This is a genomic window from Vagococcus sp. WN89Y, assembly GCF_052220145.1.
Classification (GTDB): Bacteria; Pseudomonadota; Gammaproteobacteria; order Enterobacterales; family Enterobacteriaceae; genus Kosakonia.
This window is the reverse complement of the sequence record NZ_JBQPOM010000062.1, coordinates 1-57671: the sequence shown is the minus strand read 5'-3', so window position 1 is coordinate 57671 and position 57671 is coordinate 1. Positions and strand designations below refer to the sequence as shown.

The window sequence follows — 57671 nt, the reverse complement described above, 5'->3', positions numbered from 1 at the left end:
GGTAAAAATGGCCAAAGCCTGCGAGAAGACATTGCGCGCGCCGAAGCGGTCGGCAATCCAGCCGCTGGCCGGGATCAGCACGGCAAGCGTTATCAGGTAAGCACTGATACCAATATTGAGCGCGACGGCTTCGATGCCAAAGCTCTTCGCCATATCCGGCAGAGCGGTGGCGATGACAGTACCGTCAAGGAACTCCATAAAGAAAGCGCCAGCGACCAGCAGCGCGGTGGGTGAAAGACCTCCTGTCTTTCGCGAGAGGGAGCTTTCACGCATTTTAAATCTTCCCCGTGCAAAAATTATTTAAATAATAAAAAATTTTTTAATGATGTAAGTGCAGGATTTGTATTTATTTTTTTAACAACGCTACGCTATTTTTGATTTATGAAACGTGATTTCAATCACATTTGGATTGATTTTTGTGATGGATGTCATAATATGTGCGCATTGAAACATAACACCTGCATAACATATCGCTGGAGTAACAGATGAAACTGCGCAAAATCCTGAAACACATGTTTGAAACTTACTGCAAAACATTCAAAGATGTCCCGCCGGGCGCAATGTTCTGATAAAAAAACCTGCTTAACGCAGGTTTTTTTATGCCCGCAAATCCTGCGACCAACTACTCTTAGTGTGGGTTTCCCGGTACTATGACGCACTTTCTTAAAGGAGCCTCATATGTCGCAAAATCTCTCTGCCGATCAGGAACTGGTATCTGACGTTGTCGCCTGCCAGTTGGTTATTAAGCAAATCCTGGATGTGATTGACGTTATCGCGCCGGTCGAAGTGCGTGAAAAAATGTCTGACCAGCTTAAAAACATTGATTTTACAACCCATCCAGCCGCTGCTGACCCGGTGACGCTGCGCGCGATTCAAAAAGCTATCGCGCTGATTGAGCTGAAATTCACCCCGCAGGGCGAAGCGCACTAACTTGTGACGAACCGGGGATTTTGAAACGATGTTTTGATCAACAATACCACCACTTTCGCAATAATTCTGGCTAAGGAGTCAGTGATGAAAAAAGTGGCGGTACTGTTAGCGCCCGGTTTTGAAGAAGCTGAAGCGATAATCACCATTGATATTTTGCGTCGTCTGAATATTACGGTCCAGACCCTGGCCTGCGCCTCTTCGCGTGCGGTGGAGAGCTATCATTCTATCCCGATGGTGGCGGACAGCACGCTTGCAGAACACCTAGATACGCTGTACGACGCCATTGTGCTGCCCGGCGGGCCGCAGGGCAGTGTAAACCTTGCAGGCAGTGACGAGGTGGTGCGTTTTGTTAAGCGCCATGACGACGCCGGGAAGCTTATCTGCCCCATTTGCTCAGCGGCGGCACGCGTGCTGGGCGGCAATGGCTTACTAAAAGGGCGGCGCTACGTCTGTTCAGGCACGCTTTATGAAACCGTGCGCGATGGCGAGTATGTTGATGCGCCGGTGGTGGAAGATGGCAACCTGTTAAGCGGCAAAGGCCTGGGCGTGGCGTTCGATTTTGCTTTTACGCTTGCCGCCCGGTTACAGGGTGATGAAACCGCAGCGCGGGATCACGCCCAGCATATCTATTATAACTGGTAACTTTTCTGCCCGGATACGCTCTGTATCCGGGACAAGGATAACATCGCTGTCGTTATGGATTATCCTGCTTTTACCCCTTCTATTTGTCCGACAAATATCGTTATTTTTATGTGATATATCGCTGAATTTATGTACAGAATTACTGTAATTCAGCGGTGTGATGCCGCTCTCCTATGGAGAATCAATTTCCCGCTAAAACTATTTCCAGCACAGATGTCCATAGTATCCCGGAATCTAATGCCTTGTTTTATGAACTTTTAAATAAACCGATCGTTTGTTTTCCCTACATAAAAGAATGCGAAAGCTGGAGTTTACCATGCACAAATTCACTAAAGCGCTGGCGGCCATCGGCCTGGCAGCCGTTATGTCACAATCCGCTATCGCTGAAACCATGAAGCTGGGTTTTCTGGTGAAACAACCGGAAGAACCGTGGTTTCAGACTGAATGGAAATTCGCCGACAAGGCCGGTAAAGATTTAGGGTTTGAAGTGATAAAAATTGCGGTTCCTGATGGGGAGAAAACCCTGAACGCAATCGACAGTCTGGCTGCCAGCGGCGCCAAAGGGTTTGTGATTTGTACGCCGGACCCAAAACTTGGCTCGGCGATTGTCGCCAAAGCTCGCGGCTACGACATGAAAGTTATCGCGGTGGATGACCAGTTTGTGAACGCCAAAGGCAAGCCGATGGAATCCGTTCCGCTGGTGATGATGGCCGCCAGCGAAATTGGCGCTCGCCAGGGCGACGAGCTGTATAAAGAGATGCAAAAACGCGGCTGGGATGTGAAAGAGACGGCGGTGATGGCGATTACCGCCAACGAGCTGGACACCGCACGTCGGCGCACTACCGGTTCGATGGATGCGCTGAAAAAAGCCGGATTCCCGGAAAAACAGATCTATCAGGTGCCGACAAAATCGAACGATATCCCCGGGGCGTTTGACGCCGGTAACTCCTTGCTGGTTCAGCACCCGGAAGTGAAACACTGGCTGGTGCTCGGTATGAATGACAACACCGTGCTCGGCGGCGTGCGCGCAACGGAAGGCCAGGGCTTTAAAGCGCCGGACGTGATTGGCATCGGTATTAATGGCGTGGATGCGGTAAGCGAGCTTTCCAAAGCGCAGGCGACCGGTTTCTTCGGTTCGCTGTTACCCAGCCCGGATGTGCACGGTTATAAAACCAGCGAAATGCTCTACAACTGGGTAACGAAAGATGCCGAGCCGCCAAAATTCACGGCGGTGACCGATGTCGTACTGATCACCCGCGAGAACTTCAAAGAAGAGCTGGCGAAAAAAGGGCTGTAATTAAAGTGAGTTGCGCTCCCCGGTTCGGGGAGCCAGACGTACTACGGAGACGTTATGCAACAGTCGACCCCCTATCTCTCTTTTCGCGGCATCGGCAAGGCATTCCCCGGAGTGCAGGCGCTCAGCGAGATAAGCTTTGATTGTTACGCCGGGCAAGTTCACGCACTGATGGGCGAAAACGGTGCGGGCAAATCAACGCTTTTAAAAATCCTCAGCGGTAACTACGCGCCGACCACCGGCACGTTGCTAATAAAAGGAGAGGACGTCTCCTTTGCCGATACCACGGCGGCGCTCAACGCCGGGGTAGCGATAATCTACCAGGAGCTGCATCTGGTGCCGGAAATGACCGTCGCCGAAAATATCTATCTTGGGCAGCTTCCGCATAAAGGGGGCTTAGTGAATCGCTCGCTGCTGAATTACGAAGCCCGCTTGCAGCTTGAGCACCTTGGCCTGGATATTGACCCGCAAACACCGCTGAAATACCTCTCTATCGGCCAGTGGCAGATGGTCGAAATCGCCAAAGCGCTGGCGCGCAACGCCAAAGTGATTGCGTTCGATGAACCCACCAGTTCACTGTCTGCACGCGAAATCGACAACCTGTTTCGCGTCATCCGCGAACTGCGTAAAGAGGGCAGGGTGATCCTGTACGTCTCGCACCGTATGGAAGAGATTTTTGCGCTCAGTGATGCCATCACCGTTTTTAAAGATGGCCGTTACGTGCGCACTTTTACCGATATGCAGCAGGTTAACCATGACCAACTGGTGCAGGCGATGGTCGGGCGGGAGCTGGGCGATATCTACGGCTGGCAACCGCGGGACTACGGCGAGGAGCGCCTGCGTCTTGATGAGGTCAAAGCGCCGGGCGTACGTACACCCATCAGCCTCAGCGTGCGCAGCGGTGAAATTGTCGGCCTGTTTGGGCTGGTGGGCGCCGGGCGCAGTGAATTAATGAAAGGTTTATTTGGCGGCACGCGAATTACCCAGGGGCAGGTGTTTATCGACGGGCAGCCGATCGACATCCAGAAACCGTCGCACGCGATTCGCGCGGGCATGATGCTGTGCCCGGAAGACCGGAAAGCGGAGGGGATCGTTCCGGTGCATTCGGTGCAGGAGAACATCAATATCAGCGCCCGGCGTAAGTACATTCACGCGGGCTGTTTGATTAATAATGGCTGGGAGAGCGAAAACGCTGAACAGCAAATTCGTGCGCTGAATATCAAAACCCCCGGTGCCGATCAGCTGATTATGAATCTCTCCGGCGGTAATCAGCAAAAAGCCATTCTTGGCCGCTGGCTATCCGAGGAGATGAAGGTGATTTTGCTTGATGAACCGACCCGTGGGATAGACGTAGGTGCGAAGCATGAAATCTATAACGTTATCTACGCGCTGGCTGCGCGCGGTGTGGCGGTACTGTTTGCCTCAAGTGATTTACCGGAAGTACTCGGTGTCGCCGATCGTATCGTGGTGATGCGTGAAGGCGAGATTGCCGGTGAATTGTTGCACGGTCAGGGCGATGAGCAGCAGGCGCTGAGCCTTGCGATGCCTAAAGTTAGCCAGGCAGTCGCCTGAGTGAGGAGAGAAAGATGTCATCTTTAACAACGCCGCGTGCGTCTAAATCAGCGTTCAGCTTCGGGCGTATCTGGGATCAGTTCGGCATGCTGGTGGTGTTTGCCGTGCTGTTTCTCGGCTGCGCCATTTTTGTGCCGAACTTCGCTTCCTTCGTCAATATGAAAGGGCTGGGACTGGCTATCTCTATGTCCGGTATGGTGGCCTGCGGCATGTTGTTCTGCCTGGCATCGGGGGATTTTGACCTCTCCGTGGCCTCGGTTATTGCCTGCGCCGGGGTTACCACGGCGGTGGTGATTAACCTGAGCGAAAGCTTGTGGATTGGCGTGTTCGCCGGGCTGATGCTGGGGGTGATAAGCGGGCTGGTTAACGGCTTTGTCATTGCCCGGTTAAAAATCAATGCCCTCATCACAACGCTTGCCACGATGCAGATTGTGCGCGGCCTGGCGTATATCATCTCGGATGGTAAAGCCGTGGGCATTGAAGACGAGCGCTTTTTTACGCTCGGTTATGCCAACTGGTTCGGGCTGCCTGCGCCTATCTGGCTGACAGTGATTTGCCTGGTGATTTTCGGCTTTCTGCTCAATAAAACCACCTTCGGGCGCAACACGCTGGCGATTGGGGGGAATGAAGAAGCGGCAAGGCTTGCCGGGGTGCCGGTGGTGCGCACCAAGATAATCATCTTTGTACTTTCCGGTCTGGTTTCTGCTGCGGCAGGGATTATTCTCGCCTCGCGTATGACCAGCGGCCAGCCCATGACCTCGATTGGTTATGAGCTGATAGTGATTTCGGCTTGCGTATTGGGTGGCGTTTCGCTGAAAGGCGGCATAGGAAAAATCTCATATGTGGTGGCGGGGATCCTTATCCTGGGCACCGTTGAAAATGCGATGAACCTGTTAAATATCTCTCCCTTTTCCCAGTACGTCGTGCGCGGTTTGATCCTGCTGGCAGCGGTGATTTTCGACCGCTACAAACAAAAAGCCAAACGCACGGTTTAATACCTGGCACAAGATTGCGGACTCAACTTTATAGTTTACTTCCTGTTCGTTACCAGCCGCCAATTCGGCTGGTAACTTCTTCTCAGAATGGCGAGCAGCGTCACACTGTCTATACTTACATAGCTAATGATAATGAGATGTGAGTAAATTATCGCTCGCATCAATACTGTATGGAGGAAACCTGGGTGGAAGACGTTTTATCAGTACCGCCTCTCTTTTCCGGTAAATTTGCATATTTTTTTGATTTGGATGGCACCCTCGCTGATATCAAACCGCATCCTGACGAGGTCACAATTCCGGACGATGTTCTTGCCAGACTTTCATTGCTTGCAGAGTTAAACGACGGTGCGTTGGCGCTGATTTCAGGGCGCTCGATAACCGAGCTTGAACAACTGTCTCAGCCGTATCACTTCCCGCTTGCCGGGGTGCATGGGGCAGAGCGCCGCGATATCAATGGTCATACTCACCGTATTTCGTTACCGGACAATATACGCCTGCCGCTGGAGAAAGCGCTCCGGCAAGAGCTTGCTGCGCTCGACGGCGTGGAGCTTGAGGTCAAAGGCATGGCCTTTGCGCTGCATTATCGCCAGGGGCCGCAGCACGAAAGCACGCTCTATGAGCTGGCTAAAAACGTGGTTGCGCGCTACCCCGAACTGGCCATGCAGCCGGGTAAATGTGTGATAGAGCTGAAACCTGCCGGCATAAATAAAGGCGAGGCGATAGCCGAATTTTTACGCTCGGCGCCATTTGCCGGGAAAACGCCTGTTTTTTTGGGAGACGATCTGACAGATGAGCATGGATTTGTGGTCGTCAATAAACTTGGCGGCATTTCGATAAAAGTCGGTGCAGGCGCAACGCAGGCAAAATGGCGGCTGGCAAGAGTCCAGGACGTTTACCAGTGGCTTGAAAGTATAACCGACCATCAACAACAAAAAGAAAAGGCGCTAACAAACAGGAGAGATGGCTATGAGTCGCTTAGTCGTAGTATCTAATCGTATTGCACCGCCTGATGATAAGAAGTCCAGCGCGGGTGGGCTGGCTGTAGGTATTTTGGGGGCATTAAAAGCTACCGGCGGGCTGTGGTTCGGCTGGAGTGGTGAGACAGGGGATGAGAATCAACCGCTAAAAATGGTGACAAAAGGAAACATCACCTGGGCCTCATTTAACCTCAGTGAAGATCATTACGAGCAGTATTATTCACAGTTCTCTAATGCCGTGCTGTGGCCGGCTTTCCATTACCGCCTGGATCTGGTTAATTTCCAGCGTGAAGCGTGGGACGGGTATCAGGAAGTCAACGCGCTGCTGGCGGATAAACTGCTGCCGCTTATCGAGCCTGACGATATTTTATGGATCCATGATTACCATCTGTTGCCGTTTGCCAGCGAACTGCGTAAACGTGGCGTAAATAATCAGATTGGTTTCTTCTTGCATATTCCTTTCCCGACTCCGGAAATTTTCAATGCTCTGCCGCCGCATGCTGAGCTACTTGAGGCTATGTGTGATTACGATTTGCTTGGGTTCCAGACCGAAAGCGATCGTCAGGCCTTCCTTGATAGCTTATCGCTCCAGACGCGCTTAACCACGCGTGGCGGCAAACAGCACGTGGCGTGGGGCAAAAACTTCCAGACCGAAGTTTACCCGATTGGTATCGAGCCGGATGAAATTGCCCGCCAGGCTGCCGGTCCGCTGCCTGCAAAACTGGCGCAGCTTAAAAAAGAGCTGAAAAACGTCAAAAATATCTTCTCGGTAGAACGTCTGGATTACTCCAAAGGGCTGCCGGAACGTTTCCTTGCCTATGAAACCTTGCTGGAGAAATACCCCCAGCATCATGGCAAAATCCGCTATACGCAGATTGCGCCTACCTCCCGTGGTGAAGTGCAGGCTTACCAGGACATTCGCCATACCCTCGAAACGGAAGCCGGGCGCATCAACGGAAAATATGGTCAATTGGGCTGGACGCCGCTTTATTATCTGAACCAGCACTTTGACAGAAAAGTATTGATGAAAGTCTTTCGCTATGCAGACGTCGGGCTGGTGACGCCGCTGCGTGACGGGATGAATTTGGTGGCAAAAGAGTATGTTGCCGCTCAGGACCCGGCTAACCCAGGGGTGCTTGTCCTGTCACGATTCGCGGGTGCTGCCAATGAGCTTACCTCAGCGCTGCTGGTCAATCCCTACGACAGGGATGATGTTGCTGCCGCGATGGACAGGGCGCTGAGCATGCCGCTCGCCGAGCGTATCTCGCGCCATGCGGAGATGCTGGAGATAATCAAGAAGAATGATATCGAAAACTGGCAGAAAAGGTTTATCAGCGATTTAAAGCAAATAACGCCACGTAGCGCGCAAAGCCAGCTACAGAACAAAGTGGCGACCTTTCCGAAGCTGGCTTAACGCCACAGACCCCCGCCCGGCGGGGGTTTTTTATTCCCCTAACGGCACCAGCAGAACATCTACTTCACTGGCCTGCACAATCCCTTTCGCTGCACAGGCGGCTCTGGAGAAGAAACTCTGGTTGTGGTTGCCGCAAATGACCAAATCGACACCCTGGGTGCGTGTGGTGTGCAGAATGTGTTCGGTGAGTTCGCCGGATGCAATAAGTGTCTGTGCCACAGGATAATCAGCATTATCCACCAGCGTTCGCAGAAACTGTTCTGTTTCTTCTTGTAACATATTGCGGACGTTTTCCATCATCGGCGCAGCCAATTGATTATAAAGCTCCGGGTCGGATGCCAGCGTAATGAGCGTAATGCGTGCGTTAAAAGGGCGCGCAATATCAATCGCTTTTGCCAGTAATTGCTGGCTTTCAGGCGTGACGGCTACCGCGACCAGAAGATGAGCATAGGCCATCTTTTTCTCCCTGCGAACACATGAAATTTTTTCACCTTTACTCCTTTTTAGTCGCCAGTGCAACGGGTGAATATGACAGCCGTGTGAACGCTGTCATAAATATTCATTAATTATTCTTACCTTATGTAATGTATGACTTTTGTACAGGTTAACCGTTTTTAAATACTTAACTAAAATCAACAGAATTTACGATCAAAATGTTAATTACTTGATCTATATCATTAACAAAGTTGCAATGATAACTAACCGTAATTAATTAGCTGTGCTTAAATTATAATTAATTGTTTTATAAGGTGTTTTGTTTTTGTTTCGCTAATAGAAACATTTGGGGAAATGTTAATCGCGCAGAACCTAATCCTCCGACCAGTTTTTGCATTCTGGCGGGAGATTTGCATGCATATTCATCACGGCGGAATAGAAAAGGGCGCTGATAGAACAAAAAATCATCGAATCACAAGCAAGACTGATAGATTTCTTCCGCTAAATCACTTAAATTATGTGACGTGGATCACAAAAATCCTAAATTTTGTCATTAGTCAGATTGTATGTATCAGCACCTACGAGTACAGTTGCGTCGAATTAGGAAAAATCTTAGTTCTTTGTAAGAAATATTTAAGAGCGTTGCAGGGCATTACAAATTGAGCGAAGCGCCTTGCACGAAAATCCTGATTCGTTATGCATTTAGCCTTTCTTTTTTATACCGGTTTTTTTCCGGCGACATCACGGGGTGCGGCACCGCCGCATAAGATACAAGTTGGTTATTCGGGATGGGAAAAATGCATACATCCGAGTTGCTGAAACATGTGTACGACATCAACCTGTCGTATTTATTGCTTGCTCAGCGTTTGATCAGCCAGGACAAGGCGTCCGCAATGTTCCGTCTTGGCATTAATGAAGAAATGGCTACCACACTGGGTGAATTAACCCTGCCACAAATGGTAAAACTGGCTGAAACTAATCAGCTTATTTGCCAGTTCCGCTTCGACAGTTCACAGACTATTACGCGTTTGACTCAGGAATCGCGTGTGGATGATTTACAGCAGATCCACACCGGGATTTTACTTTCAACCCGCTTGCTCAATGAATCTACCGGCGATGCAGCCAGGAAGAAAAGGGCGTAAACGATGACTGAGAAAAGCATTGTTCAGGAAGCCCGCGATATTCAGTTAGCAATGGAGCTGATTACGCTGGGCGCACGTTTGCAAATGTTAGAGAGTGAGACGCAGCTGAGCCGTGGTCGTCTTATTAAACTCTACAAAGAGCTGCGTGGTAGTCCGCCGCCAAAAGGTATGCTGCCTTTTTCGACCGACTGGTTTATGACCTGGGAGCAAAATATTCACTCTTCCATGTTCTGCAATGCCTGGCAGTATTTGCTGAAAACAGGTTTATGCAGCGGTGTGGATGCCGTCATCAAAGCTTACCGACTCTATCTCGAACAATGTCCTCAGCCTGAGGACGGCCCGCTTCTGGCGCTGACGCGCGCCTGGACGCTGGTGCGATTTGTGGAGAGTGGGATGCTGGAGTTGTCACGCTGTAATTGCTGCGGCGGTAATTTTATTACGCATGCACATCAGCCTGTTGGAAGCTTCGCCTGCAGTTTATGCCAGCCGCCGTCCCGCGCGGTAAAAAGACGTAAACTTTCCCGTGATGCTGCCGATATTATTCCACAACTGCTGGATGAACAGATCGATCAGGCTGTTTAACCGAATCAGGTGGAAAACACTCCAGCAGCGGTGCAGTAATGCCGCTGCTTTTTTTTTACCTGCCTTCGCGTTATCCCTTCGAATTGTTTATCCCTGGTCAAGTCATTAGCAGAAGGATGATGTCGTGCTTATCGTATTAGGTTACCTGGTTGTTCTTGGTGCAGTCTTAGGCGGTTATATGATGACCGGCGGACACCTTGGAGCACTCTATCAACCGTCTGAACTCATCATCATCGGCGGCGCTGGTGTCGGTGCATTCATTGTGGGCAATAACGGTAAAGCTATCAAAGGGACGATGAAAGCGTTGCCTTTGCTGTTTCGCCGTTCTAAATACACCAAAAGTATGTATATGGATTTGCTGGCGCTGCTCTATCGCCTGATGGCGAAATCACGTCAGCAAGGGATGTTCTCGCTTGAGCGGGATATCGAAAACCCGAAAGAGAGCGAGATTTTCGCCAGCTACCCGCGCATTCTCGCGGATGCCACGATGCTTGAATTTATTGTGGATTATCTGCGTCTCATCATCAGCGGCAATATGAACACCTTCGAAATTGAAGCGTTGATGGATGAAGAGATTGAAACCCATGAAAGCGAAGCTGAAGTGCCCGCCAACGCGCTGGCGATGGTCGGGGATTCGCTGCCTGCGTTTGGTATCGTTGCGGCGGTAATGGGGGTGGTGCACGCGCTGGCCTCCGCCGATCGTCCGGCTGCCGAACTCGGCGCGCTGATTGCGCACGCGATGGTGGGGACGTTCCTGGGTATTTTGCTGGCTTATGGGTTTATCTCGCCGCTGGCCAGTGTCTTGCGTCAGAAAAGCGCCGAAACCGCCAAAATGATGCAGTGCGTCAAGATAACGCTGCTGTCGAACCTGAATGGTTACGCGCCGCCGATCGCCGTCGAATTTGGTCGCAAAACACTCTATTCGAGCGAGCGTCCGTCGTTTCTCGAACTGGATGAGCACGTGCGTGCGGTAAGAAACCCTAACCAACAGAAGACGACTGAGGACGCATGAAAAATCAGTCCCATCCTATCGTCGTAGTCAGACGAAAAAAACATAAAGGCCACGGTGGCGGGGGGCACGGCTCCTGGAAGATTGCCTATGCCGACTTTATGACGGCGATGATGGCATTCTTTCTGGTGATGTGGCTTATATCAATCTCCAGCCCTAAAGAACTCATCCAGATTGCGGAGTATTTCCGCACGCCGCTGGCAACAGCGGTCACGGGTGGGCCGAGAATTTCTAATAGCGACAGCCCAATTCCGGGCGGTGGCGATGACTACACACAGCAACAGGGCGAAATTCAAAAACAGCCCAACATTGATGATTTAAAACGCCGCATGGAGCAGTCGCGCCTGAGTAAATTACGCGGCGATCTGGATCAGTTAATTGAAGCCGACCCGAAGCTGAAAGCATTGCGTCCGCATTTGAAAATCGATCTGGTACAGGAAGGGCTGCGTATTCAGATTATCGACAGCCAGAACCGGCCCATGTTTAAAACCGGCAGTGCGGAAGTCGAACCTTATATGCGCGATATTTTACGCGCCATTGCGCCCGTTCTGAACGGTATTCCGAACCGTGTCAGTCTGTCGGGGCACACCGACGATTTCCCTTATGCCAACGGCGAAAAAGGGTACAGCAACTGGGAGCTTTCCGCCGAGCGCGCCAACGCATCGCGCCGCGAGCTGGTGGCCGGTGGCCTGGATTACGGCAAGATCCTGCGCGTAGTCGGTATGGCTGCCACCATGCGCCTGGCCGATCGTGGCCCGGACGAAGCAATCAACCGCCGAATTAGTCTTTTGGTTCTTAATAAGCAGGCAGAAGAGGCCATTCTGCATGAAAACGCCGAAAGTCAGAATGCGCCAGTAAGCGCGATTACACAGCCAGAGACTGCGGGTGCAGCCGCGCCAACGTCTCCGGCAGCAGTTCCCACATCGCCACAAGCCGATCCGAGGTGATAGCGTGAGCATGGATATTAGTGATTTTTATCAAACGTTTTTTGATGAAGCCGACGAGCTGTTGGCGGATATGGAACAACATTTACTTGATCTGGTGCCTGAAGCGCCGGATTCAGAACAGCTCAACGCCATCTTTCGTGCTGCGCACTCGATAAAAGGTGGCGCCGGGACTTTTGGCTTTACCATCCTGCAGGAAACCACACATTTGATGGAAAACCTGCTCGATGAGGCGCGCCGTGGTGAGATGCAGCTCAACACCGACATTATCAACCTGTTTTTGGAAACGAAAGACATTATGCAAGAACAGCTCGACGCCTATAAAAGCTCGCAAGAGCCGGATGCAGCCAGCTTTGAATACATCTGCACTGCGTTGCGCCAGCTGGCGCTGGAAGCAAAAGGCGAGGCCGTTCCCGCCGCTGCCGGTGGTGCAAAACTCTCTGTTGTTGAAACGGCCGCTGTCGCCGCTGGCGCAACGTCTGCGCAAGACGATGGCAAGCTGCGCATTGTGCTGTCTCGCCTTAAAGAGAGCGAAGTCAATCTGCTGGAAGAAGAGTTGGGTAACCTCGGCACGCTGAGCGATGTCGTGAAGGGCACCGATACGCTGAGCGTTACGCTCGATGGCGGCGTAGGCGAAGATGATGTTATCGCCGTGCTCTGCTTTGTGATTGAAGCCGACCAGATTGCCTTTGAACAACCGGCTGCGGCACCTGCGAACGCCGAACCGGTTGCTGAAGTCGTTGAAGCCGCGCCAGCTGCGGTGGTTCCGGCAGCAAAACCGGCAGCGCCTGCGCTAAAAGCGGTAGGCAAAGAGGCGTCGGCAGGCCGTGAAAAACCGGCGGCGCGCGCCAGCGAATCCACCAGCATCCGTGTGGCGGTTGAAAAAGTTGACCAGTTAATTAACCTGGTTGGCGAGCTGGTGATCACCCAGTCGATGCTGGCCCAGCGCTCGAATGAATTAGACCCGGTTACCCATGGCGATCTCATCACCAGCATGGGTCAGTTACAACGTAACGCCCGCGATCTGCAGGAATCGGTGATGTCCATTCGTATGATGCCGATGGAATACGTCTTCAGCCGCTTCCCGCGTCTGGTGCGCGATTTGGCCAGCAAGCTCGATAAGCAAGTTGAACTGACCTTGCAGGGTAGCTCAACCGAGCTGGATAAGAGCCTTATTGAGCGCATTATCGACCCGTTAACGCACCTGGTGCGTAACAGTCTCGACCACGGGATTGAATCGCCGACCAAACGTGTCGAAGCCGGTAAATCCCCGGTGGGTAACCTGATTCTCTCTGCGGAGCATCAGGGCGGCAACATCTGTATCGAAGTGACCGATGATGGCGCGGGCCTTAACCGCGAGCGAATCCTTGCGAAAGCTATGTCGCAGGGGATGGCGGTCAGTGAAAACATGACCGATGAAGAGGTCGGGATGCTGATTTTCGCACCGGGCTTCTCAACCGCCGAGCAGGTTACGGACGTCTCTGGCCGTGGTGTGGGTATGGATGTGGTAAAACGTAACATCCAGGAGATGGGCGGGCATGTTGAAATCAAATCCAAACAAGGCGCCGGGACGACCATTCGTATCCTGCTGCCGCTGACGCTGGCTATCCTCGACGGGATGTCGGTGAAGGTGAACGACGAAGTCTTTATCCTGCCGCTGAACGCGGTGATGGAGTCGCTGCAACCGCGCGAAGAAGATCTGCATCCGCTGGCGGGCGGCGAGCGAGTACTGGAAGTGCGCGGCGAATATCTGCCGCTGGTAGAACTGTGGAAAGTGTTCGACGTCACGGGAGCGAAGACAGAAGCGACGCAGGGGATTGTTGTGATTCTGCAAAGTGCCGGTCGCCGCTATGCACTGTTGGTCGATCAACTGATTGGTCAGCACCAGGTCGTGGTGAAAAACCTGGAAAGCAATTACCGCAAAGTGCCGGGTATTTCTGCGGCCACTATCCTCGGTGATGGTAGTGTCGCGCTGATTGTGGATGTATCGGCGCTGCAGGGATTAAATCGTGAACATCGTATGGCGAACACAGCCGCTTGATTAAGAAAAGGTAAAAACATGACCGGTATGAGTAATGTAGCAAAACTGGCGGGCGAACCCTCCGGACAGGAGTTCCTGGTATTCACTTTAGGCGATGAAGAGTACGGTATCGACATCCTTAAAGTGCAGGAGATCCGCGGCTATGATCAGGTGACCCGTATCGCCAACACGCCTGATTTTATTAAAGGTGTAACCAACCTGCGCGGTGTGATTGTGCCTATCGTTGACCTGCGCGTGAAGTTCAGCCAGGGCGAAGTGGAGTACGACGACAACACCGTGGTGATTGTTCTGAATCTGGGGCAGCGCGTGGTCGGCATCGTGGTGGATGGCGTGTCCGATGTGCTTTCGCTGGCAGCCGATCAAATTCGCCCGGCACCGGAGTTCGCCGTCACGCTCTCAACCGAGTACCTGACCGGTCTCGGCGCGCTTGGCGATCGCATGCTGATTCTGGTGAACATTGAAAAACTGCTCAACAGTGACGAAATGGCGCTGCTGGATATCGCAGCAACGCAGACAGCGTAATTTCTCCGGCGGATGAATACCCCTCATCCGCCTGTTTTTTGTACTTTTACCCGCTTTATACGATATATCATTCAGCCTCACTAAAATCTAAATTAACCTAAACTAACCTATTATTTTTATTCATAAAAATATATCGCGACCCACATCACACTTCACCTCATATATTGTTTGCAGCGTTACATTTACGCGCGAAATAATATTTTAATTTATTGAATTTAATCTGTTTTTATTCCCTCCCGTTCGGCTTGGTTCGCTTTTTGAGCAAGTGGTATAAAAGCCTGCCTTAAACTAGATTTCTGTTATTCCTGTGTTAATTTTTTGTGTTTTTTTCCTGGTGGCTTTTTCAACTCTGAACGGCTGCGTCATCCTCGGGAGCGGATACTATGAACAGAAAACTTCTTTATGTGCTGGCTGGCGGCGTACTGGTGATGTCCGGTCAAAATGCGCTGGCGGTGACCAGTAGCGGTACCATCGGCGCGACACTGACACTGACGAACGGCTGCCTGATAAACGGCTCTCCAAGCCAGAACGGTATCAACTTCGGTACGCTGGATTTTGGTACCCACCCGGCGACCTTTTCCCAGCTCACCACGCAGCTGACCGGGGCGAACGGCGGTAACAGCTTTGGCATCCAGTGTACGACGGCGGACTACACCGTACAGGTGACCGGTAATACCAACTCCACCGCGCCGGGCACGGTTGTCGGCACGCCCGGCACCCCGGCGCGCTATCTGGTGAATGCGGCCAACACCACGCAGGGTGTGGCTTACAGCATCTATAGCGACAGCGGTTTCAGCAATGTTATCGCCAACAACACACCGATTCCGCGCGCTTCCACTACCGGCGGTGTCGATAACTACACCTTATATGGCCGAATTCAGGGTGGCGGCAACAGCGTGAGCGTCGTACCTGGTACCTATACCGATACGATTAACGTGAGCGTGACATACTAACTCTCCCCGCATGAAACATGGCGACATCAGGGCTTCTTCGCACAGAAGCCCGGGCGTCCTGCGCGCAATTTCATGGCTGATTCTGTCAGGGATGATGGCACGACAGGAGGCGATTGCGATAACCACGCAATCTTTCACCGTGGGCGCCACCATTACGCCAGGATGCCTGGTGGCCAGCGGCAACGGGAGCGTGCTCGGCTCGCTCAATTTCGGCACTCGATCCGGGGTGCAGAGCGGCCAGCTTACCACCAGTTTTGTGCAGAGCACGACGCTCGGCTGCACGCCCGGCGTGGCGCTCAGTATGAGTATTAATGGCGGGCAAAACTATTCAACGGTACGCAATATGCAGCGCAGCGGCGCAACCGACCGTGTGCCGTACCGCCTGTACAGCAACAGTTCTCTGGCGGCGAACACGGAAATTGGCGTCAACCAGGCAGTATCCATTACGTATACCGACAGTAACAACATTGTGCTGCCCATATTTGGCGTAGCGCAGCTAACCGGCATGAGTCCGGCAGGAACCTATACAGACCAACTGACCGTGACGCTGTCATGGTAATCAGGGAGATGTTTATGCGAGTGATCCCGGCAGGTTTAGTGTTGGCGGGTGCGCTAACGATGACGATGGGAAACGCGCACGCGGCAGCAACCATTCTGCTCTGGCCTATCGATCCGTGGTTGGGTGTCGATACCAACGCAACAGAGCTGTGGATCCAGAATCAGGGCGAGACACCGACCACCATGCAGGTGCGCATCGTGCGCTGGCAGCAGGAAGACGGACTGGAACGCTATACGCAGCAAAGCGATGTTGTCGCAAGCCCGCCGATAGTGCGTATTGAGAAGGGCAGCAAGCAGCTGATTCGTCTTATCAAACAGGCGCAGATCCCTGCCAACAGCGAGCAGGCGTACCGCATTATTGTTGATGAAATCCCGCAGCCGGACGCCAGTGATAAGCCGCAAATTGGCCTGAAAATCCAGATGCGTTATTCCATTCCGCTGTTTGTTTATGGGCCTGGAATAAAAACGCATCAGCAGGGCGCGCATCATGCGTTTGTCAATCGTGAGGATTTAAGCTGGCGCGTGGTACGTGAAGAGGGGAAACCGGCAATTGAAGTGCGCAATAACGGTGATGTCCACGTCCGGCTGACAAAAGTCTCGGTACAGCAGGGTGCCCAGACGCGGCAAATGGCCGATGGATTATTCGGTTATGTCTTACCCCACAGCGCGCGAAGCTGGCCGCTACCGTCCGGCATCACTCAGCCAACACAACTGAAGGCAACCATCAATGCGCGGGATAGTGAATGGCAGTCGTCCGCGGGCAGATAATCTTTTCCGTCAGCATTCTGATTCTGAGCGGTTCGGCATGGGCGCAGCAAGGAGACGATGGGTTGCCACCTCCGCCTGATGCGCGGGCAATGAATGACCAGGCCGAGTTTCATTTAGGCCTGGTGCTCAACCATTACGACACGCAGCTTGTGGTGCCCGTCACCCGGCGCCAGGATGCGTATTTTGTTAACAGCGCCGATCTGCTGCGTGCGGGCCTGCCGCCGGAGCGCGTGCCGCAGGGCGAGGTCAATATTTCTGCCTGGCCCGATGTGCAAGCCGAATATGACAGCACCGGGCAACGCCTGATGTTGACCGTGCCCAAAGGGTGGATGCCGGAGCGCATCACCGCCTTCAACCGTGGTCTACAGCGCAGTAAGCCTCATTACGGCCACGGCGCGTTGATGAACTACGACGTCTACGCCAGCACCACCGAACATATCGGCGGGCAGGTCTCTTTGTGGCATGAGTTTCGCTATTTCAACGGTAATGGTTCGTTATCCTCCACCGGGGCGACGCGCAACACGCTATCCGGCAATATCCGGCAAAAAGAGGGCTATATCCGCTACGACACCACGCTCTCTTTTACCGACGAAGATAACGCTACTGAATGGAACATCGGTGATGTGATCTCCGATTCCCTGACCTGGAGCAGCAGCGTGCGCATGGGCGGCATCAGCTTTGGCCGGGATTTCTCTTTACGCCCCGATCTGGTGACCTGGCCGCTACCGGCTTTTTCCGGCGAGGCCGCCGTGCCTACTGCCGTGGATGTCTTTATTAATGGTTATCGCGCCGGGAACACGCAGATCCAGCCTGGCCCGTTCACCCTTACCAATATGCCCTATATCAATGGGGCCGGTGATGCGGTGCTGGTGACTACCGATGCGCTGGGGCGCCAGGTAAGCACCACGCTGCCTTTTTATGTCTCAAGTGATCTTCTTCAGGCCGGGTTGAGCGACGGCGCCATTACCCTTGGCGCGCTGCGACGCAATTACGGTGTCGATAACTTTAATTACGGGCCGGTAGTCGGCAGCGGTTCCTACCGCTATGGCCTGACGGATTACTTAACGCTGGAGGCGCACGGCGAGGGGGCAAAATCGCTGGCGCTTGGCGGTGTTGGCGCGGTAGTCAAACTGGGGCGGCTCGGCGTGGTGAACGGCGCCTGGGCACAAAGCCGGATGCTCGGTGATAGCGGCGGCCAGCTCAACTGGGGTTATCAATACAACACCAATATGTTCAGCATCAATACCCAGCAAACTCGCCGCGAGCGTGGCTACGGTAATCTCGCGCTGTATGACCAGCGCTATCACTACACTGGCACGAATAATCAGCAAGAAGCGCAGCCGCCCATCGCCAGTCTCAGCCGCTCAACCGAACAATATTCACTGACCTTTAATATGGGCGATTTCGGCAACGTGGGCGCCGCATGGATTGGCGTGCGCAGTTTCGACGACCAGAAAACCGAGCTTTTGAACCTCTCATGGAGCCGTAATCTGTGGGGCAGCAGCAGTATCTATCTGGCCGCCAGCCGTGACCAGCAGCGCGGCGACTGGAATTTTGCCATGTCGTTACAGGTGCCGCTGGGCGATATGGACAGCGCCGCGCTCAGCATGGAAAAAACGCCGGATGCCGGCAGCAGCCAGCGCATCAACTATAACCATGCGATGCCGACAGACGGCGGCTTTAGCTGGAATATGGCCTATGCCAACCAGACACGCAGTAACAGCTACAAACAAGCTACGCTCGGCTGGCGTAACAATAATGTGGAGTTGCAGGGCGGCGGCTACGGCGAAACAGGGATGATGACCTGGTGGGGCGAGGCGATGGGCTCGCTGGTGTTAATGGACGGGCAGCTGTTTGCGGCTAACCGCATCAATGATGCTTTTGCGGTTGTCAGTACCCAGGGCAATGCCGGTATTCCGGTGAATTATGAAAACCAGCCGGTCGGCGAGACCAACAGCAACGGTTACCTGCTGGTTAGCGGCGTCTCGGCTTACTACCCGGGCAGTTACAGTATCAACACCCTGAACCTGCCCGCCGACACACGGATAAAAGATACCGAGCGGCGTATCGCGCTACGCCGTCACAGCGGTTATCTGGTGGAGTTCCCGATGACGCAGGAACGGGTGGCAAGCGTCATTCTGCACGATGAGCAGGGCGAGGCGATCCCTGTTGGCAGCGAAGTGATGCGGGCAGGAAGCGCACCCGCCATCGTCGGTTATGACGGCATCGCGTGGCTGGAAAGCCTTGCGCAGACGAATGATTTAGATGTGCGTTTGCCGGACGGTACGCGCTGCGAAGCGAGCTTCACCCTTGCCGCCAATCCGCAGCATAAATTACAAACCTACGGGCCGCTTACCTGCCGGAGGAATCCATAATGCGTCGGCTGATACTTCTTCTTTTATTATCATGCTGTTCATTCCACGCCTGGTCTGCCTGCACCATCAGTACCACCAATGGCGCTTTCGGCACCGTCACCTCGTTTGCGGTGAACAGCACAGCACAGACCACCACCGCCAACCTGCTGTTGCGCTGCGACGCGGTGCTCAACCTGTTAACCAATGACTCGGTCACTATGACGCTGACCGGCGCGTCGGCGGTGGCAACCAACCGTGGGGCAATGAAACGCTCGGATAACAGCGCCATCGCCGATCAAATACCGGTGCGCGTCTGCGGGGCGGCAAACTGCGATGCAGCAGGCAGTGAAGTGACCATTGGCGGCGCGGGTTACACCTGGAGCGGCGGCGTGTTGCTGGCATTACTGGGTAGCAAAACCTATACCCTGCCTATCTATTTCCAGACCGTGCCGGGGCAAAATGTCACCGCCGGGCCTTACCAGGTGACGCTCAATTTCAACGTCGCCTACAACATCTGCGCTGCCGGTCTGGTCGGTATTTGCCTGACGCCCCAATCGGGCACCGCGCCCACCAGTTTGCAACTGACGCTAACGGTCACTAATGACTGTTCAACCATCAGCGCGCCGAACGTCAATTTTGGCAGCGCGCCGCTGGCGCGTAACTTCCCGACCGTGTCGCAATCTATTGGCCTGACCTGTACCAAAGGCAGCACCTATACTGTCGGCATTAATAATGGCAGCTACGCCAACGGCAGCGTGCGCAATATGGCCAGCGGCAGCAACCGCCTGAGTTATGAAATCTATAAAGCTGCCAGCAGCAATCGCTGGGGGAGCGTGGGCGCGGAACGCTGGGCCAGCAGCGCCTCTTCGCAGGTCAGTGCGGATGGCCTGCTGCGCACCTATAACTACACGGCGCAAGTGCTTCCCACGCAAGCTACACCGCCGGGCGGCACCTACAGCGACACGTTGGTGGTGGACATTGCGTTCTAAGGAGAAATTTATTTCCCTTTCGCAAATGTAAAGTTCCCTCGCCGGATGCCGATAACACCGTTAAGAAATTAGCAGAAGGTGTTACATCTTGAACCGTATCCGTGTCGTGACGCTCTTAATGAGCGTGCTGGTGGTGTTTGCCCTGTTGCAGCTTGCATCCGGTGGCCTGTTTTTCTCGTCACTTAAGCAAAACCAACAAAGCTTTGCGGTCTCAAATGACCTGCGCATGCAACAAACCGAACTCGGTAAAGCCTGGGAGCTGATGCTGCAAACGCGCATCAACCTCAGCCGCTCGTCCGCGCGTATGCTGCTAAACCCAGGCAATGAGCAAAGCAGCGCCAAAACGGATCTGCTTAACAGCGCCAAAAAATCGCTGGCGGAAGCGGCAAACTATTACGACGCCTTCCATGCGCAACCCTCCTTGCCGGAAATGGCGCAGTCGCGCCAGAACCTTGACGAGAAATATCGCACCTATCACGCGGCGCTCGCCGAGCTGGTTCAGTTCCTTGAGAGCGGCAATATAGATGCCTTTTTAGCGCAGCCGACGCAGGGAATGCAGAACGCGCTGGGTGAAGCGATGACGCAATACGCCGGGCTGAGCGACAAACTCTACCGCGATGCCTGGGAGCAAAGTGTCAGTGATTACACCTTTGCCAAATGGCAGATGGCGGTGCTGGCGCTGCTGCTGGTGATTATCCTCACCGGTGTCTGGTATGGCATCCGCCGCATTCTGCTCTCGCCGTTGTCGGCCATTATCAGCCATATCCGCGAAATCGCCGGGGGCAACCTGATGCATACGCTGAAAATTGGCGGGCGCAGCGAAATGACGGAACTGGCGGAGAGCGTCTCGCATATGCAGGACGCCTTAATCGACACCGTGACCAATGTGCGCCAGGGCTCGGATGCTATCTACGCCGGCACCAGCGAAATCGCTGCCGGCAACAACGATCTCTCCTCGCGTACGGAAGAGCAGGCGTCGGCGCTGGAACAGACCGCTGCCAGCATGGAAGAGCTAACGGCAACGGTGAAACAGAATGCCGACAACGCTCGCCAGGCATCACTGCTGGCGCACAGCGCGTCGGAAACCGCCGAGCGCGGCGGCAAAGTGGTCGATGGTGTGGTGAAAACCATGCACGATATCGCCACCAGTTCGCAGAAAATTGCTGATATTACCAGCGTTATCGACGGAATTGCCTTCCAGACCAATATTCTGGCGCTTAACGCGGCGGTTGAAGCCGCCCGCGCCGGTGAGCAGGGCCGTGGCTTTGCCGTCGTGGCCGGGGAAGTGCGTAACCTCGCCAGTCGCAGCGCGCAGGCCGCAAAAGAGATCAAAGCGCTGATTGAAGACTCTGTCACCCGCGTGGATACCGGCTCGGTGCTGGTAGAGAGCGCCGGGGAGACGATGACGGATATCGTTAATGCGGTCACTCGCGTTAACGACATCATGGGTGAGATTGCTTCGGCGTCGGATGAACAGAGCCGTGGTATCGACCAGGTTGCGCTGGCGGTTTCTGAAATGGACCGCGTCACGCAGCAAAACGCCTCGCTGGTGCAACAATCCGCAGCCGCCGCGGCTGCGCTGGAAGAGCAGGCCAGCCGACTGACGAGGGCGGTATCCGCGTTTCGCCTCGCATCGGTGGCAGGCAAGAGCGTACCCGCCGCACCGGCTGCGCATAAAGGTAACAGCGTGAAAAGATCGGCCAGCGCTAAGCGAGAGGCTGCGTCGGAAGCGAACTGGGAAACATTTTAAAACACATTTGTCAGCATAGCGCCGTTACGCGACAAGCAGATCGCGCGCACCGGACATTGGGTTTTTCGCAATGTGCAGCGGAAACTGCAAGAAAAGGTGGGTCGTAAACGTCTAATGTAGCGAGGAAAATTCCTAAGCACGCGGCCTGTTAAGCAAAAATTGATATTAACCTGAGCGTGATTATTGCGCGGGTTTGCCGGGCTTTATTCAGGCACCAACAGCGTTCGCTCAAGACTCATCGGGCGGCGCTGCGGTGGTCAGACGGGCAAACTCTGGCATACAGGCTGCTCTGTATTAGCGTGATAAGTATGTCGCAATACCCGACGTGGCGCCCTGAAGGGCGGCCACAGTTGCATCATGAACTGAATTGAGAAGGCGCTATGACAACATCACTGCCCAGCGGGCAAACGTCATCAATATTGCAGCAGATGACACAGCGCCTCGCGCTGTCCGACGCGCATTTTCGTCGGATATGTCAATTGATCTACCAGCGTGCGGGGATTGTTCTCGCCGATCATAAACGCGACATGGTGTACAACCGCCTGGTTCGTCGTTTACGCACGCTGGGTTTAGATGATTTTGGGCGCTATCTGAGCATGCTGGAAGCGAACCAGAGCAGCGCCGAGTGGCAAGCGTTTATCAACTCGCTGACCACCAATCTCACCGCCTTTTTCCGCGAAGCGCATCACTTCCCGGTGCTGGCAGAGCATGCGCGCAAGCGCACGGGTGAATATCGCGTATGGAGCGCGGCGGCCTCGACGGGCGAAGAGCCGTATTCGCTGGCTATTACCCTCGCCGATGCCCTGGGCATGGCGCCGGGGCGCTGGAAAGTATTCGCCAGCGATATTGATACCGAAGTGCTGGAAAAAGCGCGCAGCGGCATCTATCGCCAGGATGAGCTAAAAACGCTCTCGCCTGCCCAGATGCAGCGCTACTTTATGCGCGGCACTGGCCCGCACGCCGGGCTGGTACGCGTTCGTCAGGAGCTGGCGAACCATGTCGAATTCACGGCGTTAAACCTGCTCGATAAGCAGTACAACGTACCGGGGCCGTTTGACGCAATTTTTTGCCGTAACGTAATGATTTATTTTGATAAAACGACGCAGCAGGACATTTTGCATCGTTTTGCTCCCTTGCTTAAGCCAGACGGATTACTGTTTGCCGGGCATTCGGAGAACTTTAGCAACCTCGTGCGCGAGTTTACCCTGCGTGGGCAGACCGTTTATGCGCTGAGTAAGGATAAAGCATGAGTAAAATCAGGGTATTGTCTGTTGATGACTCCGCATTGATGCGTCAAATTATGACAGAAGTGATCAACAGCCACAGCGATATGGAAATGGTGGCAACGGCGCCGGACCCGCTGGTGGCACGTGATTTAATCAAGAAATTCAACCCGGATGTACTAACCCTGGACGTGGAAATGCCGCGCATGGACGGGCTGGATTTTCTGGAAAAATTAATGCGCCTGCGCCCGATGCCGGTGGTGATGGTGTCATCACTGACCGGCAAAGGCTCAGAAGTGACGCTGCGCGCGCTGGAACTGGGGGCCATTGATTTCGTCACCAAGCCGCAGATTGGCATTCGTGAAGGCATGCTGGCCTACAGCGAAATGATTGCCGAGAAAGTCCGTACCGCCTCACGCGCGCGTATTGCGGCGCATAAACCGCTCGCAGCCCCCGCGACGCTGAAAGCCGGGCCGCTGCTCAGCTCAGAGAAACTGCTGGTCATTGGTGCGTCAACCGGCGGAACAGAGGCAATTCGGCATGTACTCCAGCCATTGCCGCTCTCAAGCCCTGGTATTCTTATTACCCAGCATATGCCGCCGGGTTTTACCCGTTCGTTTGCCGAGCGCCTGAACAAACTCTGTCAGATAAGCGTGAAAGAAGCAGAAGATGGCGAGCGTGTTTTACCGGGGCATGCGTATATTGCGCCGGGCGATAAACATATGGAGCTGGCGCGTAGCGGGGCAAACTATCAGATCAAAATCCACGACGGGCCGCCGGTGAACCGGCACCGGCCTGCGGTGGATGTACTGTTTCATTCGGTCGCGAAACACGCGGGGCGCAACGCCGTGGGCGTTATTCTCACGGGGATGGGCAACGACGGAGCGGCCGGGATGTTAGCAATGCACCAGGCGGGCGCCTGGACGATTGCGCAAAACGAAGCAAGTTGTGTGGTGTTCGGCATGCCGCGTGAGGCCATCAATATGGGTGGCGTCAGCGAAGTGGTCGATCTTAGCCAGGTAAGCCAGCAGATGCTGGCGAAAATCAGTGCCGGACAGGCAATACGTATTTAACGAGGAGTGAAGTTTTATGGCGGACAAAGAGCTCAAATTTCTGGTAGTGGACGACTTTTCCACGATGCGTCGAATCGTGCGCAACCTGTTAAAAGAGCTGGGGTTTAATAACGTCGAGGAAGCCGAAGATGGCGTTGACGCGCTGAGCAAACTCCAGACCGGTGGTTTTGGCTTTGTGATTTCCGACTGGAACATGCCGAATATGGACGGGCTGGAACTGCTGAAAACCATTCGTGCGGACAGCAATATGAGCGCGCTGCCCGTATTGATGGTGACCGCTGAAGCGAAAAAAGAGAACATCATTGCGGCCGCCCAGGCAGGCGCAAGCGGTTATGTCGTGAAACCTTTCACCGCAGCAATCCTGGAAGAGAAACTCGGCAAGATCTTCGAGAAACTTGGCATGTGATGAGGACGGGATAAATGATTCAGCCTTCAATTAAACCAACGGAAGAACATTCACCCAGCGATATTATTGCCCGCATCGGTAGCCTGACGCGTATGCTGCGCGATAGCCTGCGCGAGCTGGGCCTGGATCAGGCCATTGCCGAAGCTGCAGAAGCTATCCCGGATGCGCGTGACCGCCTGGATTATGTTGTACAGATGACCGCGCAGGCTGCGGAACGCGCGCTCAACAGCGTAGAAGCGTCGCAGCCGCACCAGGATGAGATGGAAAAGGGCGCGAAAGCGTTGAGCAAACGCTGGGATGAGTGGTTTGAAAACCCTATCGAACTGGCGGATGCGCGCGAACTGGTGACCGACACCCGTAAGTATCTCGGTGAAGTGCCGGAGCATACGGGGTTCACCAATGCCCAGTTGCTGGACATTATGATGGCGCAGGACTTCCAGGACCTCACCGGCCAGGTTATCAAGCGCATGATGGATGTGATTCAGGAGATTGAGCGCCAGCTACTGATGGTGCTGCTGGAGAACATGCCGGAGCAGACGGCTCGCCCGAAACGTGAAAACGAAAGCCTGCTCAACGGGCCGCAACTCGACACCACTAAAGCTGGCGTCGTCGCAAGCCAGGATCAGGTTGATGACCTGCTCGATAGCCTCGGTTTCTGATGACGATAACGCGTCGCCTCGCAGGGGGCGACGACGTTTTGCTTAATAGGTGCTGAAAATAATCGTTTCCTGATAGTTAGCGAAAAACTCTTCTGAGAATAATTCCGCTGCATATTCATCTTGTTATCAGGAGATTTTGTCATGAAAATTGAAAGTTCAACCGCGCTCCCTTCTACAACCTCCCCGTACCAGCCCTGGCCCCTCGAACCTGAAATTATCATCAACCCGTCTCTTCTTTCGTCAGTCGATACGGTGCAAAACAGCCCCGTTCGTTTAGAAAACCCCGCGATACCGCTCCAGCCGACTGAGCAATCCACGCACGCGCCCTTTATGCCGTGGCTAACAGATCCGGGCGCAAAACCCCGCGAAACAGATGTTGCACAAGCAGACCCGGAGATTGCAGTGCATAACCCGCCATGCGTCAGCACCGAGCCGGATATTTGCCACGAGCCGCCCGCAACGCGCTCGTCCTGTCGAAAGCGCATCCGGTTACTGGCGAACCTTGCGTTTTTCAGCGCAGGGATTGCCGTGGGCACCTGGGCAAGCTGGCGCTACTCGGGGCACAATGTCTGCAACTGCCCGGCATCGGACGTCGAAGAGTTTGATGTACCGGGCAGCGCGCCGTTGCTGTAACGCGTTAAATCTTAGCGCAGCCAACGAGGGCAGGGCGAAAATCGCCTTTGCCTGAGGTGGGTAACCCGGCATGTTGCGCGGATCTTTGCGTTAAAAACACGGCCTTTTTGCAGCTTACTCTGCCCATTAGTCCCGCTTGACTCTGGCAATATGTTGCTAATCTTGTAATCCCTGGATGTATGCCGTGGCCTCGGAAGATAGCGACGACAAAACAGAAGCCCCCACAGCGCACCGACTTGATAAGGCGCGTGAAGACGGGCAGGTTCCCCGATCGAAAGAACTGACATCGCTGCTGGTGATGCTGGTGGGTATCTGCATCCTGTGGTTTGGCGGCGAAGCGTTTGGCCGCCGTTTATCGATGATGCTCTCCTCCGGGCTGCGCTTTGATCACAACATCATCAATGACCCGAACCTGATCCTTGGGCAGATAATCATGATGTTGAAAAACGCGCTGCTCGGCATGCTTCCTTTACTGACCGGTGTGGTGATTATTGCGCTTATCGCGCCGGTCATGCTGGGCGGTCTGGTGTTCAGCACCAAATCGCTGGAATTCAAATTCTCCAAACTCAATCCGTTAAGTGGTATCAAACGCCTGTTTTCAGCCCAGGTTGGCGCGGAATTGCTCAAGGCATTAATGAAAGCGCTGTTTATGGGCGGCGTGGCGGGGCTGTTCCTCTGGCATCACTGGCCGGAAATGATGATGCTGATGAGCCAGTCGCCGCTAACGGCGATGGCAAACGCGCTCAATCTTGCCGGGTTGTGCGCTCTGCTGGTCGCGCTGAGTATTATCCCGATGGTGGGTTTTGACGTGTTCTGGCAAATCTACAGCCATATCAAAAAACTCCGCATGTCGCGCCAGGATATCCGTGACGAGCACAAACAAAACGAAGGCGATCCGCATGTGAAGGGGCGCATTCGCCAGATGCAGCGCGCCGCCGCGCGCCGCCGCATGATGGCCGATGTGCCGCAGGCTGACGTTATTGTGACCAACCCGACGCACTACGCCGTGGCGCTCAAATATGACGAAAACAAAATGAGCGCGCCGAAAGTGCTGGCAAAAGGCACCGGGCTTGTGGCGCTGCGTATTCGCGAACTCGGCAACGAAAACCGCGTACCTATTCTTGAAGCTCCGCCGCTGGCGCGTGCGTTATATCGCCATGCGGAAATTGGCCAGCAAATTCCCGGCCAGCTCTATGCGGCGGTAGCCGAAGTGCTGGCGTGGGTATGGCAACTTAAGCGCTGGCGACTGGCCGGTGGGCAACGACCTGTTAAACCTGAGAATCTCCCGGTGCCAGCCGCACTGGATTTTATGAACGAGAAGGACGCTGATGGCTAATCTGGTAGCAATGCTGCGACTACCCGCCAATCTGAAATCGACCCAATGGCAGATCCTTGCCGGGCCGGTGCTCATTTTGCTTATTTTGTCGATGATGGTACTGCCGCTGCCGGCATTTGTTCTCGACCTGTTATTTACCTTTAACATCGCCCTGTCAATCATGGTGCTGTTGGTGGCGATGTTTACCCAGAAAACGCTGGAGTTTGCTGCATTTCCCACCATTTTGCTGTTTACCACGCTGCTGCGCCTGGCGCTAAACGTGGCGTCCACGCGTATTATTTTGATGGACGGGCACACCGGCGGGGCGGCGGCGGGACGGGTGGTTGAAGCCTTCGGCCACTTTCTCGTGGGCGGTAACTTCGCCATCGGTATCGTGGTGTTTGTTATCCTCGTCATCATTAACTTTATGGTTATCACCAAAGGTGCCGGGCGTATCGCTGAAGTGGGCGCGCGTTTCGTCCTGGACGGAATGCCGGGTAAGCAGATGGCGATCGATGCGGATCTTAACGCCGGGATCATCGGTGAAGACGAAGCGAAGCGTCGTCGCGCAGAAGTGACCCAGGAAGCAGACTTCTACGGTTCAATGGACGGTGCGAGTAAGTTTGTGCGCGGGGATGCCATCGCCGGTATCCTGATTATGGTGATTAACATCGTTGGCGGCCTTCTGGTCGGGGTTTTACAGCATGGGCTGTCGATGGGTGATGCGGCAGAAAGCTACACACTGTTGACCATCGGTGACGGCCTGGTGGCGCAGATCCCGGCGCTGGTTATCTCGACCGCTGCGGGCGTTATCGTGACCCGTGTTGCGACCGATGAGGACGTGGGTCAGCAGATGGTGGGCCAGCTGTTCTCTAACCCGCGCGTGATGTTGCTCAGCGCCGCGGTGCTTGGTCTGCTTGGCCTGGTGCCCGGTATGCCGAACTTTGTTTTCCTGCTGTTTACCGCAGCATTGCTGGGGCTTGCCTGGTGGATGCGCGGCCAGCAGCAAAAAGAGCCCGCCGAGGCGATGCCGGTCAAAATGCCGGAAAATACCCAGGCCGTTGAAGCGACCTGGAAAGATGTGCAGCTGGAAGATACGCTGGGCATGGAAGTCGGCTATCGGCTGATCCCGATGGTGGATATGCAACAGGACGGCGAATTGCTTGGGCGTATTCGCAGTATTCGTAAAAAATTCGCGCAGGATATTGGTTTCCTGCCGCCGGTGGTACATATCCGCGACAATATGGATTTACCGCCGGCCCGCTATCGCATCCTGATGAAAGGGGTGGAAATTGGCAGCGGCGAGGCCTATCCGGGACGCTGGCTGGCGATAAACCCTGGCACCGCAGCCGGGACGTTACCTGGCGAAGCGACCATCGATCCGGCGTTTGGCCTCGCGGCTATCTGGATTGAGAGCGCGCTCAAAGAGCAGGCGCAAATCCAGGGCTATACGGTGGTCGAAGCCAGTACCGTCGTGGCAACGCACCTTAATCACCTGATTGGTCAATTCTCGGCAGAGCTTTTCGGTCGCCAGGAAGCGCAGCAGCTGCTTGAGCGCGTAACGCAGGAGATGCCGAAGCTGACGGAAGATCTGGTGCCGGGCGTTATCACGCTGACCACGCTGCATAAAGTGCTGCAAAACCTGCTGGAAGAGAAGGTGCCCATCCGCGATATGCGCACCATTCTTGAGACGCTGGCGGAGCATGCGCCGCTGCAGACCGACCCGCATGAACTGACGGCGGTGGTGCGCGTGGCGCTGGGCCGGGCGATTACCCAACAGTGGTTCCCGGGCAACGACGAGGTGCAGGTGATTGGTCTGGATACGCCGCTGGAGCGCTTATTGCTGCAAGCTTTACAGGGCGGCGGCGGTCTGGAGCCAGGCCTTGCCGATCGCTTGCTGGAGCAGACACGCGAAGCGCTGGTGCGCCAGGAGATGGTGGGCGCGCCGCCGGTGCTGCTGGTAAACCATGCCCTGCGCCCGCTGCTGGCGCGCTTCTTACGCCGCAGCCTGCCGCAACTGGTGGTGCTGTCGAATATGGAGATGTCCGATAACCGCAATATCCGTATGACGGCATCTATCGGAGGTAAATAATGCGTTGTCTCGCGTGGCTTCTCGCCATCCCGCTGTTTGCCCACGCTGCCGGAGACGGCGCGTGGCAGGCCAGCAATATCGGCGTCACGCTCAATCACCGTGGCGTCTCGGCGTCATCGCGACCGCTGGCACCTTCGCAGCCGGTAGAAGGGTTGATGACCGTGGTCGCCTGGCGCTATGAGCTGATTGGCCCGACCCCCGCAGGCTTACTGGTGCGCCTGTGCTCGCAAACCCGCTGCGTCGCGCTTGACGGGCAGAGCGGCACCACGCGCGGCTTCAACGATGTCCCGGCGCTGGAACCGCTGCGTTTCGTCTGGGAAGTGCCGGGTGGCGGTCGCTTAATGCCTGCGTTGCAAGTGCTGAGCAATCAAGTCATTGTTAATTATCGCAGGCCGAAAACCCTGCCGTAACTCCCCGTGTAGTTTGCTGCTTTTTAAGACAAAAATCCCGCTGCATGGCGGGATTTTGACGTCTGGCTCCCACTTTTTGACCCTGCCTTTTGATGCAAAAGAAACGCTGTTTTATAAATCAGTGAAGCGCGTATCGGCACTCTTTGCATTTTTGCCAGTTGTGCCGTGTTGCTGGCAGAAACAAAAAGGTTTCCCGCCGCACATCCTCTTACTTTAGCCGTGTAAGCATTTCCTTTGGCTACGCCGGACACTGCCAGAGGTCCCCAATAATGAATAGGGTTGACGGCAATGAATACAAGAAAACCAGGACTGTTGAATTACCTCGCCTACGGTTCAGGCGATTTTCTGGGGGCGGGCACCACCGCGTTAACCGCAGCATGGTTGCTCTATTTTTATACGACTTTCTGTGGCCTGACGCCTATCGAAGCAACATTTATCTTTGCGGCTGCAAGGGTACTGGACGCTGTCGTCAGTCCGCTGATGGGCTTTTTAACCGATAACTTTGGCTCGACCTGGCTTGGCAAACGCTTTGGTCGGCGTAAATTCTTTATTCTGTTAGGTATTCCCTGCGTATTCAGCTACTCAATGATGTGGGTAGGGGATATGAGTTTCTGGTACTACCTGCTGACTTATCTGCTGTTTGATGTGGTCTACACCATGATTCTGGTGCCGTATGAAACGCTGGTGCCGGAAATGACGGACGACTTTAAACAGAAAACCAAATTCTCCGGCGCGCGTATCTCAATGGCGCAGATGTCGGCCATTCTCGCGTCGTTCTTACCTGGCGTGCTGCTGACCCATTTTGGTAAAGACAACCCGGTCTCCTTTTTCTACGCAAGCCTGGTGTTTTCCGTGCTGTGCGCGCTGATGCTGACCTTTGTCTGGTTCTTTACCTGGGAGCGCCCGCGTGAAGAGTGGACGGAAGCGGCGCTGCGTGCTGAAGCAGAAAAGAAAAACCTGACGCTCGGCCAAAGCCTGCGTCGCTTGTTTGTTGAGTTAAGCTCCACGCTACGCATTAAAATTTTCCGCCAGCACCTCGGTATGTATCTGGGCGGCTATATCGCACAAGACGTGTTCAATGCGGTGTTCACCTACTATGTGGTGTTTGTGCTGATGCAGGAAGCGTCCGTTGCCTCCAACCTGATGGGCACCATGGCTATCTTCCAGTTTATCGCGGTCATCGCCATGATCCCGCTCTGTATCCGCTTCGGGCCTGCGCCTTCCTACCGCATGGTGGTGGTGTTGTTTGGGCTGAGCGCCATGTCCTATTCCGTGCTCTATTACGCAGGGCTAAGCGATGTCTACTCGCTGCTGCTGCTGATTTCCGCCATTGCCGGTCTGGGCCGGGGAGGGATCAACTATGTACCGTGGAATACCTACACCTATATTGCGGATGTTGACGAAGTTATCACTGGTCAGCGCCGCGAAGGGATTTTCGCCGGGATCATGACCCTGACCCGCAAAGCGTCTCAGGCCGGGGCGGTGATGCTGGTAGGTATCGTGATGCAGGCCTCCGGTTTTGTGTCTGGTCAGAAAACCCAGCTACCGGAAGTCAGCCATACCATTTTGATGATCATGTGCTTTGGCACAGTGGCCGTGCTGCTCTGCGGTTTCCTCGTCTCCCTGCGCTTTAAGCTGAATCTCAAAACGCACAGCGTGCTGCGCGAAGAGACGGAAAAAATGCGCCGCAGCGGGCGTGTGATGCCCGAGAGTATTACGCCGCAGGCGCGCGAAACCGTGGAGATGCTGGCAGGGTTGCCGTACGAATCCCTGTGGGGCAATAACAACATCGGCTACCTGAACCGTAACAAACCCGCTGCGCCTTCGCTGAAAAAAGAGGCGTCGCTGAATTCGACTTACAACTGAGGTATCGACTATGAAGGTTTGGCCTGTCAAACACAGCCCGTTATTGTGCCAGCCGGAGCGTTTTATCGCCCGGGATGAACTGAAAGCGCTTATCCGCAAGGTCACGCAAAATCTGGTGAATATTCAGGATACAACCGGCGAGTTTCTTCTGCGACTCGACGATGGGCGCGTGATTGATACCAAAGGCTGGGCGGGCTGGGAATGGACGCACGGTGTCGGGCTTTATGGCATGTATCAGTACTATCGCCAGACCGGAGACGACACCGTCCGCGACGTGATTGATAGCTGGTTTACCGAGCGCTTTGCGCAAGGGGCCACCACCAAAAACGTTAACACGATGGCGCCTTTCCTGACGCTGGCGTACCGCTATGAAGAGACCGGTAATCCCACGTATCTGCCCTGGCTTGAGAGCTGGGCAGAATGGGCGATGTACCAGATGCCGCGCACGGAACACGGTGGCATGCAGCACATTACGCTGGCGGAAGAGAACCACCAGCAGATGTGGGACGACACGCTGATGATGACCGTGCTGCCGCTGGCGAAAATCGGTAAGTTGCTTAATCGCCCGGCGTATGTGGAAGAGGCTACCTATCAGTTTCTGCTGCATGTGCAGAACCTGATAGACAGAGAAACGGGGCTGTGGTTCCACGGCTGGAGCTACGAAGGCAACCATAACTTTGCCCACGCCCGCTGGGCACGCGGCAACAGCTGGCTGACTATCGTTATCCCGGACTTTCTTGAGCTGATGGACTGGCCGGAAAACAACGCGGTGCGGCGCTACCTGTTGCAGGTGCTGAACGCACAAATCGCGGCGCTGGCGGCCTGCCAGGACAAGAGCGGCCTGTGGCATACCCTGCTCGACGACCCGGACTCTTACCTTGAGGCTTCGGCAACGGCCGGGTTTGCCTATGGCATCCTCAAAGCGGTTCGCAAGCGTTATGTCAGCGCAGAGTACACGGCAGTAGCGGAAAAAGCGGTGCAGGCGATTGTGCGTAACATTTCTCCGCAAGGGGAGTTACTGCAAGTCTCATTCGGTACAGGTATGGGGAGCAACCTGGAGTTTTACCGCCAGATCCCGCTGACCTCTATGCCATATGGCCAGGCGATGGCAATGCTGTGCCTGACGGAATATCTGCGTAATTACTTCTGAGTTGGTAAGGGGAATGCCTGCATTCCCCTTACCTATCATAAAATCGCTGTTTAATTTGTTCGCAATTCGCTTATTTCAATGATTAAAAATACCGTCACTTTTAGCATTAATTTTTTTAATTGCCGGGTGTGCAGTTGATTAATTCTATTAATAAAATCCATTGGTTTATTTTTTATATCACTGTTTATTATGTCATTAATTAAATAAATGAGTTCGGTGATTTTATTAAGCTATTAATACACTGAATAGCTCTTCATATTATCCCCCTCTGTCCCGATATAATTGTCATGGGCATCACTTCTGCTCTGGGCCACCGGCTCTACTCTTTTAAATAACAAACCTCCGGGCAAACGTTATTTTTGTGCTCCCTCAGCGAATATGGCTGAGGGCGCTATTTTCTAGCCTTCTGGAAAAATCATAATGTGCCAGTGTTTTAGCGTAACGCATATTGCCGGTGAGGACGTATGACTCACCGACAACATGCTCACACCTCTTTTTTCAAAAAAAGTATTGCCAGTCTGGTGATATTTTCTCAGGCGGCGTTTCCGTCAGCCATTGCCTTTACGCCACTTATCGCGCATGCGAATACGCGCGCCAGCGCGCTTTCAAATAACGCTGAACAACTCCCGCAACGAACAACGACTTATACACTCTCAGCGGGAGAGACCACGGCGTCGGTCAGCAAAAAATTTAACCTCGCCATCGCCGCACTGCGCGCGTTAAATCAGTTTCGTACCTTCGCGCGCGGCTTTGATAACCTGCAGCCAGGCGATGAAATCGACGTCCCACTGGCGCCGTTAGCACCCGCGTCGGGTAAAAAGCAGTCTACAGAACAGGAAAACCCGGAAAAAACCTTCGCTGGCGTCGCTTCACGGGTTGGGGCATTCTTTGCTGACCATCCTGACAGCGATACGATGGCCTCTATGGCGGGCAGCTATCTTTCCGGCGCGGTCAATGATCAAATTAAAAAATGGCTGGCGCGCGGCGGCACGGCACGGGTGCAGCTCGATTTCAACAAAACGAGCGGTGTAAAAAACTCTCAGTTCGACCTGCTGCTTCCGCTGACAGAACAGAAAGACAGCTTATTTTTCACCCAACAGAGCCTGCACCGCACGGACGATCGCACACAATATAATGCCGGACTTGGCTATCGCGCGTTTCAGGAAAGCTGGATGCTCGGCGGTAATCTGTTTATCGATTACGACCTCTCCAGAGGCCATATGCGCCTGGGAACCGGCCTTGAATACTGGCGCGATTACCTGAAGTTTGGCGCCAATAATTACCTGCGCCTGACCAACTGGCAGAATTCCCCCGATCTAGAAGATTATGAAGAGCGCCCGGCTAATGGCTGGGATATCCGCGCTCAGGGATGGCTGCCTGCATGGCCGCAGCTCGGTGCGGAAGTGGTTTATGAGCAATATTACGGCAAACAAGTCGCGCTTTTTGGTATGGAAAACCGCCAGAACAACCCGCGCGCCATTACCATTAGCGCGAATTATACCCCGTTCCCGTTACTGACACTCTCTGCCGGGCACCGCCAGGGGCAGGGAGGGCACAGCGACGCGCAGTTCGGTCTGCGTGTTAATTATCAGCCAGGCGTGTCGTGGCAAAAACAGACAGATCCTTCAGCCGTAAGCCAGATGCGCAAGCTTTCCGGCAACCGCTATGATTTGGTGGCGCGCAATAACAATATTGTGCTGGATTACCGCAAGAAAGCGCTGATCCGTTTGCAGCTGGCGGCGCTTGTCGCGGGTTACGCCGGGCAGGAAAAATCCCTCGGCGTTGCCGTAAACAGTAAATATGGGCTGGAACGGATTATCTGGTCGGCCGGGGCGCTTGTCGCCGCAGGCGGAAAAATTACACAGCAAGGCGAGAGCGATTTCAGCGTTGTGCTGCCGGAGTATCACTCCGCACCGGGCGGGGTAAACAGCTATACCGTGAGCGCTGTCGCCGTGGATAAAAAAGGTAACCGCTCAGAGCAGGCTCAGACTCAGGTCACCGTCACCCAGGCGGCGATCAGCACCAGTATGAGCGCGCTCACCCCGGCCAAAAGCGTGCTGCCCGCAGACGGTAAAACCCAGCTGCAACTGCTGCTTAAAGTGAACGATCGCGAAGGCAAACCGGTTGATATTAACGCAGACGAAATCAGCGTTGAAAAAGGTGCCAGACTGCGCGGCACGCTGACGTCAACGCTGAGCACGTTCAGTCGCCAGGCTGCCGGTGAATATCTTGCCACCCTGACCGCCGGCAACAAACCGGAGTCGCTGATCATTACGCCGCAAGCCCGTAACAGCCGCTTTGCCTCCGCCAGCGTCACGCTGACGGCAGATGGCCGCAGCGCGCAAATCGCCAGCGGCGAGCTGGTGGTGGTGAAAAATAACGCGCAGGCCGACGGCAAAGAGAGCAACAGCGTGAAAGCGACGGTGCGCGATGCCACCGGCAACCTGCTCCGTGACCAGACGGTCAGCTTCAAAGCCGATAACGGCGCATTGATCGCCGCAGAAGGGAAAACCGGCAGCGATGGCAGCGTGACGGTCAGCCTCACCAACACCACTTCCGGCAAGACTACCGTGACGGCAAGTATCAACGGCAGCAGCCAGCGTCAGGTGGTGAACTTTGTTGGCGATCGTTCCAGCGCGCAGATAATGAACGGCGACCTGGTCGCTGAGCGCGATAACGCGAAAGCGGATAGCCATGACACCAACCGGGTGAAGGCAACTGTGAAAGATGCAAACGGCAACGTTCTCTCCGCCATGCAGGTCAATTTTAGCGCGGATAACGGCGCGGTTATCGCACCCGCCGGAACCACGGATGCCAAAGGCGAAGTCATCATGACCCTGACCAGCGTCAAAGCCGGGCAGAGTACCGTGACGGCATCGATAAATGGCAGCCGCCAGCATCTGAAGGTTAACTTTGTCGCCGACAACAGCACGGCGCAGATTATCAGCGGTGCGCTGGTGGTGGTGCAGGACCACGCAAAAGCGGACGGTAGCGCAACGGATAGCGTCAAAGCAACGGTCACCGATGCAAACGGCAACCGGGTTCCGGGCCAGGTGGTGAGCTTTAGTGCCGATAATGGCGCAACCATTGTCGCGCAAGGCACCACGGATGATAAAGGTGAAACAACGGTCACGCTAACCAGCACCAAAGCCGGGCAGATCACCGTGACCGCCAGCATCAATGGCAGCAGCCAGCGCCAGGCGGTGAATTTTGTCGCCGATAACAGCACCTCGCAGATTGCCAGCGGCGACCTGGTGGTGGTGAAAGATAATGCGAAAGCCAGCGGTAGCGACACCAACAGCGTGAAGGCCACGGTCACGGATGCGCATGGCAACGTGCTGGCGGGACAGCAGGTGAGCTTCAGCGCCGATAACGGCGCGGTCATTGCAGCAAGCGGCACCACCGATGCTTCCGGTGAAGTAACCATGATGCTGACCAGCACCAAAGCCGGGCAGAGTAACGTGACCGCCAGCATCAATGGCAGCAGCCAGCGCCAGACAGTGACCTTTATCGCCGACAGCGCCACGGCGCAAATTATTGGCGGAAACCTGAAGGTGGTGACGGATAACGCCAAAGCGGACGGCCGCGCGACCAACCGCGTCAAAGCGACGGTCACGGATGCGCACGGTAACCTTGTGCCGGGTATTGAGGTGAGCTTCACGGCGGATAATGGCGCAACCATTGCCGCCAAAGGCACCACGGATGCTCAGGGTGACGTGACGGTGAGCCTGACAAGTATCCAGGCCGGCCAAAGCCGTGTGACCGCCAGCATCAATGGCAGCAGTCAGCGCCAGAACGTGACCTTTATCCCGGACAACAGCACCGCACAGATAGTGAGCGGCAACCTGACCGTGGTAAGAGATAACGCCAAAGCAAACAGTGTGGATATCAACAGCGTGCAGGCCACGGTGACCGATGCGTTCGGTAACATTATTCCAGGCATGACGGTTAACTTTAGCGCAGACAATGGCGCAACCATCGCCAGCAGCGCCACCACTGACGCACAGGGTGAGGCAAGCGTGTCGCTGACCAGCACCAAAGCCGGGCAGAGCACGGTGACGGCAAGCATCAACGGCAGCAGCCAGCGCCAGAACGTCACCTTCGTTGCGGATAACAATACCGCGCAGGTCGCTATCGGCGCGCTGGTGGTCGTCACGGATAACGCGCTGGCCAATGGCAAAGCCACCAACAGCGTGAAAGTGACGGTGACGGACGCCTATAGCAACGCCGTGGCGGGTGAGACGGTAAGCTTCAAAGCGGACAATGGCGCAACCATCGCCGCCAGCGGCACGACCGATTCCCTGGGCGAGGTGGTGATGACGCTGACCAGCACCAAAGCCGGGCAGAGCAAGGTGAGCGTTACCGTCAATGGCGGCACGCGCAGCCAGACGGTGAGCTTTATGGCAGATAACTCGACCGCACAAATTGCCAGCGGCGATTTGCAAGTGGTGAACGACAACGCCAAAGCGGATGGTCAGGCGACCAACGGCGTGAAAGCGACAGTCACCGATGCCTTCGGTAATATTCTGGCCGGGCAGACTGTGAGCTTCTCCGCCGACAATGGCGCAACCATTACCGCAGGCGGTAAAACTGACGCAAACGGGGAAATCACTGCCACGCTGACCAGCATCAAAGCCGGGCAGAGCACGGTGCAGGCAACGGTTAATGGTCAAAGCCAGAGCAAAGCGCTCACCTTTATTGCCGACAGCAGCACCGCACAGCTTCTTAACGGTAGCCTGGTTATCGTTGCGGACAACGCGCTGGCTAACGGCAGCGCCACGAACAGCGTGAAAGCCAGCGTGGTGGATGCTAACGGTAACGCAGTACCTGCGCTTGCCGTCGCCTTTAGTGCGGACAATGGCGCGACCATCGCCGCCAGCGGCACCACCGATGCTCGCGGTGAAGTAACGATGCAGCTTACCAGCACCAAAGCCGGGCAGAGCAAGGTCGTGGCGAAGGTGAACAGCAGCAGTCAGAGCCAGACGCTGAGCTTTGTGGCCGATAATTCCACGGCGCAAATCATCAGCAGTAACCTGGTGGTCATTGCTGACAACGCGCTGGCGAACGGCAGTGCGACCAACAGTGTCAAAGCGACGGTGACCGATGCCTATGGCAACATCCTCGCCGGGCAGACGGTGAGCTTCAGCGCCGATAACAGCGCGAAGATTACCGCCAGCGGCACCACGGATGCCAAAGGGGAGGTGACAGCGACCCTGACCAGCACCAAAGCCGGGCAGAGCACGGTGAAAGCAACGGTTAATGGTCAGAGCCAGAGCAAAGCGCTCACCTTTGTTGCCGATAACTCCACAGCGCAAATCGTCAGCGGTAACCTGGTGGTGGTTGCTGACAATGCGCTGGCTAACGGCAGTGCGACTAACAGCGTCAAAGCGACGGTGACCGATGCGTTCGGCAACCTTGTCGCCGGGCAGATGGTGAGCTTCCGCGCGGATAACGGTGCGACCATCGCTACCAGTGCCACCACAGATGGCAAAGGTGAAATCACTGTTTCTCTGACCAGCACCAAAGCCGGGCAGAGCAGCGTGGTGGCAACGGTGAACAGCAGCAGCCAGAGCCAGGCGGTGACCTTCGTGGCAGACAGTTCAACCGCGCAAATTGTCAGCGGCAGCCTGGTGGTGGTGAACGATAACGCGCTGGCGAACGGCAGCGCCACCAACAGCGTGAAAGCGACGGTGGAGGATGCGTACAACAACCGCGTCGCCGGGCTGGCGGTGAGTTTCAGCGCAGACAACAGCGCGAAAATTGCCGGGAGCGCCACCACCGATGCTAACGGTGAAGTGACGACCACGATCACCAGCACCAAAGCCGGGCAGAGCAGCGTAGTGGCGACGGTCAACAGCAGCAGCCAGAGCAAAGCGGTGACCTTTATCGCCGATAGCAGCACTGCGCAGATCCTGAGCGGTAATCTGCTGGTGGTGGATAACAACGCCAAAGCCGACGGCAGCGAGACCAACAGCGTCAAAGCAACCGTCACCGATGCGTTTGGTAATCTCCTCTCCGGTCAGACGGTGAACTTTAGCGCCGACAATGGTGCCAGCATCACCGGCAGCGGCAAAACCGGCAGCGATGGCAGCGTGACCGTCACCATGACCAGTAATACGCAGGGGCAGAGCACGGTCACGGCGAGCGTAAACGGCAGCAGCCAGAACGTGAGTGTGTATTTCGTGCCAACGGTTATTCGTACCACGGTGACCAAGCTTACAGACCAGGAAGTGTCGGATGGGACGCAGGCGAACACCTTCAGGGTGAAACTGACCGACGGTATCAATACGCCGGTGGTTGGCTTCACCCCGGCAATTGCCCTGGCATCCGGCGAGCCGGTGACCTTTGGCAAAATCGCGCCAACGGACAGCAATGGTGAGCTGACGGTGAGCGTGAAGGCGGACTCGCACGGCGACAGGACGATAGACGTGGGTATTCCGGGCAGGCCTGGCAGTGAAGAGGAGGTCACTATGACCTTCCTGAACCCGCCGTACACCCTGACCTGGGCTAATGTGGGGGTGGATTTTTCGATTCCTTTCGAGTGGAACTTCTCTGCGACTACCACTGACTGGAAAACGTCATTGCGTGTCAGCAAAGTCAAGACGCAGTATAACGGCAGCGGCGCGGCGACTTGCCCGGTTTCCTCAGAGAAGCCCGGCACAACGGTTCCCGCACCCACGAAGAACATTCGGTTGACCAGGCTGGAAATGATGTTTTACGCCAATTTTGGTAATGGTGCAGGCGTCGATGAGAGGTTTAACATGACACCCGTTAATGGTTCTTCGGATGAGCTATACGCTGGATACTCAATGTACAGTCGTATACCGCTTGAACTATTTCTTCAGAATAATCAGGTAAACAGTGGGTATGCGCAGTCAGTGATTGAACTGGCGCTGGAAGATGGGACTAAAGTTAATGCGGACCCCCATTATCTGGCGAATTTCAAAATTAATAATCGTGTATTAACGGAAGCGGTAGAAGGTTCAACGGGATTCGGTGCCCCCAAATTTGATAATTCAAAAGGTGATTACATCCTTAATATTATACCTTTAAAAGAGGATAGCCGTTTTACCGTAAATGCAACGTTTGACGGTAGCGCAACGCTCCCGACAATGTCCGTAAGCTTTGCCAAAGGCGAAACCGGGCCGTGTTACTAAGTGCGTTTTAACCGGCAATAAAAAAGGGCCGCGACGTTTACCGTTGCGGCCCTTTGTTTTAACGCAGCATTACATACGTTCGACGGTTTCGATACCGAGCGTATCCAGACCCAGTTTCAGAGTTTTGGCCGTCAGCAGCGCCAGCTTCAGGCGGCTCTGGCGCACTTCGTCATTCTCGGCGCTGAGGATAGGGCAGTGCTCATAGAAACCGGAGAACAGACCCGCCAGATCGTAGAGATAAGCGCACATCACGTGCGGCGTGCCTTCGCGGGCCACCACATCCAGCGTCTCTTCAAACTGCAACAGGCGCGCGGCCAGGTGTGCCTCGCGGTCTTCGCTAATTACCACTGCGGCGGCATCCAGCTCGCGCTCATCAATGCCCGCCTTGCGGAACACGGAGAGCACGCGGGTATACGCGTACTGCATATACGGCGCGGTATTGCCTTCAAATGCCAGCATATTGTCCCAGTCGAACACATAATCGGTAGTGCGATTTTTCGACAAGTCCGCATACTTCACCGCGCCAATACCGACCGCGCTTGCCAGTTTTTCCAGCTCGTCGGCAGGCATATCCGGGTTCTTTTCCGCCACCAGGCGGCGCGCGCGCTCCAGCGCTTCATCCAGCAGGTCGGTCAGTTTCACCGTCCCGCCCGCGCGGGTTTTAAACGGTTTACCGTCTTTGCCCAGCATCATGCCGAACATGTGGTGCTCAAGGGGCACGGATTCCGGCACATAACCCGCTTTGCGCACAATGGTCCACGCCTGCATCAGATGCTGGTGCTGGCGCGAGTCGATAAAGTAGAGCACGCGATCCGCATGCAGGGTTTCGTAGCGATATTTCGCACAGGCAATATCAGTGGTGGTGTAGAGATAGCCGCCATCCTTTTTCTGGATGATAACGCCCATCGGTTCGCCCTCTTTGTTTTTGTACTCATCGAGGAACACCACGGTCGCGCCTTCGCTCTCCACCGCCAGACCTTTCGCTTTCAGATCCGCAACAATGCCCGGCAGCATCGGGTTATACAGGCTCTCACCCATCACATCATCGCGCGTCAGCGTTACGTTCAGACGCTCGTAGGTCGCCTGGTTTTGACTCATGGTGATGTCCACCAGCTTACGCCACATTTCACGGCAATAGGCATCGCCGCCTTGCAGTTTCACCACGTAACCGCGCGCGCGCTCGGCAAACGCGGCATCTTCGTCGTAATGCTTTTTCGCTTCGCGGTAGAAACCTTCGAGATCCGCGAGTGCCATATCCCCGGCGTTCTCTTGCTGTTTTAGCTCCAGATATGCAATCAGCATGCCGAACTGGGTGCCCCAGTCGCCGACGTGGTTGGCGCGAATAACACGATGGCCGAGGAACTCCAGTGTGCGTACGGCGGCGTCGCCGATGATGGTTGAACGCAGGTGACCGACGTGCATCTCTTTCGCCACGTTCGGTGCCGAGTAGTCCACTACGATGGTTTGCGGCTGCGGTTGCGCAACGCCCAGTCGCTCGGATTTCAGCGCCTCGTTAACCTGTTTGGCGAGAAAAGCAGGGTCGAGGAAAATATTGATAAAGCCCGGACCGGCGATCTCTACTTTGCTGGCAATCCCGTCAAGAGCGAGGTGAGATACAACCTGCTCGGCCAGTTGTCGCGGTGCCATGCCCAGTTTTTTTGCAACCGCCATCACGCCATTGGCCTGATAGTCACCAAACTGAACCCTGGCTGACTGACGTACCTGCGCTTCACAATCTGCGGGAGCGCCTGCGGCAATCATCGCCTGACTGACTTTTTCTGAGAGAAGAGCCTGAATATTCACCGGTATACCTTACATTTATGACGCCGCGCATAGCATGGCGCGGTGTCTGGGTGTTGATAATAAAAGCGGGAGTATACTGTAAATGCCTGTTGGCGTCAGTATCGGGAAATGCGCGCCTTGCCTGGCTTGGTTAGCGGCGCATAACAAGGTAAATTAGCCGTTTTCCCTTCGTGAGTGCAGCTATGGCCCACTGGCAAACTATCGAAACATTGCAGGATTTAGTGGCGGATTTGCCACGTTTTAGCGACGCGCTTTCGGCGCTGACGAACCGGCTGGGGCTGGATATCGCGCCGCTGCAGGCGGATCATATTTCGCTGCGTTGCCATCAGAACGCCACCGCCGAGCGCTGGCGGCAGGGCCTTGAGCAGTGCGGCGAATTACTCTCGGAAAACATTATCAACGGTCGGCCAATTTGCCTGTTTAAGCTGCGCGAGCCGGTGCGCGTGGCGCACTGGGCATTCACCGTGATTGAGCTGCCGTGGCCGGGAGAGAAACGTTACCCGCACGAAGGCTGGGAACATATTGAGATAGTCCTGCCCGGCGAGCCACAGACGCTGAACGCCCGCGCGCTGGCGCTGCTGGCTGACGAAGGCTTAAGCCAGCCGGGGATTAGCGTTAAAACCAGCTCGCCGAAAGGCGAGGGCGAGCGTTTACCCAACCCGACGCTTGCGGTGACGGATGGTGTCGTCACGGTAAAATTCCACCCGTGGACAATAGAAGCGATTGTGGCGAGCGAAGTAAAACGCAAGGTGTGAAGGCGCGCAGCGTTGCGCTGGCCAGAGCGTGCCATGATAGATGCGCAGAAGGAGGAGAGATGGCGCTACTGGAGATTTGCTGTTACAGCGTAGAGGATGCCGTTATCGCGCAGCAGCGCGGGGCGGATCGTATTGAATTTTGCGCCGCGCCCAACGAAGGGGGCCTGACGCCCTCCTTTGGCGCGTTAAAAGCGGCGCGCCAGGCGCTGAGTATCCCGGTGCATCCGATAGTGCGACCGCGCGGCGGAGATTTTTGCTATCGCTCTGATGAATTCGCTGCCATGCTTGAAGATATCCATCTTATCCGTGAGCTTGGTTTTCCGGGGCTGGTGACCGGTGTGCTGAATGAAGACGGGCTGGTTGATGTGCCGCGAATGCGCGAAATCATGCGCGCCGCGGGAGAGATGTCCGTCACTTTTCATCGCGCCTTTGATATGTGTGCTGACCCGAAGCAGGCCATTGATGTACTGGCAGATTTGGGCATTGCTCGCATTCTTACATCGGGGCAGCAGTCGTCGGCGGAAAAAGGTCTTTCATTAATTATTGAACTAAATGCACGTACTGGTGTTCCAATCATTATGGCTGGCGCAGGCGTTCGTGTGCAAAATCTCGGCAAATTTCTGGCCGCCGGCATAAAAGAGCTACACAGCTCGGCGGGGCGCTGGAGCGCTTCGCCTATGCGTTATCGCAACACAGGATTATCGATGTCATCAGACCCGGCAGCGGATGAATATGCCCGCTATGGTGTTGATGGCGACGCAGTGGCGCAGATGAAACAGATGATTGTGCAACATCGCCGCTGAACCGTTTTTTACCGCACATCATGTCGCCCAATATGATGTTTGCTCGTACCAGGCCCCTGCCATTAACAGGGGCCTTTTTTTATCTACGGTTTGCGGGCAATCAGCACGGCACGCAGCGGCGCCGGGTAGCCTTCCACGGTTTTTGACGGGTTGTTCGGCGCGAGGAAATCAGCCAGCGACTCGCTGGTCATCCAGGACGTGCGCCGCTGCTCATCGGTGCTGGTCACGCACATATCCACAATGCGCACATCCACAAAGCCGCACTTCTCCAGCCAGTTTTTCAGCGCCAGCGCCGAGGGAATAAAGTAGACGTTACGCATCTGCGCGTAGCGGTCGCCAGGCACCAGCACGGTGTGCTCATCACCTTCCACCACCAGAGTTTCCAGTACCAGTTCGCCCTCGTTGACCAACTGATCTTTTAACTGCCAGAGATGCTCCAGCGGCGAGCGACGATGGTAAAGCACGCCCATCGAAAAGACGGTATCAAACGCTTTGAGCGCCGGAAGCTGCTCAATGCCCAGCGGCAGCAGGTGCGCGCGGCGATCGTCGCCCAGCAGTTTGCGCACCGCTTCGAACTGACATAAAAACAACTGTGTCGGATCGATACCCACCGCGAGCGACGCCCCGGCGCCAATCATGCGCCACAGGTGATAACCGCTGCCGCAGCCAACGTCGAGAATGGTGCGCCCGGTTAAATCAGACAGGTGCGGCAACACGCGCTGCCATTTCCAGTCCGAGCGCCATTCGGTATCAATATCAATACCGTATAAAGAGAACGGCCCTTTGCGCCAGGGCATCAGATTGCGCAGCAGCGTCTCTATTCCTTTCTGTTGCCCTGGACTTAGCGGTTCAGCACTGCTGGCGCTGACGCTGTGCAGCAGATCGAGCTTTGCAGGTGTGATCGTGGGCAGAAATTCGACAGCATTATTCCACTGCTTAAACTGGCCGTGCAGGGCTTCGCGCTGCCAGGCGGCAATCTGCGCAGGCAATGTTTCCAGCCAGTGAGCCAACGGCCCAAGCGCGATTTGCTGATAAAAACGACCAAACTCTATCATGCCGCGCCCGCCTTCAGAGCCACCAGAGAGCCAAAGTTAAAGCACTGGAACCACAGCTCGCTGTGCTCAAAACCCGCCAGATGCAGGCGCGCTTTATGCGCTTCGACCGAATCCGTCAACATGACGTTTTCCAGCATGCTGCGCTTCTGGCTTATCTCCAGCTCGCTGTAGCCGTTGGCACGTTTAAAGTCGTGATGCATGTTGAACAAAAGCTCGCCCACGGTCTTATCTTCGAAGCTGAACTTTTCCGACAGCACCAGCGCGCCGCCAGGGTTCAGCCCCTGATAAATTTTCTTCAGCAGCGCCAGCCGGTCGTCCGGCTCAAGAAATTGCAGCGTAAAATTCAGCACCACCATCGAAGCATTTTCAATTGTGATATCGCGGATGTCGCCTTCAATGACCTCAACCGGCGTCGGCGCTTTATAGGCGTCGATATGGCGACGGCAGCGTTCAACCATTGCCGGAGAGTTATCAACAGCGATAATTTTGCAGCCGTCCTGGTGAATGTTACGGCGCACGGAAAGCGTGGCGGCACCCAGCGAGCAGCCGAGATCGTAAACCTGCGTGGCGGGCTGCACAAAGCGCTCCGCCAGCATACCGATCATAGAAATAATGTTGGAGTAACCCGGGACGGAGCGCTGGATCATGTCCGGGAAGACTTCAGCTACCCGTTCATCGAAAGTCCAGTCGCCCAGGCTGGCGATAGGCGCAGAAAAAAGCGTGTCGCGGTGAGACATAGTGTAAATATCCGGGAAAACAAAGGGGCGTATTGTGCGCTAATGCAGGGAGAAAACCAACTCCCAGGGCATATACCAGAGGTTAGCCAGCACCATCAGCAACAGCGAACACCAGGTGGCGCTGATAGCCGAACGCCGCCAACGATAGAGGCGATGGTATAACCCGTAGTAATGCATCAGGCGACCCACGATCAACAACAGCCCGCACACATGCACCATCCAGGTTTGCGCGCCGTTCATCTCCATAAACAGCAGCAGGACGATAGCAACAGGGATGTATTCTACCGCATTGCCATGAATGCGTATGGCGCTTTGCAGCTCGCTAAAACCACCGTCTCCGTAATTCACACGGTACTGCATGCGCAGACGGACCACATCGAATGAGAACTTCAGTAACAACAACGCACCCAGCACGGCATAAAGCGCGCTAACCATACAAACTCCCTTTAAGCCCTTATGGCTTTGACGATCGCACTACAATAATAGGTGGTTCGCTTAGAAAAGAGAAGATTGCGATGGAATCGAAGGCGCATTGCCAATCCCGGGCAAGGCGGCAGCAAGGTCCGGCCAGAGGGTGTCGACCAGCTCCGGCGCCTGGGCGATATCCGGCGTATGCAAAAACAGATATGGCGTAGTGGTTTGCGCCCACAGCGGCAGCTTTTCGAGCCAGACGGCAAACAGCTCGCGGTTCTGCGCCATATTATCGCTACCGATAAAACGCACCATCGGATGATGAGCCGTAACCAGCGCATGCACCGGGACTTTCGGTTTTTTACGTTGCGCTTCTTTCAGCGCGTAACTGTGTGCCACCGCGCTGTGCACCGGGCGGCTGTCAAGTATCACCCGGTTAACGCCCCGGCGATGTAAACCCTGATTCAGCGCTTTCTCCTCTTCGCCTTTGGTGAAAAAGAGCGGGTGGCGCACTTCAACGCCGTAGGTAAACGCCTGAGGCAGGCTATCAAGAAATGCCCACAGCGCGGGCAAATCCCGTGGGCCAAACGCGGCGGGAAGTTGCAGCCAGTACTGGCCGATGCGCGCGCTCAGTGGCGACATACGGCTGAAAAATTCCTGCGTTAATTCCCCGCAGTTGCGCAACGCGGCCTGATGGGAAATGGTTGCCGGGAATTTAAAACAAAAGCGAAAGTCGTCCGTGGTCTGCTCGCGCCAGCGCGCAACAATCTCGGCTTTGGGCAGCGCATAGAGCGTGGTGTTGCCCTCGACACAGTTAAAGTGGCGGGCATACTCTTCAAGACTGGTGATGCCAAGGCGCACCCATTTCGGGTGCGACCATTGCGGCAGGCCGATATAGATCATAGGGCACTTAGGATCTCGTCCGTGCTGCGAACGCGGCTGATGCGTGGGTAGATATGGGTGATGCTGGCGTTATGTTGCTCGGCGCTTGCCGCGCTGCAGGCATCTTCGGCAACCACCAGCGAAAAGCCAAGCTCCCACGCGTTACGTGCGGTGGATTCCACGCCGATATTGGTGGAGATACCGCACAGCACGATGGTGTCGATGCCGCGACGGCGCAGCTGCAACTCCAGATCGGTGCCGTAAAAAGCGCCCCACTGGCGTTTGGTGACTTCAATGTCGCTCGCCTCTTTGCCCAGCGCCTGCGGGTATGTCCACCAGTTTTCCGGCAGGGAATGCCCACCGGCAGGCATATCGACCGGCTGCTTCAGCGCTTCGGCAAACCCTGCCGACCAGCCGACGCGCACCAGCACGACCGGCGCATTATGGGCGCGAAACGCCCCGGCGAGTTTCGCGGCGCGCGCGACGACATCCTGCGCACTATGAGGGCCGCCAGCGAAAGGCAGGATACCTTCCTGTAAATCGATAACCACCAGCGCGGTTTTCTCAGCATCAAGCTTGAGCATCAGAACTCCTGAAAATGAAATGATTTCACCCCTACCTTACGCGTTAACTCAGGGCGCACGGTTTACAATTTTTGTTAAATTTTGTGAGAATGCGCAATAAGCGCGCAGCAAACGCGCGTACAGTCGGTAGCGGGCTTATCGTCTGGCATTATTTCCAGTATAATAGCCCCCTTTTTTCATCCAGTTGTGACATACGAAACTAGCTGCCACCAAAGCGCCTGCACCGCAGGTGACAGGTCGCGCGCAGCTAATTAAGGGATATCTCATGCGTACAGTATATTGCGGGCAGCTCAATCAATCCCATGTGGGACAGCAAGTAACGCTTTGTGGGTGGGTCAACCGTCGCCGTGACCTCGGTAGCCTTATCTTTATTGATATGCGCGATCGCGAAGGCATCGTGCAGGTGTTTTTTGACCCGGACCATCAGGATGCGTTCCAGCTCGCTTCTGAACTGCGTAATGAGTTTTGCATTCAGATTACCGGTACCGTGCGTGCGCGTGACGCGAAAAACGTCAACAAAGATATGGCTACCGGTGAAGTTGAAGTGTTCGCCACCGCGCTGAACATTATCAACCGTGCCGAAGCGCTGCCGCTCGACTCAAACCATGTCAACACCGAAGAAGCGCGCCTGAAATACCGCTACCTCGATCTGCGCCGCCCTGAAATGGCGCAGCGTCTGAAAACCCGCGCGAAGATCACAAGCTTTGTGCGCCGCTTTATGGACGATCACGGTTTTCTGGATATCGAAACGCCGATGCTGACCAAAGCGACGCCGGAAGGCGCGCGCGACTACCTCGTGCCGTCACGCGTGCACAAAGGTAAATTCTACGCGCTGCCGCAATCACCGCAGCTTTTCAAACAGCTGCTGATGATGTCCGGCTTTGACCGCTACTATCAAATCGTCAAATGCTTCCGCGACGAAGATTTGCGTGCTGACCGCCAGCCGGAATTCACCCAGATCGATGTGGAAACCTCCTTTATGACCGCGCCGCAGGTGCGTGAAGTGATGGAAGCGCTGGTGCGCCAGCTGTGGCTGGAAATTAAAGGCGTGGATCTGGGCGAGTTCCCGGTGATGACCTTCGCCGAAGCCGAGCGTCGCTACGGGTCTGACAAACCGGACTTACGTAACCCGATGGAGCTGGTGGACGTTGCTGACCTGCTCAAAACGGTAGAGTTTAAAGTCTTCTCCGGCCCGGCTAACGATGCCAAAGGCCGCGTTGCCGCACTGCGTGTGCCGGGCGGCGCCGGGCTTAGCCGCAAACAGATTGACGACTACGGTAAATTTATTGAAATCTACGGGGCGAAAGGCCTGGCATACATTAAAGTTAATGAACGCGCGAAAGGTCTGGAAGGCATCACCAGCCCGGTGGCGAAGTTCCTGAATGCAGAAATCGTCGCCGCCATCCTTGAGCGCACCAACGCGCAGGACGGCGATATGATCTTCTTCGGCGCGGACAACAAAAAAGTGGTTGCCGATGCGCTGGGCGCGCTGCGCCTCAAGCTGGGTAAAGATCTGAACCTGACGGACGAGAGCAAGTGGGCGCCGCTGTGGGTGATTGACTTCCCGATGTTCGAAGAGGACGGCGAAGGCGGCCTGACGGCGATGCATCATCCGTTCACCGCACCGCGCGATATGACCGCCGCAGAGCTGAAAGCCGCGCCGGAAACGGCCATTGCAAACGCCTACGATATGGTTATCAACGGTTATGAAGTGGGCGGCGGTTCTGTGCGTATTCATAATGGCGACATGCAGCAAACCGTGTTTGGCATTCTGGGAATCAATGAGCAGGAGCAGCGCGAGAAATTTGGCTTCCTGCTGGATGCGCTGAAGTTCGGTACGCCGCCGCACGCAGGCCTGGCGTTTGGTCTGGATCGCCTGACGATGCTGCTGACCGGCACGGATAACATCCGCGACGTTATCGCGTTCCCGAAAACCACCGCCGCCGCCTGCCTGATGACCGAAGCGCCGAGCTTTGCGAATCCAACGGCCCTGGCTGAGCTGAATATTTCCGTGGTCAAAAAAGAGACGCCGGAGAATAAATAATATGCCTTTTAAGCACCCTGTTTCTGTTCTGGTGGTTATCTACGCGCAGGATTCGAAACGGGTGCTGATGTTGCAGCGACGCGACGATCCGGATTTCTGGCAGTCCGTTACCGGCAGCCTGGAAGCAGGGGAGACTGCGTTGCAAGCCGCCATGCGTGAAGTAAAGGAAGAGGTCGACATCGATATTGCCGCCGAGCAACTCCCGATAGCCGATTGTCAGCGCACGGTGGAGTTTGAAATTTTTAGTCATTTACGTCATCGCTACGCGCCGGGCATCACGCACAATACCGAGTCCTGGTTTTGTCTGATGTTGCCACACGAACGCCCGATCGTTTTTACCGAACATCTGGCGTACCGCTGGGTTGATGCCGTCGAGGCGGCGGCATTGACCAAGTCGTGGAGCAACCGGCAGGCGATTGAAGAATTTGTAATTAACGCCTGATAAATTTCCCCGGCATTTCAGCCTCATATCAGGGGCTGCAAGGCGAAGGGATAAGGCTTTTCTGGAGAATTTTTATGGCAGGTCACAGTAAATGGGCCAATACCAAGCACCGCAAAGCAGCACAGGATGCCAAACGCGGTAAGATTTTCACCAAAATCATTCGCGAGCTGGTTACCGCAGCGCGTCTGGGCGGTGGCGATGTCGCTTCTAACCCGCGCCTGCGTGCGGCGGTTGATAAAGCGCTAGCCAACAACATGACCCGCGACACCTTAAACCGTGCCATCGCGCGCGGCGTAGGCGGTGATGAAGACGCGAACATGGAAACCATCATCTACGAAGGCTACGGCCCTGGCGGTACCGCCGTGATGGTTGAATGCCTGAGTGATAACCGTAACCGTACCGTTGCCGAAGTGCGTCACGCCTTCAGCAAATGCGGCGGCAATCTCGGCACGGACGGCTCCGTGGCCTATCTCTTTAGCAAGAAAGGGGTTATCTCTTTCGAGCAGGGCGACGAAGACACCATTATGGAAGCGGCACTGGAAGCAGGCGCTGAAGATGTGGTGACCTATGATGATGGTGCTATTGATGTCTACACCGCATGGGAAGAGATGGGCGCGGTGCGCGATGCGCTCGAAGCGGCCGGTCTGAAAGCAGACAACGCAGAAGTCGCCATGATCCCGTCGACCAAAGCAGATATGGACGCAGAAACGGCACCGAAACTGCTGCGCCTTATCGATATGCTGGAAGACTGCGACGATGTGCAGGAAGTTTATCACAATGGTGAGATTTCCGACGAAGTCGCGGCCACGCTCTGAAGCCGTTCACTGAGGCTTGTTTGCGAAGCCTCAGTCGTTGTTTTACCCGGCGCAGGTTTTTTGCGGTTGCCTGAGGAGTGCTAAGATGGCGGTCATTCTGGGAATCGATCCCGGTTCACGCATTACGGGTTATGGTGTGATTCGCCAGACAGGAAGGCAACTGACTTATCTGGGTAGCGGATGCATCCGCACAAAAGTGGATGATTTACCCTCGCGCCTGCGCCTGATTTACGCAGGCGTGACGGAAATTATTACCCAGTTTCAGCCTGATTTTTTCGCCATTGAGCAAGTCTTTATGGCGAAGAACGCAGACTCAGCATTAAAGCTCGGCCAGGCGCGCGGCGTGGCGATTGTGGCGGCCGTAAACCAGGATTTGCCGGTGTTTGAGTACGCGGCCCGGCAGGTTAAACAGACGGTGGTCGGAATGGGGAGCGCGGAAAAAAGCCAGGTGCAGCACATGGTGCGTAACCTGCTTAAACTGCCCGCGAACCCGCAGGCGGATGCCGCCGATGCGCTGGCCATTGCCATCACCCATTGCCACATCAGCCAGAACGCATTACAGGTGAGCAGTTCACGCCTCAACCTGGCACGCGGTCGGTTACGCTAAGCACTTTCTGCAGAATCGGCTGGATATTCATCCAGCCTTTTTTTATGATACAACATTATTTCTTCAGCACTTAACGCAGGAGCGTCATGTGATAGGCAGACTCAGAGGCATAATTGTCGAAAAACAACCCCCGTTAGTGGTGCTGGAAGCCGGGGGCGTGGGCTATGAAGTGCATATGCCGATGACCTGTTTTTACGAATTACCGGACGCCGGTAATGAGGCCACTGTTTTTACCCATTTTGTGGTGCGCGAAGATGCGCAGCTGCTGTTTGGCTTTAATAATAAGCAGGAGCGCACGCTGTTTCGTGAGCTTATCAAAACCAACGGCGTTGGCCCGAAACTGGCGCTGGCTATCCTCTCCGGCATGTCTGCCCAGCAGTTCGTCAATGCCGTGGAGCGCGAAGACCCGGCGGCGCTGATTAAACTGCCGGGCATCGGCAAGAAAACCGCCGAACGGTTGATTGTCGAAATGAAAGATCGCTTTAAAGGCCTGCACGGCGATCTCTTTACGCCTGCGACCGATCTGGTGCTGACTTCTCCGGCCAGCCCGCCGGCGGACGACGCCGAGCAGGAAGCGGTTGCCGCGCTGGTGGCGCTGGGCTATAAGCCTCAGGAAGCCAGCCGGATGGTGAGCAAAATCGCTCGCCCGGAAGCCAACAGCGAAACCCTGATCCGTGAAGCGCTACGCGCGGCATTGTGAGGTAGAGGATGATTGAAGCAGACCGTCTGGTAGCACCCGTCAGCAGTAATACTGAAGATGTGGTGGATCGCGCAATTCGCCCAAAAATGCTCGAAGAGTATATCGGTCAGCCGCAGGTGCGCTCGCAAATGGAGATCTTCATCCAGGCGGCAAGGCTTCGCGGCGATGCGCTTGACCATCTGCTGATTTTCGGCCCGCCGGGGCTGGGCAAAACCACGCTTGCCAACATTGTTGCCAACGAGATGGGCGTCAACCTGCGCACCACCTCCGGGCCGGTGCTGGAAAAGGCCGGTGACCTGGCTGCCATGCTGACCAACCTTGAACCGCATGATGTTCTGTTTATCGATGAAATCCACCGCCTTTCCCCGGTCGTGGAAGAAGTGCTCTATCCGGCGATGGAAGATTACCAGCTGGACATCATGATCGGCGAAGGCCCGGCGGCGCGCTCGATAAAAATCGACCTGCCGCCCTTTACCTTGATAGGCGCAACCACGCGCGCCGGGTCGCTGACCTCGCCGCTGCGCGATCGCTTTGGTATCGTGCAGCGCCTGGAGTTTTACCAGGTCGCGGATTTGCAGCATATCGTCGGGCGCAGCGCCCGCTTTATGGGGCTGGAGATGAGTGAGGAAGGGGCGCTGGAAGTGGCGCGCCGTTCGCGAGGAACGCCGCGTATCGCAAATCGTCTGCTGCGCCGCGTGCGTGATTTTGCCGAAGTGAAACATAACGGTGATATCACGGCAGAAATCGCTGCGCAGGCGCTGGATATGCTCAACGTGGACGCCCAGGGCTTTGACTATATGGATCGCAAGCTGCTGCTGGCGGTGATTGATAAGTTTTTCGGTGGCCCGGTCGGGCTGGATAACCTGGCGGCGGCGATTGGCGAGGAGCGCGAAACCATCGAAGATGTGCTGGAGCCTTATCTTATCCAGCAGGGTTTTTTGCAGCGTACGCCGCGCGGAAGGATGGCGACGGCCAGAGCCTGGACCCATTTTGGCATCACCCCGCCGCAAACGCCTTAAGCACAAGAGTCCGGAGGCAAAACGCCTCCGGAGCAGGGTTCAGCCAGCCGGTTTTTTCAGCATACTCAGAATAAACAGCACCGCCGCGCAGAGCACTACGGAGGGGCCTGCCGGGGTATCGTAAAACGCGGAAAAGCTCAGCCCGCCGGTAACGGCAATCATACCGATGCCCACGGCGACACCCGCCATCTGTTCAGGGGTGCGCGCAAAGCGTCGCGCTGTCGCAGCAGGGATAATCAGCAGCGAAGTGATAATCAGCGCGCCGACAAACTTCATCGCAACACCGATAGTCAGCGCGGTCACCAGCATCAGCAACAGCTTCACGCGTTGCAGCTTTACGCCATCAACAAATGCCAGCTCAGGGCTGATGGTCATCGACAGCAAATTGCGCCATTGCCAGAGCAGAATGCCGACCACTATCACCACGCCAAGGGCAATAAAGACCAGATCTTCCGGCGTCACTGCCAGCAGATCCCCGAACAGGTAAGCCATCAGATCAACGCGGATGTTGGACATCAGACTGACGACCACCAGGCCCAGCGACAGGGCACTGTGCGCCATGATACCCAGCAGCGTATCAACCGCGAGGTGAGGGCGCTTTTCAAGCCACACCAGCCCGGCGGCCAGCACTAACGTCACGGCAACGACCGCATAGAACGGGTTCACATCCAGCAGAAAACCAAACGCCACGCCGAGCAGCGACGCGTGTGCCAGCGTGTCGCCGAAATAGGACATCCGGCGCCAGACCACAAACGAACCGAGCGGCCCGGCGGCGCAGGCGAGCAATACCCCGGCAAGCCAGCCAGGAAAAAGTAATTCAATCATCAGTGTCCATTACCCTGGCGCAATACGATGCGACCTTGCAAATCATGGCGGTGATTATGTTTGTGGCGATAAATCCCCAGCTGTTGCGCGCCGCGCGGGCCAAACATAGAGATAAATTCCGGATGCAATGACACCACTTCAGGCGTACCGGAACAGCAAATATGATGATTCAGACACAGCACTTCGTCAGTTTTCGCCATCACCAGGTGCAGGTCATGCGAAACCATCAGCACCGCGCAGTCCAGCTCTTTACGTAACTGGTCAATCAGATCGTATAGCGCCACCTGGCCGTTGACGTCCACACCCTGCGTGGGTTCATCCAGCACCAGCAACTGCGGGCGATTAAGCAATGCCCGCGCCAGCAGCACGCGCTGCGTCTCGCCGCCAGAAAGTTTTTGCATTGGTGCGTCAATCAGATGCGCAGCCTGAACGCGTTTCAGCGCCGGGATCAGCTCCTCTTTACGTGCGCCGGGACGCAGGCGTAAAAACCGCCCGACGGTGAGCGGCAGGGTAGCATCGAGGTGTAATTTCTGCGGCACATAGCCGATACGCAGGGCTTTTTCACGCTTGATATTCCCGGAATCGGGTGCTACCAGGCCCAGCACAACGCGCACCAACGTGGATTTACCCGCGCCGTTTGGCCCAAGCAGCGTCAAAATTTTACCGGGCGATAAACTTAGCGAAATGTCTGAAAGCACGCGGCGTTGACCGAAGGCGACATTCACATTTTCCAGCGTTACAAGATTCGTCATAGCATTTAAGGGGTTGCACAAGTTGTAGAATGTTATAATATCACATTTCTTACAGTCGTTACGATGGGTAGACGCATTATGTTACATAAAAATACGCTTCTTTGCGCAGCGGTTTCCGCTGCTTTATTCGGCGGCGCAGCACAAACTGCTAACGCTGCCGTCGTCGCCTCGTTAAAGCCGCTGGGCTTTATCGCATCAGCCATTGCGGATGGGGTGACAGAAACAGAAATTTTATTGCCTGACGGGGCGTCAGAACACGACTATTCACTGCGTCCATCTGATGTAAAACGCTTACAAAACGCGGACTTAGTTTTTTGGGTCGGGCCAGATATGGAAGCCTTTATGGCCAAGTCCGCGCAGCAAATCCCGGAAAAAAAACGGGTGACAATGGCGGAACTGGAAGGGGTAAAACCGCTACTCATAAAAGGCGATGAGGAGGATGAGCATGCTCATGAAGAGGCTCATCAGCATGGCGAAAAAGGTGAGGCACATCACCATCACGGCGATTACAACATGCATCTGTGGCTATCCCCGGAAATCGCGCAGCTTTCGGCGGTTGCAATCCACGATAAATTAGTGGAACTTATGCCGCAAAGTCGAGCCAAACTAGACGCCAACCTGCAGGCTTTTGAGGCATCATTAGCCAAAGCCGACAAGCAGGTCGGTACCGAGCTGGCACCTCTGAAAGGAAAAGGGTATTTCGTTTTTCATGACGCCTATGGCTATTTTGAAAAACACTACGGGCTGACTCCGCTGGGTCATTTTACCGTAAACCCTGAAATTCAGCCGGGTGCGCAGCGTTTACATGAAATCAGAACACAGTTGGTTGAGCAAAAAGCAGCCTGCGTTTTTGCTGAGCCACAGTTCAGGCCAGCGGTCGTTGAATCTGTCGCACGAGGGACATCCGTTCGAATGGGAACGCTGGATCCCCTTGGCACCAGTATCAAGCCAGGTAAAGAGAGTTATGCCCAGTTCCTTAGCACACTGTCTAACCAATATGCGAGCTGCCTGAAGGGAGAATAATGAGGAAGTGAATACGTGCAACAGATAGCCCGCTCTGTCGCCCTGGCATTTAATAATCTGCCTCGACCCCACCGCGTTATGCTGGGGTCACTTACAGTTCTTACTCTTACGGTCGCCGTCTGGCGGCCTTACGTTTATCACCCCGAATCAGCGCCGATTATCAAAACTATCGAGCTGCCAAAAAGCGAAATTCGCTCTCTGCTTCCTGAGGCGAGCGAGCCTATCGATCAAACGCTGCCGGATGAAGTCGAAGCGCCGCCGCAGGACGAACTCGACGAGAAAACCGCCAATGAAGCGGGCATTCATGAATATGTGGTTTCCACAGGCGATACGTTAAGCAGCATCCTCAATCAGTACGGCATCGATATGAGCGATATCAGCCAGCTTGCTAGCGCTGATAAAGAGCTGCGAAACCTGAAAATTGGTCAGCAGCTCTCCTGGACACTGACAGCTGACGGCGATTTACAGCGTTTGACCTGGGAGATGTCCCGTCGCGAAACCCGTACCTACGACCGGACGGGCAACGGTTTCAAAATGAGCAGCGAGCTGCAACAGGGCGACTGGACCAACTCTGTGATGAAAGGCACCGTCGGCGGAAGTTTTGTGGCCAGCGCGAAAGCAGCAGGGCTTACCAGCGGAGAAGTCAGCTCCGTGATTAAAGCCATGCAGTGGCAGATGGATTTTCGCAAGCTGAAGAAAGGCGATGAGTTCTCGGTGTTGATGTCCCGCGAAATGCTCGGCGGTAAGCAGGAACAGAGCCAGTTGCTTGGCGTGCGCCTGCGCTCCGATGGCAAAGATTACTATGCGATCCGCGCCGAAGATGGCAAGTTCTACGATCGTAACGGTACGGGGCTGGCGAAGGGTTTTATGCGCTTCCCGACGTCTAAACAGTTCCGCGTCTCCTCAAACTTTAACCCGCGTCGCCTCAACCCGGTGACGGGCCGCGTGGCGCCGCATAAAGGCGTCGACTTCGCCATGCCGCAGGGCACGCCGGTGCTCTCTGTCGGTGACGGTGAAGTGGTGGTGGCGAAGCGTAGCGGCGCGGCCGGTTATTATGTTGCTATCCGTCATGGCCGCACGTATACCACGCGCTATATGCACCTGCGTAAAATTCTGGTGAAACCGGGCCAAAAAGTGAAGCGCGGCGATCGCATCGCGCTCTCCGGTAACACCGGTCGTTCAACCGGCCCGCACCTGCATTATGAAGTCTGGATCAACCAGCAGGTAGTTAACCCGCTGACGGCGAAGCTGCCGAGAACAGAAGGGCTGACCGGTTCAGAGCGTAAAGATTTTCTGGCGCAGGTCAGGGAAGTTCTCCCGCAGTTGCGTTTCGACTAATCTGCCCATAACCTGTACGTTTAAAGCCGTTGCATAACCTGCATCGGCTTTTTCTTTTGTGCGAAGCGTGTGGCCTCGCTAAACTATCCCCCTCTATTAGTCATTAGATTTCTGGCCTGCGGACGGTGCATGGAAACGAAAAAAAATAACAACGAGTATATTCCCCGGTTTGAAAGTGAGTTTCGCCATCCGCGCAACTGGGGCGCATGGCTGGGCGTGCTCGCTTTTGCCGGCATGGCGCTGATCCCACCGGCGGTGCGCGATCCGCTTTTAGGGCGACTGGGGCGGCTGGCCGGGAAGTTGGGTAAAAATGCCCGGCGACGTGCGCAGATCAATCTCCTTTATTGCTTCCCACAAAAGAGCGAAGCCGAGCGGGAAGCAATTATCGATGAGATGTTTGCCACCGCGCCGCAAGCGATGGTGCTGATGGCGGAGCTGGCTATCCGTGGGCCGCAAAAAATCCTGCCGCGCATTGAGTGGCAGGGAAAAGAGATAATCGATGAGATGCACAATAATAACGAGAAAGTGATTTTTCTCGTGCCGCACGGCTGGGCGGTGGATATCCCGGCCATGCTGATGGCCTCGCAAGGGCAGAAGATGGCGGCGATGTTCCACAATCAGGGCAATAAAGTCTATGACTATGTATGGAACAGCGTGCGTCGCCGCTTTGGCGGGCGTCTGCATGCGCGCAACGACGGCATCAAACCGTTTATCCAGTCGATACGCCAGGGGTACTGGGGCTATTATCTGCCCGACCAGGATCACGGTGCGGAGCACAGCGAATTTGTGGATTTCTTCGCCACGTACAAAGCAACATTGCCCGCCATTGGCCGCCTGATGAAGGTATGCCGCGCGCGCGTGGTTCCGCTGTTTCCGGTTTATGATGCCAGAACGCACCGTTTGCAAATCCTGGTGCGCCCGCCGATGGATGATTTACTCACGGCGGATGACAACACTATCGCGCAGCGGATGAATGAAGAGGTCGAGGTGTTTGTCGGCCCGCATCCTGAGCAATATACCTGGATTCTGAAATTACTGAAAACCCGCAAAGAGGGCGAAATTCAGCCCTACAAGCGTGACGATCTTTACCGTAAGATGACTAGTCCTGATATAGGTTGACACTCTTCCGCCTGTAAAACGCCTGATGAACATCATCAGGCGTTTTGTATTTCAGGGCCAGATGTGGCCGTTCATGGTTATAAATTGCCACAGATTCTTTTA

General features: G+C 55.1%; 52 protein-coding genes (1 of these 52 running past the window's edge). 42 read left to right on the top strand and 10 right to left on the bottom strand.

Annotation, left to right across the window (positions count from 1 at the left end; all coding sequences use genetic code 11):
- A protein-coding gene (locus ACTU3N_RS17685) for an MFS transporter (RefSeq protein ID WP_443087436.1) crosses the window boundary here: on the bottom strand, positions 1 to 273 show its 5' end (the start). It extends 1149 nt beyond the left edge of the window; 273 of the gene's 1422 nt are visible here — the first part of the coding sequence; it begins with the start codon at positions 271 to 273; the stop codon falls past the left edge of the window.
- Between the two features lie 212 nt (positions 274 to 485).
- Here ACTU3N_RS17685 and azuC point away from each other — a divergent pair, with 212 nt between their 5' ends.
- From azuC to otsA, 8 genes are all read left to right on the top strand, one after another.
- The gene (gene azuC / locus ACTU3N_RS17680) at positions 486 to 569 is read left to right on the top strand and encodes a stress response protein AzuC (protein WP_017458329.1); all 84 of its coding nucleotides are present in this window, start codon (positions 486 to 488) and stop codon (positions 567 to 569) included.
- Between the two features lie 109 nt (positions 570 to 678).
- Positions 679 to 930, top strand: a complete 252-nt coding sequence (locus tag ACTU3N_RS17675) for a DUF2766 family protein (RefSeq protein ID WP_443087435.1) — start codon at positions 679 to 681, stop codon at positions 928 to 930.
- Between the two features lie 84 nt (positions 931 to 1014).
- Positions 1015 to 1572, top strand: a complete 558-nt coding sequence (locus ACTU3N_RS17670) for a DJ-1 family glyoxalase III (RefSeq protein ID WP_443087434.1) — start codon at positions 1015 to 1017, stop codon at positions 1570 to 1572.
- Between the two features lie 316 nt (positions 1573 to 1888).
- Positions 1889 to 2869, top strand: a complete 981-nt coding sequence (locus ACTU3N_RS17665; protein WP_443087433.1) for an arabinose ABC transporter substrate-binding protein — start codon at positions 1889 to 1891, stop codon at positions 2867 to 2869.
- 54 nt (positions 2870 to 2923) lie between these two features.
- Positions 2924 to 4438 (top strand): L-arabinose ABC transporter ATP-binding protein AraG, encoded by a 1515-nt coding sequence (gene araG / locus ACTU3N_RS17660; RefSeq protein ID WP_443087432.1) that lies wholly within the window; start codon positions 2924 to 2926, stop codon positions 4436 to 4438.
- Between the two features lie 14 nt (positions 4439 to 4452).
- On the top strand, positions 4453 to 5433 hold the full coding sequence (gene araH, locus ACTU3N_RS17655; RefSeq protein WP_443087431.1) for an L-arabinose ABC transporter permease AraH: 981 nt from the start codon (positions 4453 to 4455) through the stop codon (positions 5431 to 5433).
- A gap of 185 nt (positions 5434 to 5618) precedes the next feature.
- On the top strand, positions 5619 to 6425 hold the full coding sequence (otsB, locus tag ACTU3N_RS17650; RefSeq protein WP_443087430.1) for a trehalose-phosphatase: 807 nt from the start codon (positions 5619 to 5621) through the stop codon (positions 6423 to 6425).
- Positions 6400 to 7824: an alpha,alpha-trehalose-phosphate synthase gene (otsA, locus tag ACTU3N_RS17645; protein WP_443087429.1), complete on the top strand. Its 1425-nt coding sequence runs from the start codon at positions 6400 to 6402 to the stop codon at positions 7822 to 7824. The genes otsB and otsA overlap by 26 nt, the downstream gene beginning before the upstream one ends.
- A gap of 30 nt (positions 7825 to 7854) precedes the next feature.
- On the opposite strand, the gene uspC is transcribed toward otsA, so the two are convergent.
- Positions 7855 to 8280 (bottom strand): universal stress protein UspC, encoded by a 426-nt coding sequence (gene uspC, locus ACTU3N_RS17640; protein WP_443087428.1) that lies wholly within the window; start codon positions 8278 to 8280, stop codon positions 7855 to 7857.
- Between the two features lie 776 nt (positions 8281 to 9056).
- Here uspC and flhD point away from each other — a divergent pair.
- From flhD to ACTU3N_RS17525, 23 genes are all read left to right on the top strand, one after another.
- On the top strand, positions 9057 to 9401 hold the full coding sequence (flhD, locus tag ACTU3N_RS17635) for a flagellar transcriptional regulator FlhD (RefSeq protein ID WP_443087427.1): 345 nt from the start codon (positions 9057 to 9059) through the stop codon (positions 9399 to 9401).
- 3 nt (positions 9402 to 9404) lie between these two features.
- Positions 9405 to 9983 carry a flagellar transcriptional regulator FlhC gene (gene flhC / locus ACTU3N_RS17630; RefSeq protein WP_443087426.1) on the top strand — a complete coding sequence of 193 codons (579 nt, stop codon included), beginning with the start codon at positions 9405 to 9407 and terminating at the stop codon, positions 9981 to 9983.
- 124 nt (positions 9984 to 10107) lie between these two features.
- A complete protein-coding gene (motA, locus tag ACTU3N_RS17625) occupies positions 10108 to 10995 on the top strand; it encodes a flagellar motor stator protein MotA (protein ID WP_443087425.1) in 888 nt (295 codons plus the stop codon).
- Entirely contained in the window at positions 10992 to 11939 is a 948-nt protein-coding gene (motB, locus tag ACTU3N_RS17620; protein WP_443087424.1) for a flagellar motor protein MotB, read from the top strand. Before motA ends, motB begins: the two co-directional genes overlap by 4 nt.
- A gap of 10 nt (positions 11940 to 11949) precedes the next feature.
- Positions 11950 to 13977, top strand: a complete 2028-nt coding sequence (cheA, locus tag ACTU3N_RS17615; RefSeq protein ID WP_443087450.1) for a chemotaxis protein CheA — start codon at positions 11950 to 11952, stop codon at positions 13975 to 13977.
- 18 nt (positions 13978 to 13995) lie between these two features.
- A complete protein-coding gene (cheW, locus tag ACTU3N_RS17610) occupies positions 13996 to 14499 on the top strand; it encodes a chemotaxis protein CheW (protein WP_443087423.1) in 504 nt (167 codons plus the stop codon).
- A 383-nt stretch (positions 14500 to 14882) separates the two neighbouring features.
- A complete protein-coding gene (locus tag ACTU3N_RS17605; RefSeq protein WP_443087422.1) occupies positions 14883 to 15452 on the top strand; it encodes a Csu type fimbrial protein in 570 nt (189 codons plus the stop codon).
- A 91-nt stretch (positions 15453 to 15543) separates the two neighbouring features.
- On the top strand, positions 15544 to 16011 hold the full coding sequence (locus ACTU3N_RS17600) for a Csu type fimbrial protein (RefSeq protein ID WP_443087421.1): 468 nt from the start codon (positions 15544 to 15546) through the stop codon (positions 16009 to 16011).
- A 14-nt stretch (positions 16012 to 16025) separates the two neighbouring features.
- Positions 16026 to 16778 carry a fimbrial biogenesis chaperone gene (locus ACTU3N_RS17595; RefSeq protein WP_443087420.1) on the top strand — a complete coding sequence of 251 codons (753 nt, stop codon included), beginning with the start codon at positions 16026 to 16028 and terminating at the stop codon, positions 16776 to 16778.
- On the top strand, positions 16754 to 19153 hold the full coding sequence (locus ACTU3N_RS17590) for a fimbria/pilus outer membrane usher protein (protein WP_443087419.1): 2400 nt from the start codon (positions 16754 to 16756) through the stop codon (positions 19151 to 19153). The genes ACTU3N_RS17595 and ACTU3N_RS17590 overlap by 25 nt, the downstream gene beginning before the upstream one ends.
- Positions 19153 to 20121 carry a Csu type fimbrial protein gene (locus tag ACTU3N_RS17585; protein WP_443087418.1) on the top strand — a complete coding sequence of 323 codons (969 nt, stop codon included), beginning with the start codon at positions 19153 to 19155 and terminating at the stop codon, positions 20119 to 20121. The genes ACTU3N_RS17590 and ACTU3N_RS17585 overlap by 1 nt, the downstream gene beginning before the upstream one ends.
- Before the next feature lie 88 nt (positions 20122 to 20209).
- On the top strand, positions 20210 to 21871 hold the full coding sequence (gene tar, locus ACTU3N_RS17580; protein ID WP_443087417.1) for a methyl-accepting chemotaxis protein II: 1662 nt from the start codon (positions 20210 to 20212) through the stop codon (positions 21869 to 21871).
- A gap of 380 nt (positions 21872 to 22251) precedes the next feature.
- Positions 22252 to 23121, top strand: a complete 870-nt coding sequence (cheR, locus tag ACTU3N_RS17575) for a protein-glutamate O-methyltransferase CheR (protein WP_443087416.1) — start codon at positions 22252 to 22254, stop codon at positions 23119 to 23121.
- A complete protein-coding gene (locus ACTU3N_RS17570; RefSeq protein WP_443087415.1) occupies positions 23118 to 24167 on the top strand; it encodes a protein-glutamate methylesterase/protein-glutamine glutaminase in 1050 nt (349 codons plus the stop codon). Before cheR ends, ACTU3N_RS17570 begins: the two co-directional genes overlap by 4 nt.
- Positions 24168 to 24183: 16 nt before the next feature.
- Complete coding sequence (gene cheY / locus ACTU3N_RS17565) at positions 24184 to 24573, top strand: chemotaxis response regulator CheY (RefSeq protein ID WP_443087414.1); 390 nt, start codon at positions 24184 to 24186, stop codon at positions 24571 to 24573.
- A 14-nt stretch (positions 24574 to 24587) separates the two neighbouring features.
- Positions 24588 to 25232 (top strand): protein phosphatase CheZ, encoded by a 645-nt coding sequence (gene cheZ, locus ACTU3N_RS17560; protein WP_443087413.1) that lies wholly within the window; start codon positions 24588 to 24590, stop codon positions 25230 to 25232.
- 141 nt (positions 25233 to 25373) lie between these two features.
- Positions 25374 to 25865: a hypothetical protein gene (locus tag ACTU3N_RS17555; protein WP_443087412.1), complete on the top strand. Its 492-nt coding sequence runs from the start codon at positions 25374 to 25376 to the stop codon at positions 25863 to 25865.
- A gap of 184 nt (positions 25866 to 26049) precedes the next feature.
- The gene (gene flhB / locus ACTU3N_RS17550; protein ID WP_443087411.1) at positions 26050 to 27201 is read left to right on the top strand and encodes a flagellar biosynthesis protein FlhB; all 1152 of its coding nucleotides are present in this window, start codon (positions 26050 to 26052) and stop codon (positions 27199 to 27201) included.
- Positions 27194 to 29272: a flagellar biosynthesis protein FlhA gene (gene flhA, locus ACTU3N_RS17545; protein ID WP_443087410.1), complete on the top strand. Its 2079-nt coding sequence runs from the start codon at positions 27194 to 27196 to the stop codon at positions 29270 to 29272. Before flhB ends, flhA begins: the two co-directional genes overlap by 8 nt.
- Positions 29272 to 29682 carry a flagellar protein FlhE gene (gene flhE / locus ACTU3N_RS17540; protein WP_443087409.1) on the top strand — a complete coding sequence of 137 codons (411 nt, stop codon included), beginning with the start codon at positions 29272 to 29274 and terminating at the stop codon, positions 29680 to 29682. Before flhA ends, flhE begins: the two co-directional genes overlap by 1 nt.
- Before the next feature lie 288 nt (positions 29683 to 29970).
- Positions 29971 to 31548, top strand: coding sequence for an MFS transporter (locus ACTU3N_RS17535; protein ID WP_443087408.1), 1578 nt, complete (start codon positions 29971 to 29973; stop codon positions 31546 to 31548).
- Positions 31549 to 31558: 10 nt separating this feature from the next.
- Positions 31559 to 32698: a beta-galactosidase BglB gene (gene bglB, locus ACTU3N_RS17530; protein ID WP_443087407.1), complete on the top strand. Its 1140-nt coding sequence runs from the start codon at positions 31559 to 31561 to the stop codon at positions 32696 to 32698.
- Positions 32699 to 33162: 464 nt separating this feature from the next.
- Positions 33163 to 39855 carry an Ig-like domain-containing protein gene (locus ACTU3N_RS17525; RefSeq protein WP_443087406.1) on the top strand — a complete coding sequence of 2231 codons (6693 nt, stop codon included), beginning with the start codon at positions 33163 to 33165 and terminating at the stop codon, positions 39853 to 39855.
- A 69-nt stretch (positions 39856 to 39924) separates the two neighbouring features.
- Here ACTU3N_RS17525 and argS read toward each other — a convergent pair whose 3' ends face one another.
- The gene (gene argS / locus ACTU3N_RS17520) at positions 39925 to 41658 is read right to left on the bottom strand and encodes an arginine--tRNA ligase (protein WP_443087405.1); all 1734 of its coding nucleotides are present in this window, start codon (positions 41656 to 41658) and stop codon (positions 39925 to 39927) included.
- 182 nt (positions 41659 to 41840) lie between these two features.
- On the opposite strand from argS, the gene ACTU3N_RS17515 reads away from it, so the two are divergent.
- Together ACTU3N_RS17515 and cutC are read left to right on the top strand one after the other, a co-directional pair.
- Positions 41841 to 42413, top strand: a complete 573-nt coding sequence (locus ACTU3N_RS17515) for a VOC family protein (protein ID WP_443087404.1) — start codon at positions 41841 to 41843, stop codon at positions 42411 to 42413.
- A 59-nt stretch (positions 42414 to 42472) separates the two neighbouring features.
- The gene (gene cutC / locus ACTU3N_RS17510; RefSeq protein WP_443087403.1) at positions 42473 to 43216 is read left to right on the top strand and encodes a copper homeostasis protein CutC; all 744 of its coding nucleotides are present in this window, start codon (positions 42473 to 42475) and stop codon (positions 43214 to 43216) included.
- Positions 43217 to 43299: 83 nt separating this feature from the next.
- On the opposite strand, the gene cmoB is transcribed toward cutC, so the two are convergent.
- Genes cmoB through ACTU3N_RS17485 form a run of 5 tightly spaced genes read right to left on the bottom strand, consistent with a single transcriptional unit; the run spans position 43300 to position 46885 of the window.
- Positions 43300 to 44271 (bottom strand): tRNA 5-methoxyuridine(34)/uridine 5-oxyacetic acid(34) synthase CmoB, encoded by a 972-nt coding sequence (cmoB, locus tag ACTU3N_RS17505; protein ID WP_443087402.1) that lies wholly within the window; start codon positions 44269 to 44271, stop codon positions 43300 to 43302.
- Positions 44268 to 45008: a carboxy-S-adenosyl-L-methionine synthase CmoA gene (cmoA, locus tag ACTU3N_RS17500; RefSeq protein ID WP_443087401.1), complete on the bottom strand. Its 741-nt coding sequence runs from the start codon at positions 45006 to 45008 to the stop codon at positions 44268 to 44270. Before cmoA ends, cmoB begins: the two co-directional genes overlap by 4 nt.
- 39 nt (positions 45009 to 45047) lie before the next feature.
- The gene (locus ACTU3N_RS17495) at positions 45048 to 45443 is read right to left on the bottom strand and encodes an MAPEG family protein (RefSeq protein WP_443087400.1); all 396 of its coding nucleotides are present in this window, start codon (positions 45441 to 45443) and stop codon (positions 45048 to 45050) included.
- A gap of 60 nt (positions 45444 to 45503) precedes the next feature.
- Positions 45504 to 46322 carry a DUF72 domain-containing protein gene (locus ACTU3N_RS17490; protein WP_443087399.1) on the bottom strand — a complete coding sequence of 273 codons (819 nt, stop codon included), beginning with the start codon at positions 46320 to 46322 and terminating at the stop codon, positions 45504 to 45506.
- Complete coding sequence (locus tag ACTU3N_RS17485; protein ID WP_443087398.1) at positions 46319 to 46885, bottom strand: hydrolase; 567 nt, start codon at positions 46883 to 46885, stop codon at positions 46319 to 46321. The genes ACTU3N_RS17490 and ACTU3N_RS17485 overlap by 4 nt, the downstream gene beginning before the upstream one ends.
- Before the next feature lie 265 nt (positions 46886 to 47150).
- On the opposite strand from ACTU3N_RS17485, the gene aspS reads away from it, so the two are divergent.
- The 6 genes from aspS to ruvB all read left to right on the top strand — a co-directional run bounded on the left by aspS (position 47151) and on the right by ruvB (position 52512).
- Positions 47151 to 48929: an aspartate--tRNA ligase gene (aspS, locus tag ACTU3N_RS17480; protein WP_443087397.1), complete on the top strand. Its 1779-nt coding sequence runs from the start codon at positions 47151 to 47153 to the stop codon at positions 48927 to 48929.
- Position 48930: 1 nt separating this feature from the next.
- A complete protein-coding gene (gene nudB, locus ACTU3N_RS17475; RefSeq protein ID WP_443087396.1) occupies positions 48931 to 49371 on the top strand; it encodes a dihydroneopterin triphosphate diphosphatase in 441 nt (146 codons plus the stop codon).
- A 74-nt stretch (positions 49372 to 49445) separates the two neighbouring features.
- Entirely contained in the window at positions 49446 to 50186 is a 741-nt protein-coding gene (locus ACTU3N_RS17470; RefSeq protein WP_443087395.1) for a YebC/PmpR family DNA-binding transcriptional regulator, read from the top strand.
- Between the two features lie 85 nt (positions 50187 to 50271).
- Positions 50272 to 50793, top strand: a complete 522-nt coding sequence (gene ruvC / locus ACTU3N_RS17465; RefSeq protein WP_443087394.1) for a crossover junction endodeoxyribonuclease RuvC — start codon at positions 50272 to 50274, stop codon at positions 50791 to 50793.
- 88 nt (positions 50794 to 50881) lie between these two features.
- Positions 50882 to 51493: a Holliday junction branch migration protein RuvA gene (ruvA, locus tag ACTU3N_RS17460; RefSeq protein ID WP_443087393.1), complete on the top strand. Its 612-nt coding sequence runs from the start codon at positions 50882 to 50884 to the stop codon at positions 51491 to 51493.
- An 8-nt stretch (positions 51494 to 51501) separates the two neighbouring features.
- The gene (gene ruvB / locus ACTU3N_RS17455) at positions 51502 to 52512 is read left to right on the top strand and encodes a Holliday junction branch migration DNA helicase RuvB (protein ID WP_443087392.1); all 1011 of its coding nucleotides are present in this window, start codon (positions 51502 to 51504) and stop codon (positions 52510 to 52512) included.
- 39 nt (positions 52513 to 52551) lie between these two features.
- Here ruvB and znuB read toward each other — a convergent pair whose 3' ends face one another.
- Positions 52552 to 53337 (bottom strand): zinc ABC transporter permease subunit ZnuB, encoded by a 786-nt coding sequence (gene znuB, locus ACTU3N_RS17450; RefSeq protein ID WP_443087391.1) that lies wholly within the window; start codon positions 53335 to 53337, stop codon positions 52552 to 52554.
- Complete coding sequence (znuC, locus tag ACTU3N_RS17445) at positions 53337 to 54089, bottom strand: zinc ABC transporter ATP-binding protein ZnuC (RefSeq protein ID WP_443087390.1); 753 nt, start codon at positions 54087 to 54089, stop codon at positions 53337 to 53339. The genes znuB and znuC overlap by 1 nt, the downstream gene beginning before the upstream one ends.
- A gap of 78 nt (positions 54090 to 54167) precedes the next feature.
- Here znuC and znuA point away from each other — a divergent pair, with 78 nt between their 5' ends.
- From znuA to lpxM, 3 genes are all read left to right on the top strand, one after another.
- Positions 54168 to 55112, top strand: a complete 945-nt coding sequence (gene znuA / locus ACTU3N_RS17440; RefSeq protein WP_443087389.1) for a zinc ABC transporter substrate-binding protein ZnuA — start codon at positions 54168 to 54170, stop codon at positions 55110 to 55112.
- 15 nt (positions 55113 to 55127) lie between these two features.
- Positions 55128 to 56450 carry a murein DD-endopeptidase MepM gene (gene mepM / locus ACTU3N_RS17435; RefSeq protein WP_443087388.1) on the top strand — a complete coding sequence of 441 codons (1323 nt, stop codon included), beginning with the start codon at positions 55128 to 55130 and terminating at the stop codon, positions 56448 to 56450.
- Between the two features lie 129 nt (positions 56451 to 56579).
- Entirely contained in the window at positions 56580 to 57569 is a 990-nt protein-coding gene (lpxM, locus tag ACTU3N_RS17430) for a lauroyl-Kdo(2)-lipid IV(A) myristoyltransferase (protein ID WP_443087387.1), read from the top strand.
- Positions 57570 to 57671: the final 102 nt, after the last annotated feature.

Excerpts from the sequence above, each read along its gene's own strand:
- lpxM (WP_443087387.1), top strand. The coding sequence starts at position 56,580 with ATGGAAACGAAAAAAAATAACAACGAGTATATTCCCCGGTTTGAAAGT.
- cheZ (WP_443087413.1), top strand. The coding sequence starts at position 24,588 with ATGATTCAGCCTTCAATTAAACCAACGGAAGAACATTCACCCAGCGAT.
- znuB (WP_443087391.1), bottom strand. The coding sequence starts at position 53,337 with ATGATTGAATTACTTTTTCCTGGCTGGCTTGCCGGGGTATTGCTCGCC.
- ruvC (WP_443087394.1), top strand. The coding sequence starts at position 50,272 with ATGGCGGTCATTCTGGGAATCGATCCCGGTTCACGCATTACGGGTTAT.
- ACTU3N_RS17665 (WP_443087433.1), top strand. The coding sequence starts at position 1,889 with ATGCACAAATTCACTAAAGCGCTGGCGGCCATCGGCCTGGCAGCCGTT.
- cutC (WP_443087403.1), top strand. The coding sequence starts at position 42,473 with ATGGCGCTACTGGAGATTTGCTGTTACAGCGTAGAGGATGCCGTTATC.
- ACTU3N_RS17570 (WP_443087415.1), top strand. The coding sequence starts at position 23,118 with ATGAGTAAAATCAGGGTATTGTCTGTTGATGACTCCGCATTGATGCGT.
- ACTU3N_RS17495 (WP_443087400.1), bottom strand. The coding sequence starts at position 45,443 with ATGGTTAGCGCGCTTTATGCCGTGCTGGGTGCGTTGTTGTTACTGAAG.
- flhC (WP_443087426.1), top strand. The coding sequence starts at position 9,405 with ATGACTGAGAAAAGCATTGTTCAGGAAGCCCGCGATATTCAGTTAGCA.
- ACTU3N_RS17585 (WP_443087418.1), top strand. The coding sequence starts at position 19,153 with ATGCGTCGGCTGATACTTCTTCTTTTATTATCATGCTGTTCATTCCAC.
- znuA (WP_443087389.1), top strand. The coding sequence starts at position 54,168 with ATGTTACATAAAAATACGCTTCTTTGCGCAGCGGTTTCCGCTGCTTTA.
- flhD (WP_443087427.1), top strand. The coding sequence starts at position 9,057 with ATGCATACATCCGAGTTGCTGAAACATGTGTACGACATCAACCTGTCG.
- ACTU3N_RS17670 (WP_443087434.1), top strand. The coding sequence starts at position 1,015 with ATGAAAAAAGTGGCGGTACTGTTAGCGCCCGGTTTTGAAGAAGCTGAA.
- ACTU3N_RS17555 (WP_443087412.1), top strand. The coding sequence starts at position 25,374 with ATGAAAATTGAAAGTTCAACCGCGCTCCCTTCTACAACCTCCCCGTAC.
- ACTU3N_RS17535 (WP_443087408.1), top strand. The coding sequence starts at position 29,971 with ATGAATACAAGAAAACCAGGACTGTTGAATTACCTCGCCTACGGTTCA.
- cheR (WP_443087416.1), top strand. The coding sequence starts at position 22,252 with ATGACAACATCACTGCCCAGCGGGCAAACGTCATCAATATTGCAGCAG.
- otsA (WP_443087429.1), top strand. The coding sequence starts at position 6,400 with ATGAGTCGCTTAGTCGTAGTATCTAATCGTATTGCACCGCCTGATGAT.
- cheW (WP_443087423.1), top strand. The coding sequence starts at position 13,996 with ATGACCGGTATGAGTAATGTAGCAAAACTGGCGGGCGAACCCTCCGGA.
- cheY (WP_443087414.1), top strand. The coding sequence starts at position 24,184 with ATGGCGGACAAAGAGCTCAAATTTCTGGTAGTGGACGACTTTTCCACG.
- ACTU3N_RS17485 (WP_443087398.1), bottom strand. The coding sequence starts at position 46,885 with ATGCTCAAGCTTGATGCTGAGAAAACCGCGCTGGTGGTTATCGATTTA.
- nudB (WP_443087396.1), top strand. The coding sequence starts at position 48,931 with ATGCCTTTTAAGCACCCTGTTTCTGTTCTGGTGGTTATCTACGCGCAG.
- cmoA (WP_443087401.1), bottom strand. The coding sequence starts at position 45,008 with ATGTCTCACCGCGACACGCTTTTTTCTGCGCCTATCGCCAGCCTGGGC.
- ACTU3N_RS17490 (WP_443087399.1), bottom strand. The coding sequence starts at position 46,322 with ATGATCTATATCGGCCTGCCGCAATGGTCGCACCCGAAATGGGTGCGC.
- azuC (WP_017458329.1), top strand. The coding sequence starts at position 486 with ATGAAACTGCGCAAAATCCTGAAACACATGTTTGAAACTTACTGCAAA.
- flhA (WP_443087410.1), top strand. The coding sequence starts at position 27,194 with ATGGCTAATCTGGTAGCAATGCTGCGACTACCCGCCAATCTGAAATCG.
- cheA (WP_443087450.1), top strand. The coding sequence starts at position 11,950 with ATGGATATTAGTGATTTTTATCAAACGTTTTTTGATGAAGCCGACGAG.
- ACTU3N_RS17675 (WP_443087435.1), top strand. The coding sequence starts at position 679 with ATGTCGCAAAATCTCTCTGCCGATCAGGAACTGGTATCTGACGTTGTC.
- ACTU3N_RS17470 (WP_443087395.1), top strand. The coding sequence starts at position 49,446 with ATGGCAGGTCACAGTAAATGGGCCAATACCAAGCACCGCAAAGCAGCA.
- cmoB (WP_443087402.1), bottom strand. The coding sequence starts at position 44,271 with ATGATAGAGTTTGGTCGTTTTTATCAGCAAATCGCGCTTGGGCCGTTG.
- ACTU3N_RS17515 (WP_443087404.1), top strand. The coding sequence starts at position 41,841 with ATGGCCCACTGGCAAACTATCGAAACATTGCAGGATTTAGTGGCGGAT.
- uspC (WP_443087428.1), bottom strand. The coding sequence starts at position 8,280 with ATGGCCTATGCTCATCTTCTGGTCGCGGTAGCCGTCACGCCTGAAAGC.
- ruvB (WP_443087392.1), top strand. The coding sequence starts at position 51,502 with ATGATTGAAGCAGACCGTCTGGTAGCACCCGTCAGCAGTAATACTGAA.
- znuC (WP_443087390.1), bottom strand. The coding sequence starts at position 54,089 with ATGACGAATCTTGTAACGCTGGAAAATGTGAATGTCGCCTTCGGTCAA.
- ACTU3N_RS17590 (WP_443087419.1), top strand. The coding sequence starts at position 16,754 with ATGGCAGTCGTCCGCGGGCAGATAATCTTTTCCGTCAGCATTCTGATT.
- ACTU3N_RS17605 (WP_443087422.1), top strand. The coding sequence starts at position 14,883 with ATGAACAGAAAACTTCTTTATGTGCTGGCTGGCGGCGTACTGGTGATG.
- motB (WP_443087424.1), top strand. The coding sequence starts at position 10,992 with ATGAAAAATCAGTCCCATCCTATCGTCGTAGTCAGACGAAAAAAACAT.
- araG (WP_443087432.1), top strand. The coding sequence starts at position 2,924 with ATGCAACAGTCGACCCCCTATCTCTCTTTTCGCGGCATCGGCAAGGCA.
- ACTU3N_RS17525 (WP_443087406.1), top strand. The coding sequence starts at position 33,163 with ATGACTCACCGACAACATGCTCACACCTCTTTTTTCAAAAAAAGTATT.
- araH (WP_443087431.1), top strand. The coding sequence starts at position 4,453 with ATGTCATCTTTAACAACGCCGCGTGCGTCTAAATCAGCGTTCAGCTTC.
- aspS (WP_443087397.1), top strand. The coding sequence starts at position 47,151 with ATGCGTACAGTATATTGCGGGCAGCTCAATCAATCCCATGTGGGACAG.
- bglB (WP_443087407.1), top strand. The coding sequence starts at position 31,559 with ATGAAGGTTTGGCCTGTCAAACACAGCCCGTTATTGTGCCAGCCGGAG.
- ACTU3N_RS17595 (WP_443087420.1), top strand. The coding sequence starts at position 16,026 with ATGCGAGTGATCCCGGCAGGTTTAGTGTTGGCGGGTGCGCTAACGATG.
- flhE (WP_443087409.1), top strand. The coding sequence starts at position 29,272 with ATGCGTTGTCTCGCGTGGCTTCTCGCCATCCCGCTGTTTGCCCACGCT.
- ACTU3N_RS17600 (WP_443087421.1), top strand. The coding sequence starts at position 15,544 with ATGATGGCACGACAGGAGGCGATTGCGATAACCACGCAATCTTTCACC.